33 protein-coding genes and 4 pseudogenes (1 of these 37 running past the window's edge) are annotated in these 57,671 nt (G+C 40.2%); 9 read left to right on the top strand and 28 right to left on the bottom strand.

All coding sequences use genetic code 11. The features are described 5' to 3' along the window. The 3 genes in view from tssJ to AB4185_RS20830 are tightly spaced (at most 9 nt apart) and all read right to left on the bottom strand, a layout consistent with a single transcriptional unit that may run on beyond the window. A protein-coding gene (tssJ, locus tag AB4185_RS20840; RefSeq protein WP_029222546.1) for a type VI secretion system lipoprotein TssJ crosses the window boundary here: on the bottom strand, positions 1-156 show its start. It extends 345 nt beyond the left edge of the window; only the first 156 of its 501 coding nucleotides appear in the window; its start codon is at positions 154-156; the stop codon falls past the left edge of the window. Beyond that, positions 149-1,645 carry a type VI secretion system-associated FHA domain protein TagH gene (gene tagH / locus AB4185_RS20835; protein WP_372135879.1) on the bottom strand — a complete coding sequence of 499 codons (1,497 nt, stop codon included), beginning with the start codon at positions 1,643-1,645 and terminating at the stop codon, positions 149-151. Before tagH ends, tssJ begins: the two co-directional genes overlap by 8 nt. A gap of 9 nt (positions 1,646-1,654) precedes the next feature. Beyond that, positions 1,655-2,260, bottom strand: a complete 606-nt coding sequence (locus AB4185_RS20830; protein ID WP_102333587.1) for a hypothetical protein — start codon at positions 2,258-2,260, stop codon at positions 1,655-1,657. A gap of 658 nt (positions 2,261-2,918) precedes the next feature. On the opposite strand from AB4185_RS20830, the gene AB4185_RS20825 reads away from it, so the two are divergent. The 3 genes from AB4185_RS20825 (at position 2,919) to AB4185_RS20815 (ending at position 8,217) form a co-directional block, all read left to right on the top strand. Next, a complete protein-coding gene (locus AB4185_RS20825; RefSeq protein ID WP_102333586.1) occupies positions 2,919-4,232 on the top strand; it encodes a type VI secretion system ImpA family N-terminal domain-containing protein in 1,314 nt (437 codons plus the stop codon). 61 nt (positions 4,233-4,293) lie between these two features. Then, positions 4,294-7,686 carry a type VI secretion system membrane subunit TssM gene (tssM, locus tag AB4185_RS20820; RefSeq protein ID WP_372102467.1) on the top strand — a complete coding sequence of 1,131 codons (3,393 nt, stop codon included), beginning with the start codon at positions 4,294-4,296 and terminating at the stop codon, positions 7,684-7,686. Positions 7,687-7,764: 78 nt separating this feature from the next. Next, complete coding sequence (locus AB4185_RS20815; RefSeq protein ID WP_017062578.1) at positions 7,765-8,217, top strand: Lrp/AsnC family transcriptional regulator; 453 nt, start codon at positions 7,765-7,767, stop codon at positions 8,215-8,217. Positions 8,218-8,246: 29 nt separating this feature from the next. Here the strand turns inward: AB4185_RS20815 and tssG are convergent, their stop codons facing one another. The 13 genes from tssG to AB4185_RS20750 form a co-directional block, all read right to left on the bottom strand. Further along, positions 8,247-9,245: a type VI secretion system baseplate subunit TssG gene (tssG, locus tag AB4185_RS20810; RefSeq protein WP_372135878.1), complete on the bottom strand. Its 999-nt coding sequence runs from the start codon at positions 9,243-9,245 to the stop codon at positions 8,247-8,249. Then, positions 9,242-10,990: a type VI secretion system baseplate subunit TssF gene (tssF, locus tag AB4185_RS20805; protein WP_017064523.1), complete on the bottom strand. Its 1,749-nt coding sequence runs from the start codon at positions 10,988-10,990 to the stop codon at positions 9,242-9,244. The genes tssG and tssF overlap by 4 nt, the downstream gene beginning before the upstream one ends. A 10-nt stretch (positions 10,991-11,000) precedes the next feature. Beyond that, positions 11,001-11,411 carry a type VI secretion system baseplate subunit TssE gene (gene tssE, locus AB4185_RS20800; RefSeq protein WP_017062581.1) on the bottom strand — a complete coding sequence of 137 codons (411 nt, stop codon included), beginning with the start codon at positions 11,409-11,411 and terminating at the stop codon, positions 11,001-11,003. A gap of 59 nt (positions 11,412-11,470) precedes the next feature. Further along, positions 11,471-12,946 (bottom strand): type VI secretion system contractile sheath large subunit, encoded by a 1,476-nt coding sequence (gene tssC / locus AB4185_RS20795; RefSeq protein WP_372135877.1) that lies wholly within the window; start codon positions 12,944-12,946, stop codon positions 11,471-11,473. An 8-nt stretch (positions 12,947-12,954) separates the two neighbouring features. Then, the gene (gene tssB, locus AB4185_RS20790; RefSeq protein WP_017064520.1) at positions 12,955-13,461 is read right to left on the bottom strand and encodes a type VI secretion system contractile sheath small subunit; all 507 of its coding nucleotides are present in this window, start codon (positions 13,459-13,461) and stop codon (positions 12,955-12,957) included. 17 nt (positions 13,462-13,478) lie between these two features. After that, positions 13,479-15,053 (bottom strand): type VI secretion system protein TssA, encoded by a 1,575-nt coding sequence (gene tssA, locus AB4185_RS20785; RefSeq protein ID WP_102504242.1) that lies wholly within the window; start codon positions 15,051-15,053, stop codon positions 13,479-13,481. Position 15,054: 1 nt separating this feature from the next. Continuing rightward, a complete protein-coding gene (locus AB4185_RS20780) occupies positions 15,055-17,046 on the bottom strand; it encodes a protein kinase domain-containing protein (protein WP_102504241.1) in 1,992 nt (663 codons plus the stop codon). 500 nt (positions 17,047-17,546) lie between these two features. Further along, complete coding sequence (locus AB4185_RS20775) at positions 17,547-18,500, bottom strand: hypothetical protein (RefSeq protein ID WP_102504240.1); 954 nt, start codon at positions 18,498-18,500, stop codon at positions 17,547-17,549. Further along, positions 18,493-19,485, bottom strand: coding sequence for a DUF2169 domain-containing protein (locus AB4185_RS20770; RefSeq protein ID WP_017078353.1), 993 nt, complete (start codon positions 19,483-19,485; stop codon positions 18,493-18,495). Before AB4185_RS20770 ends, AB4185_RS20775 begins: the two co-directional genes overlap by 8 nt. Beyond that, positions 19,466-20,785 carry a hypothetical protein gene (locus tag AB4185_RS20765; protein ID WP_215919159.1) on the bottom strand — a complete coding sequence of 440 codons (1,320 nt, stop codon included), beginning with the start codon at positions 20,783-20,785 and terminating at the stop codon, positions 19,466-19,468. The genes AB4185_RS20770 and AB4185_RS20765 overlap by 20 nt, the downstream gene beginning before the upstream one ends. Positions 20,786-20,810: 25 nt before the next feature. Next, complete coding sequence (locus AB4185_RS20760) at positions 20,811-21,296, bottom strand: hypothetical protein (RefSeq protein WP_054543282.1); 486 nt, start codon at positions 21,294-21,296, stop codon at positions 20,811-20,813. Beyond that, positions 21,296-23,374, bottom strand: a complete 2,079-nt coding sequence (gene tssI, locus AB4185_RS20755; RefSeq protein WP_215919161.1) for a type VI secretion system tip protein VgrG — start codon at positions 23,372-23,374, stop codon at positions 21,296-21,298. The genes AB4185_RS20760 and tssI overlap by 1 nt, the downstream gene beginning before the upstream one ends. A 74-nt stretch (positions 23,375-23,448) precedes the next feature. Continuing rightward, positions 23,449-23,967 carry an Hcp family type VI secretion system effector gene (locus AB4185_RS20750; RefSeq protein WP_012600867.1) on the bottom strand — a complete coding sequence of 173 codons (519 nt, stop codon included), beginning with the start codon at positions 23,965-23,967 and terminating at the stop codon, positions 23,449-23,451. 454 nt (positions 23,968-24,421) lie between these two features. Here AB4185_RS20750 and tssH point away from each other — a divergent pair, with 454 nt between their 5' ends. The 3 genes and pseudogenes from tssH to AB4185_RS20735 all read left to right on the top strand — a co-directional run. Continuing rightward, the gene (tssH, locus tag AB4185_RS20745) at positions 24,422-27,115 is read left to right on the top strand and encodes a type VI secretion system ATPase TssH (protein ID WP_215919163.1); all 2,694 of its coding nucleotides are present in this window, start codon (positions 24,422-24,424) and stop codon (positions 27,113-27,115) included. Further along, positions 27,102-28,482: pseudogene (locus AB4185_RS20740) on the top strand (sigma 54-interacting transcriptional regulator); the annotation flags it as partial. The gene tssH and the pseudogene AB4185_RS20740, both read left to right, overlap by 14 nt. Positions 28,483-28,565: 83 nt before the next feature. Beyond that, positions 28,566-28,730 (top strand): annotated as a pseudogene (locus AB4185_RS20735) (helix-turn-helix domain-containing protein); the annotation flags it as partial. 73 nt (positions 28,731-28,803) lie between these two features. Here the strand turns inward: AB4185_RS20735 and AB4185_RS20730 are convergent. The 5 genes from AB4185_RS20730 to AB4185_RS20710 form a co-directional block, all read right to left on the bottom strand. Then, on the bottom strand, positions 28,804-33,567 hold the full coding sequence (locus AB4185_RS20730; RefSeq protein ID WP_372135876.1) for an OmpA family protein: 4,764 nt from the start codon (positions 33,565-33,567) through the stop codon (positions 28,804-28,806). Beyond that, the gene (locus AB4185_RS20725) at positions 33,560-34,801 is read right to left on the bottom strand and encodes a hypothetical protein (RefSeq protein WP_372135875.1); all 1,242 of its coding nucleotides are present in this window, start codon (positions 34,799-34,801) and stop codon (positions 33,560-33,562) included. The genes AB4185_RS20730 and AB4185_RS20725 overlap by 8 nt, the downstream gene beginning before the upstream one ends. Positions 34,802-34,824: 23 nt before the next feature. Then, complete coding sequence (locus tag AB4185_RS20720) at positions 34,825-36,480, bottom strand: hypothetical protein (protein WP_372135874.1); 1,656 nt, start codon at positions 36,478-36,480, stop codon at positions 34,825-34,827. An 853-nt stretch (positions 36,481-37,333) separates the two neighbouring features. Then, entirely contained in the window at positions 37,334-38,575 is a 1,242-nt protein-coding gene (locus tag AB4185_RS20715) for a tandem large repeat (protein ID WP_372135873.1), read from the bottom strand. A gap of 195 nt (positions 38,576-38,770) precedes the next feature. Further along, the gene (locus tag AB4185_RS20710) at positions 38,771-46,132 is read right to left on the bottom strand and encodes a hypothetical protein (protein WP_372135872.1); all 7,362 of its coding nucleotides are present in this window, start codon (positions 46,130-46,132) and stop codon (positions 38,771-38,773) included. 258 nt (positions 46,133-46,390) lie between these two features. On the opposite strand from AB4185_RS20710, the gene AB4185_RS20705 reads away from it, so the two are divergent. Together AB4185_RS20705 and AB4185_RS20700 are read left to right on the top strand one after the other, a co-directional pair. After that, positions 46,391-47,350: a peptidoglycan DD-metalloendopeptidase family protein gene (locus AB4185_RS20705; RefSeq protein WP_229647822.1), complete on the top strand. Its 960-nt coding sequence runs from the start codon at positions 46,391-46,393 to the stop codon at positions 47,348-47,350. Between the two features lie 530 nt (positions 47,351-47,880). Then, entirely contained in the window at positions 47,881-49,107 is a 1,227-nt protein-coding gene (locus AB4185_RS20700) for a tyrosine-type recombinase/integrase (protein WP_086714117.1), read from the top strand. Positions 49,108-49,877: 770 nt separating this feature from the next. On the opposite strand, the gene AB4185_RS20695 is transcribed toward AB4185_RS20700, so the two are convergent. Together AB4185_RS20695 and AB4185_RS20690 are read right to left on the bottom strand one after the other, a co-directional pair. Continuing rightward, positions 49,878-50,648 (bottom strand): TerC family protein, encoded by a 771-nt coding sequence (locus AB4185_RS20695; RefSeq protein ID WP_086714118.1) that lies wholly within the window; start codon positions 50,646-50,648, stop codon positions 49,878-49,880. 280 nt (positions 50,649-50,928) lie between these two features. Next, positions 50,929-51,437, bottom strand: a pseudogene (locus AB4185_RS20690) (transposase); the annotation flags it as partial. Positions 51,438-51,589: 152 nt separating this feature from the next. Between AB4185_RS20690 and AB4185_RS20685 the strand changes: the two are divergent. Next, entirely contained in the window at positions 51,590-52,516 is a 927-nt protein-coding gene (locus AB4185_RS20685) for a LysR family transcriptional regulator (RefSeq protein WP_228761174.1), read from the top strand. A gap of 694 nt (positions 52,517-53,210) precedes the next feature. On the opposite strand, the gene AB4185_RS20680 is transcribed toward AB4185_RS20685, so the two are convergent. From AB4185_RS20680 to AB4185_RS20660, 5 genes and pseudogenes are all read right to left on the bottom strand, one after another. Further along, entirely contained in the window at positions 53,211-53,537 is a 327-nt protein-coding gene (locus AB4185_RS20680) for a hypothetical protein (RefSeq protein WP_229647823.1), read from the bottom strand. A gap of 28 nt (positions 53,538-53,565) precedes the next feature. After that, positions 53,566-54,123, bottom strand: a complete 558-nt coding sequence (locus tag AB4185_RS20675; protein ID WP_086714128.1) for an AbiV family abortive infection protein — start codon at positions 54,121-54,123, stop codon at positions 53,566-53,568. Between the two features lie 73 nt (positions 54,124-54,196). After that, the gene (locus AB4185_RS20670; protein ID WP_086714120.1) at positions 54,197-54,922 is read right to left on the bottom strand and encodes an EAL domain-containing protein; all 726 of its coding nucleotides are present in this window, start codon (positions 54,920-54,922) and stop codon (positions 54,197-54,199) included. A 704-nt stretch (positions 54,923-55,626) separates the two neighbouring features. Continuing rightward, on the bottom strand, positions 55,627-56,418 hold the full coding sequence (gene trpC, locus AB4185_RS20665) for an indole-3-glycerol phosphate synthase TrpC (protein ID WP_086714121.1): 792 nt from the start codon (positions 56,416-56,418) through the stop codon (positions 55,627-55,629). 206 nt (positions 56,419-56,624) lie between these two features. Further along, positions 56,625-57,550, bottom strand: a pseudogene (locus tag AB4185_RS20660) (alkene reductase). Positions 57,551-57,671 lie beyond the last annotated feature (121 nt).

Genomic DNA, 57,671 nt, shown 5'->3' with positions numbered 1-57,671 from the left:
TTGTCCCTGCTCTCGTACATTGAGAAGTTCTGACGCTTCTATCACGAGTTCAATTGAAGATGTTTCTGGTGTAATTCCAGATGATTCTTTAAATTGCTCCCACATAGAGCAACCTGATAATAGAAACAAGGTAATGGGGATTATAAGTTTACGCATGATCAGCTTTTGCAACCTTACTGTATCTGTCTTTCATCAACGCTTTAAATGTCGACTCATTGAATTGTCGAGTATTCTGCTCATAATGTTCGCTGTACTTTTGCCATAGCTTTGACTTACTAAGGAAGCGCGTTTCCTGGCTTAAAGTGTTTGCAAACTGCTGAGGATCATTCGCTTTTAGTTGCTCCAATACCAAATCGTTAATTGCCTTGGCATATAAGGTATCGTGCTCGCTAAGTTCATCCAGTATCTGTTCAATTAGCTCATTTGGAGCCAATAGATTTTGACTATTTAGCGTTAACATCAATGTAGTTAGGCTAAGATCATTGTGAGCAAAGGAGCTTTCGTCAGTAAGCTCTTCAACACTCTGTAAATCTTTGTACAAATTATCGATACACAATCGCAAACAAGCGCCCATTTGTTTAAAAAATAAAGCGTCATGTTTCGTGTCAGACTCTAAATCAACACCCAGTCCTTCAAAGAATGCATGTGTTACATTTTCATGTTCGTAAGAAGTTTCACTCAATGCGGTATTACTCTGAGTTCTACTCTCACTTTCAACAGGCTGCTCTTGTGGTTCGGTATGAGGGACAAACTCTTGTGTCACCTCTTCCCACTTGTGGCTTTGTATATTTGCGGAATTAGGGATAATAGTAACAGGCGGTACTTTTGTCGGTTTACGCTTGGGAACATCTGAACTGCCGGTAAGCGTATCTGACTTAAAATCGGTACCTTCAATGTTTGTTGGTTTTAAACGGTTCGGTATCTTAGTTTGATCATCAGCGATGTCTTGAGCATTCAGGTTCGCCTGCTGTTCTTCTTCCATCCCCATCCAATCTTCAGGAATCAGACTAGGGAGGTCGAACTCAGAATGGATGCTTAAACTGTCATCAACAACTTGCCTTTGTGGTTCTATCGATGACTTCATAAGATTTTTTTCGTTACTTTCGTCTCGGACCAAATAATCATCATCTCTCTGCATTGAGAATTTTAAGTGCTCGACGGGATCATGAGTATCTACTCCATCAGGTTTCGTTTCCATGAAGAGATCTTCAAGCGCGCCTGTCTCTGCTTCTTCCTCAACAACGGATTCTTCCAAGTTCATTAAAGGGTCTGTTGAATCTCTTTCTGGCGCTATTTCAGAAGCTATGTCGTATGAAGTCGTTACCAACTCAAGAGAAATACTCACTTCATATTGTCCGAGAGAAACTCTGTCACCATCGCACAACGAAACTGGTTGATTCTTTAGGATCTTATTACCATTAACCAATGTGCCATTTGTACTCACATCACTAATGTAATAAGTGTCTCCATATATACTCAATAGACAGTGCGTACCAGATATGAATCGGTTGTGATCCGTTAAAGTCACTGTACAACCTGCTTCTCGCCCTAGAGATCCACCTTCTTCAGGCATCTCGATACTTTTAGCTCCAACATATTCTTCAGGGCACTTCGAGATCACCAAAACCAATTGATTTATACGCATGAATAGCCTTTAAAACAGAAGAGAAACACTAAACTCGACACCACCTAGACCTTCGTTATAAAAAGGTAAGATGTATGAAGCTTGCGGGATTATTTGTAAATGAGCGTCTGGGTTACTTCCTAACTTGATCACACTACCAAAAGTCACAACAGCGCCAGCTTCAAATTGATCGATATCTTCAAGTTGTTCGCCGTAACGAAAGCCTTGGTCGTCAACTTTCCAACGGTTTGAGTATTGCGAGTAACCTAAAGACAAGCCTGCACCTATATAAGGTGTGAACACCGACCAGCTACCTAAAGCATACTGAGGCACAATACGAAATTCGTAATTGGTTACCTCGTTATAAACGCCATTCTTTGGAGCTTCGATATCATCTTCTGCTAAATAATTGAACCCTAACCACCAACGCCATCGGTTGTTACTTTCATCAATTGGACGTGTATGGACGAACCCGTAACGTAGAGCATCTACTTGTCCACTCGGCCCTTCATCATATTCTATAGTGTCTATGCTCAGCATATTTACTGAACCACCATATCTTTCACCCTTCGCGATTGCGATGGACGAAAAAAGACACATTGTGGATATTAGACCGATTTGACTTAGGTTTCGCATGCTTCCCTCTGAGTTCATCCATATATTAACTAGATGCGCAAGATAGCAAGTATTATGTCTTTTACAATAAGGAGACGGTCACACCCGCCATTTACGACATTATAACTAGCAAAAAAAACGATATATCTACAAGAAAATGCATTACGAATAATTACAAATAAAATTCATTTATAAAATCAAAACTATCAATAATTGAAAAATCAAACGACCAACAACCATCCAAAGAAAGAAGGTTGTTCAATACAAGAAAATTAGCATTTACAAAATTCAAAAAACCTAAAATGCCACTTTTTTATCTTTAACCTATGGCATAATCATTTAAAGCATTTTTCTAATTTAGTGTTAGTTAATATTTATGCAATCATTGACAAGAGTAATTATTAATCAATAAAGCACCACACGTAGGAATAGTTAGATTCATATTATTTCTCCCCAAAAAGACCATAAATGTGACCTTCATCACTGAAATTTTATAAAGCCTAGTCGTAAATTGTTACATTTTTTGATCTTTTTGTGAATAACGTCACATAGTGCTAAAATTAAGAATGTCGCAGTTCGGAGTTGAATTCGGGAATATAAATAAAAAACAAGCGAGGCTAAATTTATTAGTTATCGCTAAATTTCGATTTCGTTATATATACAGTTGGATATCAAGATTATGTTCTCCTCAGATTTCACAAGACGGCCTATTGACGAAGAAAAGCCTAGCGGAACTAACCCAAACGCATTAGATGATTTTACAGAGATAAAACGTCAAATTAATAACCTTAATAAGGTGACAGGGAGAGTCTCTTGGAAAAAGGTTCAGTCTCTTTCAAAAACGATACTTTCGAAAAACAGCAAAGATTTCCGTTGTAGTTGCTACTTTACTGTCGCAGCAACACATAATGATGGCTTAAAAGGTTTAGCTGAAGGACTCAGTTCTATTCTGGACTTATGCGTCGTTTATTGGTTTACCGCATATCCAGAAGTTACAAAATCAAACGCAAGGATTGGGGCGATAGACTGGATGGTTGAACACACAGAAAAACGAATAAAGTCGATTAAAACAAACCCCGACGACGTACTGCTGATCGAAACTTGCCATCGCTTATGTATGAGAATTGAAGAAGAACTAAGACTACATTACGGTATAAAAGCACCTTCATTGGGTGGGGTACGTCGAATCTTAAAGCAATGGGTTGATGAACATAAAGAGACCGAAGCAAACCTGCGCGAAGCAGAGAATCAACGAAAGTACCGAGCTCCAGAAGAAAATAAACAACCAACACCAGTGGCTCAACCATCAACCATTAAAATTGATGTGTCAAATAAGCAATCTGCAACAACATCGAAAGTCGACGATAAAACACCCTCTAAGTATTTAGTCGTCTACCTGTTAGCCGGATTTCTTGCTTTAGCATTGTCCTCTCACTTCTTTTATAAGCAATACCAACTAAAAGATCTGACTAAACAAATCATCACATCTGATATCTCACAACTTAATGAAATAGCACATTCATTAAGATATGAATATGCTCCTATTTCTCAAGATGTTAGACCTAATGTCGTAAACCAATTAGACACACTAATGAAAGGTTGGGTTGCCGATCCAATCAAAGTGTATCAGATCGATATTTTAGACCGATTGACGCTTGATTTGACCAAGCTGTATCCGGACTCGTCTTCTATTCTACGATTACGCCAAGAGTTCACCAATGAACAAGAAAAGTTAAACACAGATTACGCCCAACTTCACCGACGCTTTTCTAACGCCAGGACTGTATTTGCGAATGTAATTAGAGGAAGTGAAAGTAAAAAGACAGCACGAGCTTATGAGTACAGTAACTCTCTTTTTCCATTGATTGGCCGCATTGAATATGCAGAAAAAGAACAACAACAAAAAGAACTACAGAAATCTCTTCGGATACTGAACGTCTATTTACACAAAATAAAAACCTTAGAATCAGATCTGTCAGCAAATAAACCGTAAAACTCATAAAACCGTCTTAAGACTCGGTATTACAACAAACTCAAAACAACGAAATAGGCTTATGTTAAAACACAAACTAATGAGGAACCCTGTTGTTATATCAACGGCCATTTTCCTCTTTCTTGCTGCTACGATCGCTGCAATCTATATCCTTTGGCTAGATATAACAGACAAGTTTTACCTATGGATTGCTTTAGGTGCTATAACAATTTTCTATTCGTTGTTTCAGGTAACGTTGTGGCTAAAAAAGAAAAACAACACTAAAGCCCTAAAGCTGGAAACAGAAGAAGAAGCATTAGCCATGGTCATCCGTCCGCTTCTTTCTGGTTCCAATAAAAAGCCAATCTATTTAATGATTGGCAATAAATACGCGGGTCGAACTCAGTTTCTACTTAACTCCAGTGCAATCAAGCCAATGGATCAGACTCGTACTGCAAAGAATGATTTTTTCGAATGGTATGAGTCAGACTCCGCCGTGTATATCAAACCGGATCAACGCCTATTGTTTCAAGAAGTATCAAGTAACGATAGCGCTCTGTGGAACACATTTGTAGATGAGGTCATTAAACACAAGCCTAGAAAGCCATTTTCTGGTTGCTTGTTTTTTATCGATTTTGAATTTCTAATTGTCTCTGAAACCGAACAAATCGATTACACGTTAACCGCGCTTAACCATCGATTAGAATCAGTAAGTGAAAAAACAGCTTCAGCGATCCCTTTATATTTAATGATGTCTAAGCTCGACAAGCTAGAAGGATTTAAGGAATACATACACTTTAGTTCTTTAAAGACCTCGGTTGAATTTCTATCAATTCCATTAAAGGAAGCTAAAGGTGTATTTGTTGAGTACTACCATGATAGCTTCCGTAATTTAGTAAAAGTAATGGAGAGCAATGCGTTAGATTCGTCGTCTCACTCTAATGAAGTTAACGAGAAGCAAGCCATATTAGCATTCCCTAAACAATTCGAATTGTGTCAGTCTGAAATTGCTTCTGTGATAGAACGACTTTCAGAACTCAATACTGGGTCTTACTCTCTTGATATCCGTGAAGTGTTTTTTATATCGAATATCCAAGGTGGTAGAAAATACAACCTATTAGCTAAGAGTTGCAGCAACTACTTTAACTTGCCTATCATTGCGTCGGAACATACTCAGTTAACAGAAACGCCCTATTTTACGCGTTTCTTAATGGACTCTCAGATCCTGCCTGAATCTGATTTCGCAGGTGAAAACAAGACTTACCTTAGGATGATCCAGAGGCAGAGCCGTCTAGCCGTTGCAGCTTCCATTATTTTACTAGGTAGTGGTGCTTACCTGTTTTCAACGACTTTAGATGACAACCTGAGAGTGATTAGTCAGCTTATTGGTATAGATGATTCACAATCGTCTTACCCAAAAGGCAATTCTTTTGAAAGTTCTCTTTCAAGTGCGATCCAAACTGTACAACCATCTTATCAAGCATGGCTTAGTGGCTCACAAGCGCTAGATAATGAACTTGTGAATATGAATGTAAGTCGTCTCGATGAAAGTACGAAAATCGCTTATAACGCCCTCATAATGCAAATTAGAAACCACTTAATGCCAGTAATTGAGCAAGGTTATCGTTTGCAACTAACACAAAATCAAGACAACGTTAATAATGCACTGCCTTTACTAAAAGGTTACTTAATGTTGAATGATCCTACAAAACGCGAGATAAAATTTCTACGTCAGCAAACGATGTCAACGCTCCAAAAACTCAGTGATCAACCAGACACGATCACGACAGTGATGAAATATTTGGACGCATATTTCCGCACTGATTTTGAACCTGTATCGATCAACATGAATATGGTGCGTGCGACAAGACGTTCTCTACTCTCTAGTTCAAATGTAGATCTTGTGTACGCCAGCTTGTTACAACAAGCAGGTGACATTGATTTAGGCACTTTGAATTTACAGCGAGCAGTCGGTTTCGACTTTAATAATGTCTTCAACGACAACTTGGATCCTCAACGATTAGAAATCGATAAAGTTTACACATCTACAGGCTTCAGTACGTTTTACCGCCCTCGCGTCGATTTAATGTCGCAACAAGTCATCACCGACAACTGGGTATTGGGTTTGTCAAACCACGTAATCCCAACAGACAAAGAACAAGAGACATTCAAGAAGCAAGTAAGAAAAAAATATACGGATGACTACATCAGTTATTGGCGAAATGCTTTAAGCGAACTAAAAGTAAAGCGTTATAACAATATAGGGGAGATTACTAACGCCATTGATCTGATCTCTGGTCCCTCTTCTCCTATGACAACCGTTCTAAAACAAGTTTATACAAACACTCAGTTTTCCCCGGTTGGACAACAGAATGCATTAATGGCCCAGGTTAACCCTAAACTTGCTGGTGCCGTAAATGCAGCACCAGAACTCGTTGAAGAACTTGTTCAACCTGACTACTTGTTGATGAAAAGAGTTGAACAAGCTTTCCACATCTTGAATCAATTACAAATTAACGAAACCCCTAACTCCCCTACACCATGGGATGAAACGATAACTGCACTGAGCAGAGTTCGTACGTATATGAAAGATATAGCAGACGCACCGGCCCCTCAAATGGCAGCGTTGTCTGCAGCACAACACCGGATGAGTAGTACGGATGCCGATCCTCTGATTCGTTTAAAACAAATTGCACAAAAATCTCCTGAGCCAGTAAGAAGTTGGCTTTTAGACGTAGTTAACCAGAGCTGGTCCGTGATGATTTCTGAATCATCAAAAGGAATACAGACTCTTTGGTATAGTGAAATCTATTCTAAGTTCAAAGAGTTAGGTTTAGGAAGGTACCCTTTTGATCTAAGTGCAACAGAAGAAATTTCGATCGAAGACTTTGAGCTGCTTTTCGCATCGGGAGGCTTGCTTGATGCATTTATCGATAGAAATTTCGCTCCTTTTTATGACACAAACCTATGGACGCCAAAACAAGTAGAAGGTGAAATTATGCCTCTCTCACCAGAACTGCTTGTTCAGTTACGAAATTACAATGTCATCAGAGATACACTAATCAACAAGAGTACAAACCGTTTGTACCTTCCATTTAGTGCGAAGGTACTTGATCTTGATTCTAGTGCGATCAGAGCAAGCTTAAAAATAGCGGACTCAAATATCAACTATTACCATGGTCCCAGCAGAATTCGCGAACTTGAGTGGCCTCCTCAAAATGGAGATTTCAATATCAGTATAACAATTCAAGATGTAACAGACGAAGGTAAACAACATGTACTGAGCAAGAATGGTCAATGGGCTATCTATCGGTTATTTGGTGACTCAACGTTAACAAATACCCATAACGGTAGCTTCGTGAGTGATATAAAAGTATCAGGCAGAGATCTGAGCTTGCGAATCACTCCTTTGACTCAGAAAAACCCGTTTACGTTAGCGGAGCTGTATAACTTCACTCTACCCGAAGCCATATAGTAAAAATACAAATACAAATACAAATACAAATACAAATACAAATACAAATACAATAATAATTCAGAAAAGGCAGAACACATGATGTCCAACATTAGTTTACAAGGCTTAGACAAACTAGATCGTAAAATTCTTTCGAATCTACTCTCCAATGGGCGAGAATCGATTGCTAATCTTTCTCGCAACATCGGCTTGTCGCGAACAGCAGTCGCTGAACGCATCAACAGACTTGAAAAAACCGGTATTATCAAAGGGTATACGGCACAAATAAGAGTAGAAAATGACGGGAGAAAAGCGGCCAGTTATTTGCTAATTTCTTGTGAAAAAGGTAAGAAAAATGATGTAAGTAATGCATTAAAAGAACTACCTGAAGTCAGACTTACAAGCATTGTTGGGGGGACCTACGACATTATTTCTTTGATTGAAGCTCCTGATCTGCAATCAATACACCATTTATGTAATGAGATAGAGTCTTTCAATGGCATTCGCTCTCTCAATACAACAGTAGTGCTACACCAGCCAATCAGTCGTTAAAAATAAAGCCGCTCTTATGAGCGGCTTTTTTAAATGCCTCCAATTACTCTAATCTTCGCATCTTTCGTACCTGCTTGACCCAACCAAAAAGTTTGCCCCAAACTCGTCCCATCACCTTGACCGAGTTGGTTCTTTGGAACTGAGTCTAAATCAACGGTTAGCTTTAAATCCCAAGACATGGGGTCACGAAGAATAAAACGCATCAACCCCACTAAAGTTTTATGGAAATCTCCTCCATAGGAGAACTTTCGGAACGTCTCGAAATCAATGTTATCAATACAAAGATTAAACTTACCGTTTAGATCTGGGATGCTCTTACCTAAATGTAAATTTGAACCCAAAATACAATTCGTTCTATTTAATTGATTCCTTTGGCATTCGGCAATTTTTACTCTTCGAAAGACCCACTCTTCGATTCGAACACTTGGTAATGAAAAATAGTGCGCAACAATGCCAGAAATAAGTTTCGGAGAACGTGTCCTGGTAGATAGCTGATTGACGTAAGACAAAATCTTTGCACGATCAAGCCCGATCGTATCGGACTCTTGAATAACATTAGACAACCCTGCTAGGTGCAGCATACGCCCAGAAAAGTCATCTTTTGCATCGCTTTGATACTGAACATGATAACGGTACTTTTTCCAAACACGATAGATTAAACTGGTATATCTATTATGAAAGAAATCAAAGAAGTCTCTAACTGGATTATCATCATCATCTCTACCTACTAATTTTTCTGTATAGTTCGCGGGCAAAGGTGAACTTGAACCGTGTAATCCTAAAAAGTTAGTTTCAATTCTCGAATAGTGCTCACCAGACCTTTCCATATGACTGATGAATTCCATATCACTTTTGGGGAAACAGAGGTTTGGTGAGACACTAAACGCAATTCTCTCTTGATAAAAATATTTGTTTTCACCAACCGCTACAAAATCACTGCCCGGTAATAGTTGGTAGTGCTTCTCTAACAACAAAACTGCTTGAAAAAAGCTAAATTCGTTTATTTTTTCTGATAATTCATCAATCATAAGATTGTTTGCTGTCCAGTTAAACTTGCCCATTGGTAGCTTTCGCCACTGCGTTCATCGTAGACTTCTAACTCTGTAAATGAGTTAACACTTGAATATAAGCGTATGAACTCATTCAATACATTTGCCATCAAAAACATGTCCCCTTCATTGACAAAAAAACTAGAGTTCATCTTAAGCTTAAATTGATTACCACGAACGGATACCCCTCTAAACACTCTATCGATAGGTTTCATTTCTGATGAGATAATGCCGTCAAGCCTGTGCAACGAAGCCCTATGAGCCTGCCTATCCACTCTAGAATGGAAGTCATATGTAGACAGTAAAACCTTGAGTACATCAATATTAGAGAGCGATAGATAATTCAATGACATATTAGCAATCAGTTGCCATTGGAGTTCGCCATTCACTTGCGGGCTAACAGATTGCGTAGGTTTAGTAATATTACTAAACGTGGCGTAAGTTGGAGATTTATGTGTGGTATATATGATGTCTCCTACAGACAATCTTTCAGACAAATCTGCATTACTGCACAATAACTTCATCAAAACCGTTTCGGTTCCTAGGTCTGCAATATCCCCATTGTGGGTATGAAAAGATATATAACGCTCAAGCCCTCTTCCACTCACTCGCTCTGAAACTTTTGACTTGTAGAAATCACGTTTATCTCTTTGATTTATTTGGTGTTCAAAGGACTCAAATTCAATAAGAGATTTTCGTCGCCTTTCATTTTTGCTCCAACTTTCTACTTGGTTTATTGAATAAACTTCGTAGTGATCCTGGTTGTCACTCTGTGGCCGAACTTTATACTCATTTCGGCGATGTTCAAGCCGAATTGGATCACCATCTTTTTCGAATAGGTTCACAGCTGGCGTGCAATGTAACCTTAAGTGCTTATCTTTCAGGACAACTTCGGCAGGTAATGCTCTCTTAAAATGGAATTTAAGGTTCACGGTACTTCTTTGTGGTATCCCTTTTAGCCAATCGAGACCGGTAATATCAAAAAACATAAATTTGTCTGGTAAAGAAAAATATTCTTGCAACAAACGATAACCTGCAAATGAATTGTCGCTATATGGCAGTATCGCTTCGTCGTCTTGGTACCCAACCGGTTTAACAAATTCAGGTCCAAGTTTACGTTTATACCCACCGCCCACGTCTAACTCGACGTAGTCTAAGTATCTAAATATCCATAAGAAAAGAATTCTAGTTATATGGATCTCACCATGTAAATGAAACCTTAATTTATCTAACCCGATACGAGATAACTCTAGCCCATGTTCAGTCGCAAGTGTCACATCAACAGATGAGCTTGTTCGACTGTTGCTTTGGTCAATGCTTGTGATTTTTAAGGGGAAAAGCTCTACGTCATAGCAGGTTCTGAATAAACATTGCGTACCTTCCACTTGTTCACTAGCCATCTCAGCCCCGCGCTTTACCACTGTTTTTTCAGTGACACTTCCGGAGTGTGGCGTTAGTTCGCTAATGCATAACGAAGGAATCGAGCGCATGTAATGTGGCCACAACAGCGTCATTAACGACTGAGTGAGCTCTGGGAGTTCATCATCAATCTTTTCTCTAATACGGCCAGTAAGAAACGCAAAACCTTCAAGAAGACGTTCTACATCAGGATCGAATGTTCCTTCAGACAAAAAGTTGGTCAGTTTTGGATTGTACTTGGCAAATTCGCTGCCGGATTCTCGTAGATATGTGAGTTCATCTTGAAAGTATTTACTGTTACTCAAGGGGCACCTACTAAACGTTAAATTGGCCGTCAGTTCCCATATAGACATCAATAGACATCGGAACTTTTCCACCGTTATGTAAGACTTCTCCGCAAATGCCAAAGCCTAATTGAAGAGGGTTGTTGTGATTTTCTCGGTAATGCACTTCAACGCTTCGTAGCCGAGGTTCGAAGCTTTCTATAGTGGAAGTGATGTTCTTTTGGATGTGACGAACTAAGTTGGTGTTGTTCGATAGAACATCATTGAAATCAGGTAAGCCATATTCCCCATCGATCATTGCATTACCCGCATGAGTATTAAGCAAATCAGCAAGGTGCAGATGAATGGATTCAATTAAATGCTTATGTGAAACCACTTTTTCATAGCAGTTTTTCGGCTCACCTAGTTCAATTCGTTCTAATAATCGGTAACCTTTTTCCATATAACACTCTAAGAAAAAAGCAGCCAGTGAACCCGGCCGCTTATTTATTTCCAAACTTATTATTGGTCTAGCTTACCAACCAAAGATAAGTCAAAGCTCGCACCCATGTACTTAAAGTGGGGACGAACAGACATTGATACTTTATACCAACCTGGGTCACCCTCAACGTCAGACACTTCGACTTTAGCCGCTCGTAACGGTCGACGACCACGAACTTCTGCTGGCGGGTTCTCTTGGTCAGATACGTATTGACGGATCCATTTATTAAGCTCAACTTCTAAATCGGTACGCTCTTTCCAAGAACCAATTTGCTCACGTTGAAGTACTTTAATGTAATGAGCTAAGCGGTTAATAATGAACATGTAAGGTAGCTGAGTACCCAACTTGTAGTTCATCTCAGCTTGCTTGCCTTCAGGTGTATTCGCAAACACTTTTGGTTTTTGAACTGAGTTTGCCGAGAAGAACGCTGCGTTATCAGAACCTTTACGCATTGTTAAAGCCATAAAGCCTTCTTCTGCAAGTTCGTACTCACGGCGGTCAGAAACCAGAATTTCGGTAGGGATCTTAGTTTCGATCTGCCCCATCGCTTCAAAGTTATAAACCGGTAAATCGGTTACCGCACCACCACTTTGCGGGCCAATAATGTTTGGACACCAGCGATATTTTGCAAACGACTCACTGATCTTTGAAGCCATAGCATAAGCTGAGTTACCCCAAAGGTAATTGTCATGGCTGTCCGTAACCATTTCATCGTAGTCAAACGCCTTAATCGGGTTGTCTTCAACTGAGTATGGCGTACGTAGCATAAAGCGTGATGTACAAAGCCCCACATAACGTGCGTCTTCGTGCTCACGGAATCCGCGCCACTTAGTATACTGAGGACCTTCAAATACCGACTTTAAGTCTTTTAAGTTTGGTAATTCTTCATAAGAATCTAAACCAAAGAATTCAGAAGATGCAGAAGTAATAAATGGTGCATGAGACATAGCACCTACATTACCCATATATTCCATTAATTTAATATCAGGCGAAGACGCAGACAGTTGGTAATCACAAATAACGGCACCTACAGGCTTACCACCAAATTGACCGTATTCACGAGTATAAATCTGCTTATACAAACCTGATTTCACTACTTCAGGAGCATCTTCAAAATCATCTAGAACTTCGTCTTTCTTAGCCGAAATAAGTTCGATTTGAATGTTTTCACGGAAGTCCGTGTGATCAACAAGATATTTAAGACCACGCCATGTTGATTCAATCGCTTGAACTTCTTCGTTGTGAAGAATTGCATCAACCTGTTTAGACAACTTTTGATCAATCTCAGAGATCATCAAATCAACTAAAGACTGGTCTACTTTTTCTACTGTTGAGCTGCTTAATAACTCACCAATGAATGCTTCAACACCACGCTTTGCAATGTCAAAACCTTCATCACTAGGCTTAAGGCGAGTCTCATTTAGAATGCTATCCAGAAGAGAGCCTGACTCAACTAGAGCTGCTTCTTGTTCTGGTGCTTGTGCTTCTGCCGACATGATCTTCCTTACTCTGCTTTTTCGCCTTGGTCTGCACCAATGCTTAGTTCATCCAAAAGTTTCTTTCTTGCTTCTTCATCTTGAAGAACTGCTGCAATCTTCTTACGGAAAGCAGGTACATTCCCTAGAGGGCCTTTCAATGCAACCAAGGCTTCACGAAGTTCTAGTAAACCATTCAGTTCAGGAACGCTCTTCGCAATCGACTCTGGAGTAAAGTCCTTCATATTTTTGAATGTAATATCAACGCCAATTTGCGCACCTTCTTCATCAGAAAGACGGTTTTCAACATTTGCTTTGATATTCGGAGCGTAACCTTCTAATACTTCGTTAAAGTTATCTTTATCGATATTAATCGGATTACGCTCTTCGATCGGAGTTTCATCTGCACGAGCAGTGAAGTCACCGACAACCATCATACTTAGGGGCAGTTCAACATCATCAGACGCATCGCCTGTTGCTGGAACATAACGTATATTAATTCGCTCTTTCGGAGCCACCGAGCCATCACGTGACATAATTAGTCCTTTCTAGTTTATTGCTGGTCATAAATTGTTTCCCATTCGCTATATCTCACAGGTAAAAAATCCTTAGTTCGATATAGTTCCTTTAGAGTTTTTTGAATTAGATTTTCTAAAGAAAAGAACAAATGGGGTTCCCAAATTGATAGATTTAGTTCCTTAGCCACCGCCCAACTTTGTTCCAAGTAAGGCAAGCACAAAGGGTATAAACCAACACTTTGGTAGGCTTTCACTAACTTTAAGTGCAACATGAATTGTCCACGACCGGAGTTATCCAACTCGAGTTTATTTGACAGTTCAGCCACATATTTACCCAAGTCACCTAGGGTAATATCCTCCATCTCAGATAGATCATCTTCAGCTACAACAATAGTTTGAATTATTGATGATTTACCCGAAGGACAAGTATTACCTGTAGACAACCAAGTAATTGTTGCTTCATCCGCAAATGGAATAGAATTTTTGAAAGAGAGGTTCTCAATTCCCTCAAAAGAATCGACAAATCTCTTTGTTTCTTGCTTTACAGCCAACGCAGCTTCGTCATACCCAAGATTGTCTAACATTGCATAAACGAAATAATGCCCAGTCAGCCAAAATGGCGCATCAGTAAGTGTTCGCTCTAGACGCTTGATCGTATCGATATCACTTTCTTGATTTGCTTTATCTCTATATTCCGCCTGCTGGTCTGATGACACAGCAAGGCTAAGAGGCGTTACATTGTCTTGGTGGTCTGGTAGACCATCAACATCGGCCCATGTCAGGTGACGGTAAATCCGATATCCCAAAGGTTCAGTCGGATTTGAATGCACCATTATTTCAGACACTTTTTTTAACGTACGCTTTGATGCAGTCGGAGATGAAAAGTCTGTATCTACGTCTACAGTGCTGTGCTCTCGAGGTTTACTTCGTTTCTGATTAGATGTGGCTTGCGTCGTAGGACTGTCAATTTCGTGGCTTTCTGGAACGATAGTTTTCTCGGACAGTGCAACAACATCAATGAGCGGATCTGAATCAGCCACACTGCCTTCAACCAAGGTTTCTTCATTTAAAGATGCGTTCAGCCTTAGTTGATTCAAATGACTTTTTAATTCGAAAAAGTCCACATCAGAGTCTTGAAATATCTCGTCAAACTGACGCTGAATACCTTCAGTTAATGTGATACATCGAGATAGAACTTCCCAATCAAGAGATTCTGTAGACAATTTAGTCGCGACGAGTTTGAATTGATGATTCAGCCACTCAACAGCCCCATCTCTACCTCTTTTACGTTTCGGGTATAGATCATGACCAAAACGACTGATTGAGTCATTGAGCAAAGATAATCCTTCCTCAAGCCCTATCACGCCTTTATCCTCCACCAAAGAGCGAATCAGATAACAAAGCGCTTTAAGATCCTTACTATGTTGACTTAACACCTCTATTGAATGGACTTTTACAATATGCCAGTCGACAGTCTCGCCAAATAATGAACCAAATTTTTTCACTTCGGCTTCCATCATTTCATAGCAAAACTCGTACCTAGCATCCTCACCAGTTGGTGAGTGTTCAGATATTGGTGCTAATAGCGTTTCAGTATCGATCAGACTCAAGTTAACCTCTGCTTTCAGAATTGTAATTTCTAATTGCTCGCTCGATAGCTATAGCACCTCGCGCTGGTTTAGATAGTTGATGACTTTTGTCTATAGAATCACTTGCCATACTATTAAGAATTTCCGTTATTTCGCTGAATTTCTTAGGGGCATTAGTCTCTAGATCAGCTAACGAGTCGTGCAGTTTCTGTCGACCAAATACTGATTGTTCAGTTACAGTACTGAACAAAATAAATTCGCTTCTTGCTACTTTTAGGGCTCTTACTTTAGCTTTCAATTTTGGCGTGTTACCAAAAAATGATTGCGCAGCTTCTGCCTCAAGAATTGCTTTGGTGTAGTAATGCTGTTTTGCATTTTTCTCTATCGAGGAATCTATACCGCTGAGTACTTTTCGCGGTAATACATGACTATAAAAATAGGCTCTTGACTGGTTTACTTTCCAAGCAGTTTCAATATCACTGTCTGCAACATCTGATTTTCCATCTAAGATGAGTTCGACTAAACGCTGTTCTTGATCCCCACCAAAGGTGGCAATATTTTGCGAATTGATGGTCGCCTTATTCAGACTTGCCATCGTGTCCGTCAGCGCTTTATCTGCATAAGGAAATAGAGAGCCGTCACTGTTCAGTTTTTCTCGCAAAACAACGAGATCATGCCGGATAGACATCAGAGTTTTAGGAAGTTGATCGACCGACCCTTCATATTCATTCAAGTCCGATTCATAGTTTTTATACAACTTAGCTAATTTGCTCTGTTGGACTTCATAAGCTTCTCGGTAAGGAGCTGTCGAGACGACATCCTTTTCCATATCTTGCAACGCGAATTCAATATCCCATGGAGACTGTGCTAAAAAAGACGCGGTTTGTGCAGGTTTAATCGTGCTCACAAGGCTACTTGAACTGTTGGTAGATTTAACAATCGATTTCCATTCAGGCTGACCTTGGTTGTATAAATATGTGCTAGTGATAATCACGACACACAGAACCAAACTCGCTTCTAAGTATCGAAGTCGACCACTTTGAATTCTGTCAATAGTTCGATGTTTGGTCAGAACAAGATCAGCATTCCGTAAACTACTAAATAAGGGAGCACTAACATCAGCACCAAATTTTTGGGTATCGATCTTGGCTAATTGCTGAGCAAACGAAGTCGCTGTATACCTGTGCTGTCGAGGGTTGTTGACAACCTCTCTAATTAACTTCCATACATGGTTAGGGATTAAACCTGGTCGTTTTTTTGCTTGTAATTGAGTTGTCCAAGCATCGCCAAATGCAGCTCCAAGAAATAGATGCCCAGTTAATAACGCCAATGAATAGACGTCATCTTGAGGTTGAGCCACGCCAGACTTTATAAACGCAGGAGACGCATAGCTCATGCTTGCTTCTGCATAAGTATTAGATTCACCAACATAACGAGCAGCACCAAAATCGATTAACTTTACATAATCAGACTCTGTAACAAGAATGTTTGAAGGTTTAATATCTAAATGGCAGACACCTCTCGTGTGCATAAACTCAAGCGCACCAGACAATTGATATATCAGCCACGCAATATGATCATGCCTAAAACCTTTAGGAGTATGACGAGCCATTTTTTCGGCCAAAGATTCGCCCTGAATCCACTGATACATAAAGTATGGTCTATCGAACTCTTTGCCTATTTTAATGAAATCTGCAACGCTCGGATGTTGAGACATCTCAAGGCGACTGGCTTCATTAATGATTAATTCATTCGCAAGTTCAGATGACCCTTCATTTAAAACTTTGCAGCAAACCTGTTTTTCAGGGTTTCCTTTCTTAGCCAAGTGATAAATAGTCGTTTTGCCATTTTTTGAAGGTAATGTATCTAACACGTCAAATTGGGAAAAAATCACATACTCTAATTTGGGCTTATTTCTATTAGCCATATTCTGAGCTTGCTGGTTTTTCTTTTCGATCGCTTTCACAACCAACTTATCTAGATAACCTTTGGCTGTCCCTTGCTTGTCTGGCACGCTAAACTCTTTATCAAACGAAATAAATTAATGTTGGATAATAATTACTGTCTAATACCCTTTTCAATAGCAGTATTTAAAACCATCGGTAAGACTATTAATTCAGTTATTATTACTAAACAAAGGAACACTACAACAAACGCTTTGACTAACAAATTTCTGCTATTTTAGGCTCCAGAATTTAATATTTACCTAACAAAATAACGGACTAAACATACACTGTTAACTGAGTCACATTTTGAGTTGACTTTAAGTAAAAATGAGTTATTCACTTATAGGGAGAAATAATTGAAATACTTTTCAAAAGGTAGTTCTAATTTTCTATCGAATTCAACTGGAGTATTGGAAATTTTGGAGTTAGAGCTTTGCAGCGGTTTAAGCATCCCAGTGAATAAATAAGATCTAGATACATACCAAGACTAAATCACATTCCAGCTAATACTCTCGCGATACTGATTACGACATAAATAATATTAGCGTTTTGTATGCCGGCCATGTGATCAGTTCTGTTTCATGCAGGTGAGTTGGAGCAATGCCCTTTCTCCTTGAACATCAAACATTAACAAAGTTACAGGCCTATTATGAGCCACCTCTTGAATAGTGCAGGCCATTAATGCCAATGCAGAACAGCCGCCCAATGAGCCCCATAAATCATTAATTAAAGTTGGCTGTTGAGGGTTATCAAAATATTCGGCGCGAGCACCTAGCGCAAAACCATAATCTTCAGTATGGGATCTCAGATTAGTCATATCAGAAAATACAGACCCAAAACTCTTAATATTGCGACTCGCATTCCTGACTAGCTTCATTACTGACCTTCGCGTTGTATTTGTTGGCTCTACTTCAAAATAGCCTAACTTTGCTTTTGGTTTGAGCTTCAACGTTTGCACCAAATTATTCCGACACAACAGTAAGCCCGCCCCGCCTTCACTAGGTATTATCCCCCATGGGTTATAAGAGCTCATTACTTGCCCGGCATCGATTAAGTTATTAAGGTCATCGAAAAGAGAGTCGACTGAAATACTCATGATTGCGTCAAATTGGTTTAACTTAGCTAATGATGTGCTTAAGTGTGACGGCCCACTTTGTTGAACAACTTCATAATGTGAGATTGAATCACGGTGCTTGCAATCACTTAACCACTCGCTCATCGCAACAACAGACAGAGTACCGGGTATATTGACTAGCAACGGAATAGGCTTTAATGCCTTAGGTAACTGCTTCAAAAGAGACCCGATCAAGCTCTCAATAAGCTCTGAACACTTGCCAAACAATGATGTGTTTGAAGTGTATTCAATGTTTGCGTAGGTGAATCTTTCGATACCATCATCGGCTACTTTCTGATCGAATCTTCCTAAATCCGCTTTGGCAACTGTTGTGGCAATATCAAGGTTCATGCCCGCTGGTGTCATGGCTTCCATACCAATAACGAAACGTGCCGAATTGTTATTCATTATCGGACAACTCCTGTTTTTGACGGATCTTCGTTGACACTAATAGATGCTCCTCGCCTTGACATGGAAATGCAGCGCTGTAGCTGATTGAAAGTATACGAGCCTCAGTATCAATGAAAACGGTAGAAATAGGCATATCAACTTGATATTTGGCATTTTTAAACTGAGCTTCTGCTACATACATCTCTTGAGGGAAACGGAAAGAGAGAGCGTCATTATGACAAAAGCCACTGATCATCAATCGTTCTCCGCCAGATATGAACCCTTTACATTGTTGGTCTTGTGGTGCGCTCTGATAAAAACGTTGGTCAAAGTCTAGAGGATAAAGAGGTTTCCTATTCTCTAACCAATCATCATCAAAAGTACCAGCGTAACGCTGCCGTGCCCCAAAAAATGGTGCTAGCGGGCCAAAGCCTGCAACCCGGACATTCTTGGGCGTTGCACTCCAGTCTTCCGTTGGATAAAAAACAGAAGGTACTTTTTGTTTCAATAGCTCCGCTTTGCTATCAGCGATCCCTCCACCGAGTCGATTTCTTAAATCACCTCCGATAGCACAGGAGAAATCGATTTCCTTTTCGACAAATGGAAGTGGTTTACTTAAGGTTACGCTGCCACCGTGTTCGATCCATTGCCTATCACCAAGTACCGATATAGTTTTATCAATATGACCGTCAATCAAAAGCCGACACTCGTGGTACGTAACTGCTTTTTTCGCGTAGCTCCGAGCCTTACCGAAAATCAGCACATCAGTGTTGGCTTTGACAACAGAGAACTCATGGTCAGCTTTCATCGCAGAAAGCCCGGCTTCCCCCAGATAGACAGGATCATCATAGATCTCTGACTGTTGCTGCTCCTTCCAAGCAGAACCGACGAGTTGCCATGAGCGTTTTCCAACGACAATCCAAACCTCATTGCCATTCTGATCTCGTTGAAAACGGCCTTTAATTGAAAGCCCTGGATAATTCTCAATATCCCACAACTGCATGATTGCTCCTTAGGCCAAACCTTTCTGAAGCTGTTGAATTCTGAGTTAGTCGCGTGATATTCCACTTTTGTTGATGAGCTGGCATAGTCATATCCCAAGGGATGTATGAGCGAGTGTGGAGACAAACCTGACGCCAAATCCAAACCCTAAAGGCAGCACTAACTTGAGTATCGAACATGGCTTGTATGCTGGTTTCTAGCGTCAAAGGTTGTCCCATTCTACCTGGTGAGACTTGTCTGTAGGCGTCACTCTCTGCCCATTGTTTTAATTTTTCGAGCATTTCATGCCATTCAAAATCGATACCTAAATTTTTCGGTGTCACTGGTAAACGTTTACCATAGACAATGTAAAGCGCTTGGATCCAATCCTCACCTTCGAACTCGTCAAGGCTAAATAGTAAATCCACAATTTGAGGAACATGTTCATTCAGACCATGTAATACAAAATCAAATGGAGCCATTACACTACTTAGATCAAAGTTACCAAATTCTTTGAGCTCTAAAAGCTTGGCAAAAGTGACGACTTCTGAGTCAAACACACTATCGATTGAGGTACCGAACTCCTTTCGAAACCAAGTACCTCTGTCCTCTTTCGAAAGCAAACGTTCAAACAGGTTCTGACTGCCCTTTGAGTTTTCAGCTAACCAGACAACACTTTCTACGTCGTTTTGTAATGATAAAAATAAATGTGTTTTATGCTTAGAAAACCGCTTATCTTTAAGCCAGCGTTTTAGCAGACCAACTGTGACAGTTTGGCGTAACTGTAAGCACTCCAAGTAAAGTAGGGGCAGTTTACAGCCACCTTCAACCATTTCGATTATCACGAGGTCGATGTCTCGCAATGATGACTGAACCACCAACAACTTAGCGGCTTGATAATCTAATTCATCAAGCATAGACAAGCCACAAAGTAGGTTTTCGTGTTCTTGTCCAAGCTCAGAGCTCAACATGAGCCAAGCATAAATGGTTGGTTCACTCTGCTTCAATTGATGTATTAATCCCGGAGCCAATCGATAGAAAGACAAATAAACATTTGTTAGGTCTTTAATCTGACGCTCAGCCAGTGCTAAATATTCCAGTTTAACGCTTGGGTATCCCCTTTTATGTATTTGTAAGCGTTGCTTTAACAAGAAGTCGAGTGTCTCCGAAGCCAGTGACAGCTTTTCATTACACATATCCAGCCACTTGACGGGAAGCTCGTCCAATAAAGTGAGCGTACTTCCCGCATTAGCGATGGCCAGTTCCACATCTTCATTAGTAATCGGCTGATTTAGTTGATCTATACCTATTTTTTGACGCATCCGTGAATCCAATCTAGTAACACGATCAATTGATCGCGATGGTGCCGCCTTGAATTTTTTGTGCCTTCTCAGCTTGAGAAGTCACATATTTGGCTTTGGTGGTAATTCGACCATCACGGCCGCTGTAACGAGTTTCTGTTTCTCCACTTCTTACAATTAACTCTTGTTCCGTTTCAATAACCATTTTATTTGCTCTCAGTACAAACTCATCTGAGTCATCAACAATGGAGAAAAAGATATCTGTAACTAGCGGAAGGTTAAAGTCGTTATTTATAAACTCGATACGACATGAAAGGTTGTTATCAATAGCAAGTTGCAACTCGGCTAATTTAAACCCTCGCCCCAACCTCGCATTAATTGGCTGCAGCAACGGATTTCCTTCGAAATCGACGCGAACACCACTCTTAGTTTCGTTAATCGATACAATTGTTCCAAAACGCGAAAAGCAAGCCGTCGATTCGGCTTGCTGTTCGGTGATGGTTTGTATAATTGGGGTTTGTTTTTCCATCATTAATTGATCGCCACGTTTCCACCTTTGATTACAACTTTATCGCTTCCTTCGATGGTTATTGAGGAACCTGATAACTTGATAGAACCGTCACTATTCATCACTAATGAAGACCCACCCGTCTTGAGTACTATCTTGTCGCCGCTTATGATCTGGGTCGCACCATCGGCTTTGTATGAAGTGTTTCCTTTAACAGAGACTGTTAAGTTTCCACCAACCGTCTGATTGTCATCGGCTCCTATATCACAACTTTTTGATGCACCAACCGTTAAATTGCTGTTTTCACCCACATCCAAGTCATCATTCTTACCAATCTTGGTAATTTGATTATCTCCAATTTCTAAATCAGAGTTGTTCTTAACATATTGAGTTTCATTAGCGTTGTAAGTAACAGATACATCTTGTTCGACAGTTTCAGTAAACGTGCTGTTAACTTGGGTAGTCTTGTGTCCGTCAATGGTCTCTTTGTGATCACCGTGAACATCATTCGTCTGATGGCGCGCAACCTTTAAAAACTCATCTTGGCCTATGTCGCGATAGCGGTTATTTAAAACCTTGGTCGACATGTCCTTTTGCGCATGAATGTAGACTTCTTCTTGGTTAGCTTCATCTTCAAAGCTCAACTCGTTATAGCCAGTCCCTTTATGCGTTTGAGTTCTGAAAGTTGTACGCGTTTTGTTCTCTGGTAACGAATAAGGAGGATAATGAAGCCCGTTATAAACTGCGCCAGTAACTAAAGGCCTATCAGGGTCTCCCTCTAGGAAAGTAACAACCACCTCATGACCGATACGAGGTAGGTATACCGCCCCCCACGTTGGTGCTGCCATTGATTGGCTAACTCTAATCCAACAACTCGAATGCTCATCGCTCTCGCCATAACGGTCCCAGTGGAACTGAACTTTGATTCGCCCAAGCTTATCGGTATAGATTTCTTCGCCTGCAGGCCCCACAACGACCGCTGTTTGTGTACCTTCAACCAAAGGAGCTTCAAGTTTTGGAGCCCTAAACTCAACATGTCTAGGAATACACGCAAACTGATTGTGATAGGTCGTTGGCAGGCCATTAGTCTCGTCCTCATGAACCTGAGGGTCATGGCCACTATGCATTACCGATAACATAAGGTAATCGCGGTTGATTGCTGAACGTGGATGTTCACTGATATTAAAACTGTATCCAGACGCCAGTCTCATGACATTACTGGTGGCCTCTACTTGCTGATTATCAACAACATGTTCAGACATCCATTCATTTGATCTTACTTGACCCATCATTGGATCAACGTAACGTCCTGGGAAATCGAATAATTTCAAGTCTACATCGAGTTCACCGGAGCTGCTCATTTCTTGAGGGATCTTCGGAGATTCGTAGTTATAATCGGTGTAAGTAACGTGGCCAGTTTTCACTCGATTAACGAGTTCTAGGTCAGAAATATGCTCGCGGTCTGCAACACCACCACCATCAGCATGGTAAACAATTGGCCCCAAATAAGACCCGTTCAGTGGTGAGCTCAATAACTCAGCTATTGCGTCATTACTGTCGACAATAACCATCGTGTGGTTGGCTTCCGTATGCTCGAAGTAGTACCACATTCCGTGTTCTGCGAGAATTCGTTGAACAAACTCAAGGTCTGTCTCTCGATATTGGAGCACGTATTCTTTTGAAGGATATACACCTGACAGCTCTAATCGATAATCAGTAACTGACGCATCATCTAAAACTTCAGAGATGATCGCCGACGCTGATTTTTGTTGAAAAATACGGCAGTCTTGTCTTTGGCTCAAAAACCAAGCTTGTGGAACAAGAGTCAGTTGGTAACGGGAGAATCTCCTACCCGATCCAAGGTAACGAACTTCATTAACCACGCCATGAAAGCATCTCGCTGAACTGACACCTTGACCATATAGAGTCAAGCTACCTGGTTTACGGATGAGTGCATCAAATGAGATATCAGGATCAAGTGAAAGTAATGATAGGCTGATTTGAAAAGGCTTTGAAAGCTCTTCGATTACCTGAAAGCTCTCCACACGAAAATCATGCTCAGAGCCTTGCAGTTCAAACTTAAATTCTACGTCATTCACCATATCTTTTACCTGATACTAATAATAGAAATAGGGCCAACAGCAGTTGTTGACCCTTTGTTTTTCACGAAAAGCGATTAAGCTTCGCGTGGAGCACGCCAGTCATCGTTACCAGCAGTACCACAGTTTTCGTGAGTTACTTCGATTGCACGGTAAGTCAGCTTAAGTACTTCTTCAGTTACACGATCTGAAGTTGCAGCGTCTTGACAGTGATTCATACGAGTTTGAATATCTACAAGTAGTGCATCAATTAACTTGATTGAGTAATAGTGCTCTTGCTTACCTTGTACTGAAGTACGGTAAAAACGGATTACACACTCAGGAAGCTTTTCGCCAGACACTAATGCGTTGAATAACAGAGGTGAACAACGGTCTTGTACTTTAGTTACTACTACAGGGCGGTGAACACGTTGACCTGTTGGTTGGCCACTTTGTGGGTCACGTGGAACTGTTAGTACGTGATCAAGTTCTTGAACTAGGAACTCATCAACGTGAGCTTCTTGCCAAGTGTTACCTACAGAATCTGCAGAGTAAGTATCTTTAGTAATGTGACCTTGAGTTTCACCATTGATAGACATATATGCTGGAGTTGGCATCGATATTTCCTTTTTAAAATTTATAATTCATTAATTCACCAAATCGCTTATCACCGCGACTGATTAAGCTAATACAAACATCATGCCAACTTTATAAAACCAACGAATACAGTCAGTTACAAAAAATGACCCGTTATAAATATTATATTTAACAACAATTTGTTGTTTAGAAAAACGATTTATTGAACGTGGGTACTAATAAATTGAATTTAAAACACAAAGGCAAAATAACTATCTCGAAGATTAGAAATAAAGTCAAAAAAACTAGTAATTAAATCATAACACCTAGACTATTTATTATTTTGAACGGGATTTTAAATATTAGTCAGATAAAAAGCCAAAACAAACAATAAAAGTAACCAATAAACAATAGTAAATTCATCACCGAATAAAAAACCAGTTATCAATTTTAGTATAATTGCTGCATCCCATATACATAACTAATAGAACTAAAATGATAAATATAAACCTTTCCTCTTTAATACAACGTCTTCACCCTATTGTAAAAGTCGCTTTAGAGGATGCCGCTGCATTAGCCGTATCGGAAAAAGCCAATGAAGTGCAAATTGAACACTATCTATTAAGCTTATTAGAAAGGCCAAATAGTGATTTTGATATCTTATTAAGTCATTTCGATTGCTCAGAGACCATTTTAAGACAATCCATTCGTTCGACTTTAGATACCAACACAACAGGCAACGGCAGCAAGCCCGTTTTTTCTTCGCTTTTAATCGAATGGCTTCAAGAAAGTTGGTTGGTCTCATCTTTAGATCTATCCGAGACTCAGATTCGCTCTGGTGCCCTACTTCTTACACTCGTGAGTAACCCACTACGCTATGGTCAGCACGGCTACGCTTCAATCTTAGACGGTGTAAACCCAGATACCTTAAAGCGTAATTTTTCTGAACTCACAACAAACTCTCTAGAATCTTTAGCAACGACATCAGAAAAAACCGACGCACGTGAAGATGGTTCGGCATTAAGTAAATTCACCACCGACTTTACCGGCAAAGCAAGAAAGGGCGAGATCGACCCAGTATTCTGCCGTGATCAAGAAATCAGACAAATAATCGACATATTGGCGCGACGCAGAAAAAATAACCCAATCGCCGTAGGTGAGCCGGGAGTTGGTAAAACAGCGGTGGTAGAGGGTCTTGCATTAAAAATTACCGAAGGAGATGTGCCAGACTGCCTCAAAGGTGTTGAACTATACGGCCTAGACATGGGCTTACTTCAAGCGGGGGCAAGTGTTAAGGGAGAGTTTGAAAAACGCCTTAACGCAGTACTAGACGAAGTGAAGAATTCACCGACTCCAATCATTTTATTTATAGATGAAGCTCACACGCTAGTTGGGGGAGGCAATCAAGCTGGAGGCAGCGATGCTGCCAACCTACTTAAACCCGCTCTAGCACGTGGTGAAGTAAAAACAATTGCCGCCACCACATGGTCTGAATACAAGAAATATTTCGAAAAAGATCCAGCTCTGGCGCGCCGCTTCCAACTAGTAAAACTCGATGAGCCATCGGCTACTCAAGCCGCATTGATCATCCGAGGCTTAAGGCCAGCCTATGAAAAATCACATAACGTATACGTGCGTGACGACGCAATTACTGCCGCAGCAAACTTAGCTGATCGTTACATCACTGGACGTCAACTGCCAGATAAAGCAATCGACGTGTTAGATACAGCTTGTGCTCGCGTCAATATTAGCCTTAACGCAACACCGGCACCTGTTGAAACATTGCATCAAGAAATTGCGGCTGCGAACCGCGAGCTCGAAGCTCTGGAGCGTGATCAACAGCAGCAAACTGGTGACAAACACAGTGCCGCTTTAATTCCTGAGCTAAAAGAGAAGATAGAAAAGGCCACCGAAGAACAAGCTACCCTTCAGGTTCAATGGAAAAAAGAACAATCTCTTATTCAAGAAATCATTGAACTGCGTAGCCATCTTTATAGCCTTACTACTCCTTCAACTGAAGAAGACAGTGCTCCTAAAGCTGACAATACGGTTCAAGACGATGACGCACTAACAAGTGACAAACCAAATTGTCATGAATATTCTGAAGAGCAGACTCGTGAAGCTATTCAGTCTTGTAACGAACGTTTAGATAACGTGCGCGGTACCAATCCGCTCGTTCACTATGAAGTGGGTCCCGACGAAATTAGTCATGTGATATCTGATTGGACAGGCATTCCTATGGGAAAAATGCTTCAAGATGAGTCGCAAGCGACCTTAAACTTGAAGCAAAACCTAATTCAAAACATTAAAGGCCAAGAATTTGCCATTGATGCGCTTGCTGAAGGAATTCAAACCGCAAAAGCGGGATTAGGTAACCCAGATGCACCAACAGGCGTTTTCTTATTGGTTGGCCCAAGTGGTGTAGGTAAAACAGAAACCGCTCGTGCTATCGCCGACCAAATGTTTGGTGGTGAGCGCTTCATGACCACCATCAACATGTCTGAGTTCCAAGAGAAACACACTGTGTCTCGCCTTATTGGTTCTCCTCCTGGCTATGTTGGTTTTGGCGAAGGCGGTATGCTAACCGAAGCAGTACGTCAGCGCCCTTACTCTGTTGTTCTTTTAGATGAAGTTGAAAAAGCAGACCCAGAAGTACTCAACCTGTTCTACCAAGTGTTCGACAAAGGCACACTAAATGATGGCGAAGGTCGTACCATCGACTTCAAAAATACGCTCATCATCATGACGAGTAACCTTGCGACTCATGAGATTGAGTCTTTGGTTCACCAAGCGAAAGACATTGATGCCAATATCGTCGCTGAAGCCATTCGCCCAACGTTGAATCAACACTTCAAGCCAGCCTTGTTGGCTCGTATGTCCGTGTTGCCATTCCTTCCTCTTTCAGACGCAGCAATGACTGATATCATCCATCATAAACTGATGAAAGTGTCTGAGCGCCTGCAAAGCCACCACAAACTGGCACTTTGCTATGGTGATAACTTAGTGGAATTCGTATTAGGCAACTGCCGCCTTGCGGAGACGGGAGCTCGAAATATTGATGCCGTTATTAACCGTCAACTATTGCCGCAGCTTTCGACTCAACTACTGGTGAATGACAAGGATGATTCACATACTCAAATTGACGTTTCTGTGGACGAGCAAGGAACTCTAACCTATGCGTTCAGCTAACCATAGTGAGCTTAGTAACGCCCTACTTGCGATCAGCCAATCTCTGGCTGATCGCAGCCAGTTAGCTCAAACTTTGGATGCCGTTCTCACAGCAGCAAGGCAAATGACTTTCGCGAAACATGGCATCATTTACGTGCTTGACCAAACCGGTCAAGCCTTGATTCCAAGTACCGCGCATCACCATGAAAAAGTCATCGCCTCACATCCTTGGGAGCCACTGCAGTTAGACACAGTAAGTGAAGCTGACCCATTCAACTTCGCCGTACGTAACGGCGAAGTTGTCTTGATCAATGAGCTATACACTTACAATGGTTATGACTGCGAAGGTATCTATCAAACCGAGCAAACGTTAGGTCTAAAAAGCAATAACTTACTTGCTTGGCCATTGATTGATGATGAGGGCAAAACCATTGGATTGTTGGTTTTGCTTGATTTAAGCGTTATCGATAACGAAACCGCACTTACCGAGTTTTGCCGAATGGCGGCAAGTAATATTCGCCATGCCATTTGGTTAGAGCAATATGGACAAGTGATTAAGAGTTTAAGCGCCGACAACCAAGCTTTGGTTCGTGAAAATACTCAGCTAAAAAAGCGGACAAAGAAAACCTATCAAGGCCCGATCGCTGAAAGTGAAGAGATGGTCAATGTATTGAGCCGACTTGATAAGGTGCTCTCTCTGCCTGTCGACGTCTTACTAAGAGGCGAGACAGGTGCGGGTAAAGAAGTCATTGCAAAATACATTCACGAAAACTCGAATCGTTCTGAGCAAGCATTAATCGTTCAGAACTGTGCCGCAATTCCTGAACAACTTCTAGAATCCGAACTTTTCGGGCACAGAAAGGGCTCATTTACCGGTGCAGACAAGGACAAAGTTGGCTTATTTGAAGCAGCAAACGGTGGAACCCTGTTCCTAGATGAGATTGGCGATATGCCAATGCTACTTCAAGCTAAACTTCTACGTGTGCTACAAGAACGTAAAGTTCGCCCTGTAGGCGCCAGCAGAGAGATTGAAGTGGATGTTAGAGTCATTGCCGCGACGCACTGTAACTTAATGCAGCAGATTAAAGACGGAGGCTTTAGGGCCGATTTATTCTACCGCTTGAACGTATTTCCCATCACCTTACCACCTCTGAGATCCAGACAAGCGGACATTATCCCACTCGCCGAGCACTTTGTGCAGCAAACCACGACGATGTTAGGGTTGCCTCAATCACCAGGATTGAGTGCTAATGTGAGAAACCAACTACTTACTTACACCTACCCCGGTAACGTGCGCGAGCTTAAGAACATCATCGAGCGCTCGGTTCTGCTTTCCGATTTCGAAACCATTACTCAGATTGAGTTTGGTGAACAGATCCCTGAAGAGATAGAACACCATCAAGTTATTACTCCAGTTACATCGGCAGTTCAGTCCACGTTTGAACCTGAACCTCTAGGAGATGACGATGTCGCAGTTGGCCTAAAAGAGGTCGTCAGCCAATACGAACGTACCGTAATTATTGACTGCTTAAACTCTTGTAATTGGCACACGAAACGAGCGGCTGAACAACTGTCACTGCCGTTAAGTACACTCAATCACAAGATGAAGAAATACGATATTTCTGCGGCGGGTTGATGGGGAAACGGGAAAATTCTAACTTCTGTTTTAATTGATAAGAAAAGAAAAACCGCCCGAAGGCGGTTTTTTCTTATTTTCCATCAAGCAACCACTTTTTAAGTATTTGCTCTCGTTGTTTCGATAGAGGCATTTCCTTAGCTGAAGAGTAATCTTTCATCAGAGGTTCCGCATTCATCCAAACACTCAAAGGGGTAGCTTTATGCGATATCTTGCTACGAGTTGAATTTGCCACATTGGAATCAGCATCATTAGTCGTTCCCGCAGTATATTCAGAAATGGCGTTAAACTCCTTTTCATTCATTTCATACCATTTTGCGTTGTAGTGGATCTCCCTTGAATTGAACAAAGTTGGCGCTGTTGTACCAACAACTCTTACAGGAAGCTTCTGTGATGAGGCATTTAAAGCTAGTCCAGCTTTTCCATCTATGTCGACGCTAATAAACGGCTTTTCGTTTGTGCGCGCAATAAACGGTCGTAAGCCAACCATCTCTTTTCCTGCTGCATTGGTGTACTTCAACGAAATTTCGACTGCATATAAATCAGTATCTACAAAGTCAGGCGTAAAATCGAATAAATTACCATCCTTAACCACGAGATCACTTACAAGCTTACTCATATTGATAGAAAGATGATCCGATACGTTATTCAGGCTTTGCGGTATTGATTTAGGTTTGAATGACACCTCTTTCTTCTCAAGGTTCACTTCGACCTTTCCTAATGGATACAAGTCGATGTCTTGATGTTCAAAATTGTAGAAGCCTTCTGCGTCGTTTGATTTCAGACGAATGTCCACGGGTAAACGGTGAGGATCAAATCCTCCTCGTTCAAGTGTTTGTTCAACATTTTCAACAGATTTTGTACTGACGATGAGCAACAGTTTGGTTGCTTTTTCAGAGGTATCATAAGATGGCTGCTTCTTCGTCCAACCAATCGCTTCCATTTTATCATCGTGCTCACTACCAGGGATCAGACTCTTAACGCTAGCGTCATAAATATATAAGTTTGCTTTGACGTCTGAAAATAGCTCTGGATACTCGACGACCTTTTTTTCCGTTCTGGCTAAAAAAGTCTTCTCATACAAGAACTCATGCTCTTTAGACATAGTTAAATTAAAGATGGATGCATTATTCGTGCTAGAAGTAATCACCTTATCGTCTTGAGTTTTAAATACGAGCTCTCTTTTGTATGTTAACTTTGATTCCGTTTTACTGACATTTGGTACACCAACCTCTAACAAGTAACGCATTACGTAAGCCGCTGATTGCTGCTCATCCACCTGACCAAACACGGACTTCCATTCTTTACTACCGTAGTCATCAGCAATAGGCTTGATGCCACTCATGATGTTGCATCCAAAGTAATAAGTAGGACTTACAACAACACCGTATAGTGTCGTATCCGTCTCCAACATTTGTTTTTCTGTTAAATACGCCCTCTCAGTTTCAACTAATGATTCCAGTGCAATTTCACGAACATATTCAGTAGTGTAAGATCCAAAATCGTCAAAAAACCTATTTTGTCTCACTGGTCTAACACCGACAGGCACAAGAGTAAGCAAACCTTCTTCTTTGAACTTGGTCAGCGTTTCGTCTTTCATATCTAGAATAACAAGTACTCTAATTGGCATAGTCGGTGAAATTGTCTTACCTTCATTGACTAGTTTTTCAAGCGGATGCCAATTGTCGCCGACCTTAACTGAAATTATATGTTCTGAAAACATCGACTTATCGAACTTAGATAAATCCGGGGCTTTTAATAGAGACTTTAGCTTAGTTAAGCTAGAGTCAGCTATGGTATGTATTGGACAGAATTTCTGATAAACCTGCGATTGTTCAAGCGCTTCCTCCCCCGTCTCAGACTGCTTTGCTCGATAGGTAACATAGCTCGTCATAGCAGAAAAGCTCAACACACTTTCTGAAGCACTGCGATAAATGTTCTTTGTCTCCAGCCAAGCTTCATCAAGATGGAATGAAGGAAGCCAAGTGCCTCCCAGATCCCAATCATCACTTAGAAGATAGGTCTTTATGTAACCTTCAATATCAAGTTCTCTTTGCCCTGATGTTAAGTTACTAACCGCGTGATACTGCGACACATAATTGGGCGCGGCCGTTTCTTTATTCATTTGAGCTTCAAGGAGTAGCAACCGTAACAGCCCATTGAGTGCGATAGCACGTTTGATATATGCCTTGCCAAGTACACTTAACTCATTGAACGCGGGCAAATCACGATAAAGTAGCGCTTGTCCAACAACATCAAATTCAGAGAAACGTTTCTGTTTTTCTTTATATTCTTCTAGCTCTTTATTGAGGATTTTTGCTGCGCCATTTAAAGTAGAAACTAAGGTTTCACCTGACCAATACAACCCATATGCCAAAGCCGCTCCCGGACCCAGCATTGGCGCGGCAAAACCTAGTGCAATGTCAAATGCTTGACCAGAAAACTTCCAAATCTCCTCATGGACTTTCATTTCCGCTAAAACCGCTTTTTGGCGGTTTTTCTCAAGTGCTAACAGCCAACTTCTACAAGCTGGGTATTCAAAAGCGGAGTTAAGATAAAACTTCATTTCCGCTCGACGGCTTAAATGCCTATTACGCGTATCAATATCAACAAAAACGCCTTTCCCGAGCGCAGAAATGCGATGCTCCCACTTAATAGCATCTGCACCAAGCTCTTCTAAAATAGAAGATTTGAGCGCTGCAGCACGTTTTTCTGACAGTTTAGTGTTGTATTCCACCAAGCCGATATCACACGTATAACCTTCAACGTTCAACAACATTTCCGATTCTGTGGCACTCAGATACTTTGCCACTTTTTTTACTAGGTCCTTATCAGAATCGGCAAGTTTATCATTCGCACTATCAAATTCGAAAAACAGCGTGAGATAGCTTGCCTCGCCTTCTTTAGCCTGTTTTTTTTGTGACAACGGTTGACCATTTAGTAATACTCTGTGGCGTACACTTTCATCAGAGAATGCTTCAAGGAGCGCTTTTTTATGTTCCGCTTCAGACTCAAGAAAAACCTGACGATCTTTTTCATCACTCAGTGAAAGCGTAGAGATAACCGATTGTGTTTTCTGTCCATATTCTTTTGACTTATCGATATAGGTATTAAACGCCGTCTCAGAACTCTCAACACCTTTTGGGATTTCAAGACCGCTAGAAACAAGCTGCGCAAAACCAAAAGGCTTATCAAGCACATATTCAATAGCACGAACGGCCGGCTTTAAAGGGGTTAAGATCTTATCGTCAACCTTATGCCAAAAATGCTGTAACGCTGGTGGAATCGTATAAACGCTCGGTAAGGTATTCCCAAGGTGATTTGACCAGTTGAGGGCACTCGCTAAATCAGTAATCGGTGCAAGTGTACCTTGCGCTGGTGGCTTGAGCGTTTGCGCAAAATCTAAGAACCCCTTAGCTTTAGCATCAATACCGACCGCGAGTTTTAACGCATTTAAAAGTTCATCTCCAGCTTGCTCCTTATTCAAACCCGCGCTGAACGCTTTATGGACCGTCGTCATACTGAATGGGTCCATTACGCCTGACGCTGAAGCTTCGATAACCCCTTTATAGTTCCCAATGGAGTTAAGAATATTAATCGATGGTTGAACACCGTTCGCGGCTTTGTTTTCGCTGGTATAGGGGAGGTTTTTACTCCAATCTAGCCAACCTTTAAACGTGTCTGGTGCATGTTGAAACAGTGATTCTTCAACCGATATAGGATCACCGGACACAATGATGCTGCGCCCTGCTATTGAATAAATCGGTAGGTGTAAGACTTGTTCAGACAAAGAGTAGCAATTGTTTGGGAGGCTTAACTCATCAACTTGGGCTAAACTCTCTTCCAATTGGCGTTTTTGATTTTCATCTTCGAGATCTAGGGTGTCTTCCAAGTAAGCATTAATCGTACTCAAATCTATATCAAAGCGGACTAATTGCTTAATTTGTTCATCATCATCTAGGTGACCGCCCGTGATCCAAAATGTGGCTACATATTGGGTTACTTTATCTGCATCCTTGGCGTCACTGGCTTGGTTGGCAATATCAAAGTATTCTACCTTCCTCACTCGGCTGGTGATTTTATTGCCAATGTCCTTAGCATCCCCTTTGATGATTAAGTTTTCCGGCTGTCCAGACAAAGTAACTTCCGCACCCTCAAAATAGTCGGCTGAGAAGAATAAATTGATGGTCCAAACTTGAGGAATGCGCAGATAATGAAAATTATGTTTATAGTTGCCGTTATAAATTTGTTCATACAGGCGTTTATACGCCCCTTTTTTCTGCCCAAACTGCGCTTCTGCCGCTTCAGCTTTATGGATAAAAAACTCGGCTAATTCGGGCGCTAAAAATCGCCTCTCGGCTGCATCCTTACTCAAATCATCTTTGATTTGCCAGTCTTCTACGGAGGACAAGCGGATCTCTTTTCCTTGCGAGGTGACTACTTCTTTAGCTAATTTAGCTAATCTTTCCGGCCAAGTTGTATTTTCAGACATTACCGCAGCGGGAATTAAGTAAGGTGGAATATAGATGGGTTTTAACTTATCTGTCGTGCTAGAAATCAAAAGTGGCGTAGAAGCAAGCTTGTTCCCAACAAGCTCATTAACGGATTGAACCTTGGAATTCCAACCTTGTAGCCGACCTGATGAATCACTGAAGTATAATGGTGACTCATTCTTACTGCTGCTACCGTCCGCAGCTTGAACAACTGCTAGCTCTGGTAGGGCTAGCGCAAAGCCAGGTAATGGATAAAGCCCATTACCGTCAATTGCATCTCCAGTTGGTCCGACTAATTGCCCCATTAAATAGAGAGAGTGCTGTTCAATCTTAGCCCTAGCCATGATTACGCTCCTTTAGTACCGCTTTAGCTTTTTCTAGGTCAGCGTAGGTTGGCAATGGGTAGAGTGACTCACTCCAATTATCCGTCTCTTTATGTTCAATCACATAACGGCTAAAGCCAAAACCAAACGCAGATTTTTTTACACCTTTAGCGCCGTAAAGGTATAACATTTCTGTCGTAGGGCTATTCTCATTTGGCTGGTGTAACACGCGTCTTATATTTCGACCATTAACAGGTACGAACCACATATCACTATCGTTAAAAGCCAACAGATCGACCGTAGCAGGGAAGTTGCCTATTTTTTCAGATGGTCTTCCTGAACGGTATGCCGCACCTCCGAGGCAATAGAAGCCATCTCCATACGTACCGCCCCAAACATTACAATCGTAGCTATCCGGAGTAAAATCACCGCGATCTACCAGTTTTAAGGTTTGGGCATCAAACACAAATGTATTACCGCATTTGGGTACATCGCTCTCACCAAAAGTTTCGAGGTACTCTTCTTTCCTGCCTTTACAGCCAAACCCAGCCAGTCCCGGTTCGTAACTAAAATAGATAGCTTGCTCTGACTGGCTCATATAAGGCTTGGCAAAAGAAGTCAAGTACTCTGCCCATGAACCATTCACATCGGTAAATTTAACTACCTCTTTTGTGTCTAGCTTAACCAGCAGAAGTTCATCTCGTTTTTTTACGACGACTTGCGTGCTGTCTGTATCCCACATAATATCGTGACGAGTTGAGCCATATACCTCACTAATTTCAGTTATTTCACCACTACTTACATCATACAACACAGTACTATTTTTCTGAGGGATAACAAGGTAGCGGCCGTTTGGCGATCGTGACATATATTTAGCATAATCAATCCCAGTATTGGGCGCAGGCGGCAATACCCCCTCAGGGATCAACAATTGAGGGTTAGTACCATCAATGTTTAATGCCCAGTAACTGACCTTGGATTTGTCTTTTCGGTTTTCGATAGAAAACAACACTTGAGGGAGCTTAACATTCTCAGTATTCCAATCCCCAACCTTCGGGTTCTTAGGTATTTCAAAAGAATAGCGGTATCTCCACTTACTTCCATCATTAAATCGCGTATTAATCCGTGACTCTAATTGGTCCGCCAATAATTCTATTCGAGCTTTTTCGTCAAAATAGGGTTTAGTTGCTATGTAACCAACGCCTGCGACAACAACAGTCGTCAAACCCAAGCCGAGTAATATTTTATTTTTCATTCTTAATCCATTTTCTAGTGAGGTTACAACGACCAATCCAGCACTAATGACTCAAAGCGTTGTTTTTCTTCTGTTGTCATACCTTTAGGCTTGTCGTTTGGCAGAGCTTTTGGCGGAGTTTCAGTAGCGCTCTCAGGCTCAACAAATAAATCGTTATAAGCGACCTGATCAAAAAGTACGTGACGGCTATCAGGATCTTGATCATGTACAAGAGACATAGTAAAGATTCCGTCCGATGGTAGCCCGTTTAGTAACGCTTGTTGCCAATCGTGGTCTTCCCCTTCATAAAACTCTAAATCAAAGACATCTTTATAATCGCTATTGTGATCGATCACATAGAGTGAATTCAAAGCGGTAATGCCGGAGGTGCCAACATCCACTCGGAATAATAGACCACTGTTTTTACCATCCACATAAGCGATCACGGTATTGCTCTGGTCATAGCTGCGTACTATGGCTTGCCGGCCGCTCAGCCATGGCATGTCGTCTTCGGTAACTTTGTGGATGGCGGCACTGTCTACATCAGAGGTGAATTCTTGTGCACCGAATGACTGTCCATCACTGTAACTACTTAATTCATCTAATGGTGTGCTAGATTTCTCTAGTAAAGCAGCATCCGATTCTAAAGCTTCAATTTGGGCAAAGCGCTTTTGTTTTGGTGAGAAAATGATCTTGAGTCCATTTTCCCCCTGTTGGGCTTCACCGGATATTTTGTAAGGTGCCCAGAAATGCGCCATGGCAAAACCGCTTGCGCTTCTTTGTATTACCTGATGTGTGTCTTTTTTCTTTTTTTCTTGCTCTAAGGTACGGTAATACTCGACGTCGACATCTTGGTAGTAACCATTCTCGGTTATGGCCATCTCTCGCCAAAGCTTCCCTTTCCAAAAGACATAAAGGAAGCCACCACGCAGATCAGAAGCTTTTGCTTTGTCGTTGCTTCCATCTAAGTAAGCCAATGATCTCACAGGCACCAACACGTTATCCCACTCATCCATCTGAGCTTCTTTATCAACGGGTTGTAGGTCTTCGGCGAGTTTAAGCAAGATCGGCTGAGGCTGGTCAGAACAAGGGATTTTGATATAAAGCGTTTTACCCTCAGTTTCGAGATCTTTAAATGTCGCTAGGCTTCGGTGTTTATTCTCTCGATCTGGCTTACCTACGGTGACTTTTTCTTTTTGAGCCTCAGTTTTACCCAACATCAAACATGCCGCATTGCTAGACCACTGGCCAGCAAACTCAACGACGATTTTATGCTCTGGGGAAGGTTCAACCGGCGAGAAGCTGTAGTGACGTGCCAAAGGTACATCATCGACAACTTGCTGGTAGTTAGCTTTGTGAACGCGCTCTGCAGTACTATTACTCACCCGATCGACATATAACTTCAGTCGGGGGAAGTTTGCTAGCTGCTTACTCGTTAATGGACTGCGTCTCACATTGGATGAAAGACAAACCCAGTTCGCTTTTACAAGTTCTACTCGAATAGCATTAAGCAGGCTGTGGACATTTTTTTTAGCCGACGCAGTAATCTGCTGAACCAGAGTGCTTGGTAACTGAGCCAAGATGTCTTTAGGGGTACGCACACGCGAAAATAGCCCAATACACTCATCCGGAGTTAGGACATATTGAAGATCGTTCGTACTGAGAGACGAACTAGATATAAATTTGCAAACTAAGTGCATTTGGATTCTCCACAACCTACAGGTATATATAGTTGCGGTGATAACTAAGCTGATAAGGCTTAAAAAACGATTTGGTTAAATAAATTCTACGCGTAATGGTTATAAATTTCAATAGATTAGAAGGAGTATCGTCAAAAACCATAACACTAGCAATAAAGCTAATTAAACAGGATAAATAGTCATTTCGTCTGACCAACTAAAAAGGCAAATCAATTTGAACGGATGTCACATAATAGTCATTTAATTGCGTACTTAAGTAAATACTAACTAGACCAAACACACATATCTGGTGGAAGCATTTCATCGATTTAGAAGGTTATATTGAGCATTTTCTCATCTGTAAAAGAGAAAAAAAGTGGGAATAAATTCCCACATAAACTTAGCCAATATAAATAGGATTTATTTTGGAACACTAAATTGGCTTAAAAGGGTGGTACTAAAGTACCAAAATGCAGAACACCACATCAAATAACGATGTGATATAAACACTATATATATTATGCAGTTAATATCAAGATGGCACTTTTCTAGAGATAACACCAAAAACTACTATGCAAAATATCTATGCAATTGCCATTCTGATTGCATCACCAGTTATATTAGTTATCTGACTGAAAATATGCCTAAATAATGAAACAGAAAAAACAAAATAATTTTCATTTCAATGACTCAGCATCACTAAATTAATCAATATTGGGCACTGGTGTGCAATAATTTTCTTAATAAAATTGAGGGTAATAAAAATGATTAAGCCCTGGATACATACTCAAATTCCAACAACCTGAAATACATTTGCAAAAAAGGTCTGCCGAATAGGCAGACCTTTGTCTAATCTTCCATATAACAATTAGTGTTATGCTGCTAGTTTTGTGCCATTGTCGTAAATAAGCAATTGTCGTAATAAGCTTGGCACTACGACCACTGCAGCGCTCACATCCTTACTTAAGGTAAATGTAGATTCAACCAAAGTAGCATCGGCTCCAAGTCCATTAGCACCACGTAGTGACACCATCACAGTTCCACCTTCGATTGGATCAAGAGTCATTTCATATTGCCAAACTCCGTTTTCACCGACCAGCACCTCAGCATCTGAAACTTTAACTCCCCCACTGTCTGTGACACTTAGGCTCAACTTATCACCTTCAGAAAAACGAACCGTAGTACCATCGAGAATCAACGTTGGTGACTCTGATTCGTTAACATCATTACCGCTGTTGATCGCAGAGATGCTAATAGTTGGCGTAATAGGCAGCGAATGTGTGCTATCCGCACCCACATTACCCGATAAATCTTGGTAATCTTTCACCACCAGATCCACCGTCAAATCAGACGACGCAGGAACCAATACATCCCCTGTCCACACACTGGCATCCACACTCTTCGTCAGCGAGATGACCGTACCACCTAACTCAGCACTGGCCGCTTGCAGCGCTTTATCGAACTTAAGGCTGACCGATACGCTTTGACCTATCGCTTGGTGTGTTGGGTTAAACGTCACGCTCGTTAACGTCGGCACCGCTTGCGCGAGCGTAAAGCTTGCGCTTTCGGTGACTTGCACGCCTGAAGCATTGGTGCCCGTCACAATAACGGTGTAGCTGCCGTTCGGTTGATCGCTGATGTCCACCGTACTGCTCCAAGCCCCACCGCTTGCTACGGTCGTAACGCCATTTTTCAATACCGTCTCATTGTCTTGCGCTTTCACTGCCAGGCGAAGCTCTTGACCATCAAAACGGGTCGAGGTGCCTGAGAAGGCCAAGTTCGCGGCATTGCTGCCGTCCACACTGCCCACCGGTGTGATGTCCAACGTTGGCGTGATAGGCAGCGAGTGTGTGCTGTCTTGCGTGCCCACATTACCCACTAGGTCTTTGTATTGCTCTGTAATCAAAGCCACTGTTAATTCATTAGTATCAGGCACTCGAACGTTACCCTTCCAAACTTTCTTATCAGCCGTAGCAGTTAGTGAGTTGATTTGATTACCACCAAGCATGGCCGTTACTTCTTGTAATTCCTTATCAAATTCAAGGGCTACTTGTACATCTTTGCCTACTTGCTGATGCATTGGATCAAATGTCACGCTAGACAGGGTTGGTAACACACCCTCAATCCCCAAAACCAAACTATCCCCTGTACCGGGGATAGTATTTACGCTTTCGTAACTATTATCACCGACTCGTATGGTTATGTTTTTGTTCTGTTTTTCAGGCGTTATGTAATTGACCGACCAAGTTATATTGTCTGTTGTACTCCATGATGCTTGCTTCAACTCGCCTGTATCATTGCCATCACTTGCTTAAATCTCTACATCTGAAAATTCAAATTGATTAACCTCTTCAGTGAAGGTAAACAAAAGTGGAATTTCAACGCCACCAGCCAAAGGCATTGATGCTGCCGTTGATATTGTTAGCTCTGGAATACTTGCTGCTTCAACTTTTGTATTTAGTGACTTCTCGGTCTGGTGTTCAACTAAATCGTCTGCCGTTACATTTATTAGATAATCGCCAGGAGATAAAAGATAACGTATCAAGTAAGGGTCACCGTCTTTGGTCGGTTCTTCAATTGATTGTGGGTTTACCGGGGCATCGGTACCGTTTTCCGCAGTAGAACCAACACTGCTTAGATTTTTATCGAAGACGTATGCTCTTACATCCAAATAATATAGCCCTTCCTCTGGAATCATCGAATCCTGAGTACTGGTGATACTTGAAATGACCGGTGCTTGGTAATCAACAATGGATGCGATGCCTTCAGCATCGTAAGTCTTGTTGAGCACATTAAAGTCAATAATAACTCGCCCGATAGAATCGGTTACGGTTACTTTTTGCATATACTCAGCTTGAGCATCGATATCAAAAGTCATCGTATCTGAAGCTGTTGAAGAGGCTATTTCCCCAGAAAACTTAATCGTGTTACCTGAAACTGGAACCAAATCTATAGCATAGGAAGCAGCCTTTACATCCTCTCCCTCTTCAGAGGTAATGGTGAACGCTTGGCTATCATTAGTAAAAGCAAGCTTACCCCCTTGTAAACTCGTTATTCCATCAAAAGCCAAATCAATAGTTGGTATCCTAATGTCAATATCAGTCGTCTTATTTTGAGTCCAACCTACATTGTCAGTTGCTTCGACATTGACTCGTATCGAATTCAACTCTTCTAACTCAGTTTTTGGAAGATCAAAATAAAGGTGTGAATTGTCGCCAATGTCATCTTTATCAAATACATATTTAGGATTAACTATTGTGTACTTAACCTTTGCTATACCGCTACCTTCATCCCACACAGAAAACTGAAATCTAACTAAGCTAGAATCATCCGGAGATTCATTGAGGGATACAGTGTCGTCAACATTTGGTAGGCTATTATCGACCATTACGCTGACTTCATCGCTTATAGACTCTCCCCATACATCAATAATTTGAATTTTAGGCTTGATAAATTGACCATCTAGTTTGTCATCTAATGGCGCGGTAAACGTCGAGCAAGAATAGTCATCCTCACACTTAGTGAAAGGGCCAAAGTTCTCTGGGTTATCATTCAAATTATATGACGCACCATCTAGAGTTGCGACGACATTTTCAAGATCAGAATTTTGTCCAACCTTCACCTTGAATTTCATTTCAAGGGTCTCACCTCGAATAATAGTATCTTCAGCAGGGCTGGTAATAGCGATTTCTAAATCGCCTTGGGCTGGAAGCAATAATTCTAACGCATGATCCGAACCTAAGTTTCCGGCGACATCAGACAAGTTCTTAATCGTGTATAAGTGCTGTAACGCCCCCGGAGAGAGGATATCGGCATACAACTCTCTATACGTACATGTCGTTATACCCAATTTAGAGCTACAACTATTTGGTTCAAAAGACACATTTAATCGATTTCTTACCAATAACGGTTCGTTACCATCACTAATATCCACACCAGAAAGATTGTCTTTGAAGCTCAATGTTAAGCTCAGAACTTTCTTACCTTCGGCGTTCAAACCAACGTCATTGCCAGTAAATTGATATGTGTCTTGTTCAACCGTAGGGGCATCGATATCCATCATATTAAAGCTGAATTTATTGACTGTTTCAGTATCATTCGTTCCTACTGTTTTCGTTATCAAAACCACAGGTGAAACAGACATATTCACATCAGTTGTAATGCTACACTTATAATTTTCTTGAGGATTAGTTATAACACCTGAATAAGCATTGTTCGAACCATCTTCCGGCACACCGTCTGAGGTGTAATTCTCTCTAACCCAACATTCTAATGTTTTTGCTTTTACCTCACCCGCAGGGCCAAATTCAACATTAAGGGTACTTCCCGATATATGACTTTGGAAGTCAGTCGGTTTTACGATTGACAGAGCAACACCTTGACGTTGCACATTGATACTTTCTGACCGTTCGGAAACAGGCCTTTCTTGTTCAGAGCTATAGCGAACGTTATTATATACTTTGAATTCCAACTGATAGGCACCATCTTCCGTTAGATCTGCCTCTGTCAACCTAGCTTCCCAAAGGCCACCTTTCTGAGAAAATGAGATATTGTTGGTTTGTTCCCCATATTTATAAGTACCTTCAACTAGCGGGATCCCGCTCTCATCTTCAGCATCAATACTTATAATTACAGGTTCAACACGAGTAATTTGTATCTGGCCACCAGAAGAAACTGGCGTGCCATCTTCATATGTGAAAGTAACCGAGTTAATAGTGGGCTTTGAGTTTTGAACTTTAACCACATAATCTATGCTTGTCGTATTCCCTCTAATGTCGGAACCACCTAATCTGATAGTGCGAATCGCACTATCACCATCGTTTTCACCTCTTAAAGGAATCTTCATATCTTCACCAACTAAGGTGCTTGCATCAGAGGGGTTTTCTTTGAAAGTCCAATACTCTAATGTTTCATTGTTAACACCGTCTGATGATGGTGTTCCCCTATCATTTAAATCTTGGGCTGAAAGATTGAATACATAATCACCAAGATAGAAACTTTCCGGATCAAACGCATTTAACTTTAGTAATGGGCCTTCACGATCTAGCAGAACAGTTCTAATTTCTGTTTCAGATTCAAACCCATATTCGTCTAGGGCTTTGAGGTACAGGTTAGCCTTTCTGTCTTCGCCAATCACTATAGTGTCACTTTGCGTTTCTGTAATTTCGATATCAAAGGGCTGCGTTGGATCTTTGGGGTCAATTGAACGTATTGCAGCGTTTTGACCTTGTTGCCAAAGTTCAACCTTAGATACATCAGAGTCGTCAGATACTGATGTAAGCTTTACAGTAAATGCGGTACCAAGAACATAGCTTTCACCTGAATTAGTGTCTAAAACCCAAGGGTCAGCTAATTCAATTACTGGTCCCTTGTTGTCGACCAAGAATTCAAATTCACCACTGTGTGTTCCCGATGGAAAAGAACTGTCTGTTGCTGTTACGTAGAAGAAGTTTTTCTCATTATATTTAAATGCCTCCGCAACTAGTCTCACCTCTACGTTAGGCTGCATGCCTAATAGATACGGCTCAGTACTCTCTTCAGGTTCTGTTTCGTAATGTTGCAAAGTGAAACGCCTGCCAGACTCTGACTTCATATCGACTTCAACCAAACTCCCTGGACTCAAGCTCCAAGTAATATCAGGTACCCAGCTAGTATTACCACCTAAGTGGTTAATAATTTTAGATCCGTTTACTACCGGACCTTTTGAATCAAGTAATACACTAAATTGAGGGGCATTGGTCGTCTGGCGGTTAACTATATTAGACAGATTGTCTTCAGCATTAACATACACCACCCAATTACCATCTTCTGGACTAATAATATTACCTTGACTGCTACATTTGTCTCCAGAGCATAGTTTTACCTTAAAATGATCCTCTGTATTACTTGAAAAATGTGAGTTAGCGTCATAATCATTAGTAACACCGGTTGCCGAGTTGTAGAAAGTGAGCCCTCGCTCGTCCAATTTGTCTCCTACAATATCGTCAATGTTGAAAGTGAGTTCTTGAACATAATTGGTGTTCAAATAGACATTTTCGTCAATCGGATCACCATTACCATCGCTCGGGGGAATATAAGTCGCTAAAGGATAATCATTATCCACATACAAAGTTTCCGTATGTGGTTCCTCTCCATTGTAACCATAGCTATTTCCATGCTCATCCATTGCACTGGTCACAAGTGCAAACTCGACAATCCCTTTGAGATTTGAAGACTCGGTATTAAGGGTAAATAAATACTCTTTTTTATAATTATCACCACCTGACTCTCGAATATTCAGATCAATTGGGATTTCCGTATTCGGTTCAGTTTTCTTATACCACACTGTAACAAATAATGGCTGACTGCCTTCTTCCACGACAATGCCTGACGGATCTTCCAAAATAATCCGTGAATCTAAAACACCAGCAACGTACCGTTTATTTCCAACCCATGTTTCTCGGCCATTTTCGATACTTAGCGAAGGTTGAGGCGGTGATTTATCAATACTTTCGCCATCACCGTCTATAATCTGTTCGCCATCGAGGCTTGGGTTCGCCATTGATATCTGATCGGCGTATCGCTGAGCTAGGTTAGCTGCTACACCATACTTTTCAGTCATAATGTTATAGTATGATTGCGCTAAGTCATTACGGTAAGACTTTGAGCTAAATTCATATGAATCTAGAACTATTTTTTCACCCCCACTACCAATACCGTTAGCTTGGCCATCGTACTGCAAGTCATCATAGATAGCGGAAGCAAAATCAACAGAGTTACTTAGTAGCATATTGTTTATTTGGGTAATGTCATAAATCGCTTCTACTAAAAACCGATGAATATAATTATTAGGCAGTTTTTCCGGAATAGCACCTTTCAATATTTCATTCGTTGCATACGAAACGATCGTTGGGTCGAAACCAAAGAATGAATCGCTTCCACCAGCGAGAGCATATTGTACGTCGTCTAAAATTCGTGCGGCATTCTCTGGAGTCTTGTTTCCAGCTTCAACTTGATTCCATTGAGAGTCAAACAGTCCGGTTTGGTATGTTGCTAGCTCGGTAATATAAAAAGTCTTAGAACCATTAAGTTTAAAGTAGGCACCTATATTCGCGCTATTTAGGTTCACTTGTTCTGATTGTGTACCTGGATCACTCTCCCACTTGTGGTAATACGGTTGCGTATTACCATCAATACCGATTAACCGCACTCGCATAAAGTCGTAGTTAACTACATCAGTTGTTGTTTCACATCCAGCAACATCGAGTGCTTTATTTGTTCCATCACTTTCTAAGTGCTGAATCGTGGTACATCTTCCTAGCGAGGTAAACTCTCCCTTCGAGTTTAATCCCTCCAATTGCACACTAGCCCCGATAAATGGAGTAACGATCGTCATTGTCGGCAAGTCGAAGCTACTACGAAAATAAACTTCTTGCTCAGCACTTTCATTTTCAGACTCGTCAATAGTTTGAATCACTAGTTTTTGACTGCTGTTCTCGGACGTCGAATCGAAGTTGTCACCAAGTATTTCTTTTACAAAAGGAACATAATAGATAACCTCATTTACGTGTCCTTCAGTATCAGAGATAGTTTCGTGGGGTATGTTAGCGGCAGAGGCTACGGTATCGGTTACCTTCTGAAGCACGTAGTTATTATCATTGTTTGCGCTTACTAAATACTTAACAACTAGCTTAAGTTTGTCGGCACTAGATCCTAACCCCATATCCCCGTTGCCATCTGAGACTCTGACACGAACATATGGAATTTTGTTATCTTTGAGGTCGTTGACATTAAAGTCACTAAAATCGACATCGGGAATTGAGTTTAAAATCCCCTTGCTCGCGTAAATGTAATCAATCTTCAAATAATCACGAGTGGATTGAACCGTTTCTGATGTGTAGGTGTCTTGCGTATAAACATCTTCTTTAGTTACGCGTTCCCCATCAACACTAACGTTGACATAATTCATTGGAGCATTCTCTGGGTAGCTAATCACTTGCGCCGGCGCTTGATCATCACGAACGACTTCGTGAACTTCCTTACCAATATTCCCGTTGCTATCGGTGGCTTTAATTTCAAATGTTGTTATCGATACGAATTCATCGGTTGAATATCCCTTACTGAATTCACAGGCACTGCCTGACTCTAAAGTTATATGACCACAAGAAACGCTATCATCTAAACCGCCTTTAAATGAAACCGTTACCGAATCAATCTCTTGCGAGTCTTCTTTTACAGTGCCTTTAAGCACATACTCTTTTGCACTGTTGTTTATAGAACTAGCCGAGGTTACTTCAATTACCGGCGCATTGTTGTCCCATTCAAAGTTTACATAATGGCCAACATCTCGCCCTTGAACTAATTCGTTACCTAAGACGTCAGTCGTATAAAAAACCAAACGTGCCGCAGTTACATTTGAGAGTCCCGTATCCGAATCAACTTCTACCGCGTCAATGGCTTTTGTGTCTACACTTACTTTAATACTTGTTTCTCTAAGACCAGATTCAAAGCCGTCGAATTCCAAGAAACAAAACTCACTACCCGCAGTTTGTTCATCGTCACACTGACTCTCGAGAGACCAGACACCGTCCAGTTGGTATTCAAGGTACGCTGAGACACCTTGAACACCAATTTCATCATTGAGCTTAATATCCACTTTATCGAGGCTTACCAATACATCACTGTCTGTTCTAGACACTGTAGGCGCTTCGGTATCAATTTCGGTTTCGTCGCGAGGTGGGATCACACCGCCAGTACCGCTATTGGTGCCTTGGTCATTAATCTTACGGCTAAACTCAACATAGTCGTCTGCGTCTGTTCCTGAAATATTTAAGTTAGGATCATTGACGACAATTAGAACATGCTGTGCCAAATCGTGAGTGTAAATATCACTAGAGACTTTTTGTTGACCGAAGGTTAAAGGGGTTACCCCTCCCGACACAGTACTTATTTCCAGCCCATCAAGAAGACCATCGGCAATGACATCTCGATATTGGATATCAGCCAAATGCATCGATGTGTAAATATTACTCTGAGTATCACCGTATTTTTGAATTAGGTCGTACGAATAAGAAGAATAAGCGGTTAACAAAGCACCATATTGGTGACCGGATGTAGCAAAACTACTTTGACCACCTTTGGTTATGTCTATCGGTGTAGTTTCATTGACATCGAAACCATACATATCGTTAATGCTATTTAATGCTTCTGAGATAGCAGTAGAGCCTGACACTCCCTTGCCTACTTTGTATTGAGTTAAACCTGAAACGATGTTCGTCAAAGGGGTCAGCATTAAGTTTTGATCACGCCCTTCTTTGTAATTGAGCATGGCTTCTAAACGCAGTGTTTTGCCGTTACTGACAGACACTGTATTTTTCGTTAAGGGATCGGTATAACTGCCTTCTTTAGCTACGATGAAAAGTGGCATCGATGAAGATTCAAATTCAACCTTGTAGTCACCAAAAGCATCGGAAGTCGTACTTGCTAACTTCCTACCTAGGTTTCCATCCTTGTATTCAAACACCTCAATTTTCGCACCGCTCACAGGAGCGTCAAAAACGTTACCTGAGATGCTTCCGGTATTCCTTGCTGGCGGGGTGTTATCACCTCCGCCTTCCCCACCGCCACATGCGCTTAAGATAAGCGACGTAACAATAAGACCTAATGTTGATTTCAACGTATTTTTAGTGAACATAGTTTTCTGGCAGAGTATATTTTTCCGCGATTATATTATCGTCTAAGATTTTCTCAACATGACATAATAACTACTTATAAAGTACAGTTTAGCTAAATCAAAAGGTGAAATGTTTGTTTTTTATCTCTCTAAAAACACACCCTATACCTTTAGCTAGTCATTACGAAGGAATGAACTAAAATAACATGCAAAAAAAACAAATAAATATTATGATCTAATTCTTATTTTTATCCATTAACCGAATTTTATTGATAATTTATGTATTTGAAAATAAATAGCCATTTAAGTCGCCGTACCCTTTCCTTTGGCCTTTTGATGGTTTTTTTGATCGTTTCAACAGCCATATCGCTAAGCTACAATCATTCAAATACTGATAAAAAACAGGCACCTAAAATAGCCAAGCCCAAAAGCATTCATATTCCAACCCCAGCTCCGACATCTGAAATGGTTTCAGGGGTTGTGAAATACTCTTTTGTCAGTTCTATACTATCCTCTGGTTTGACGAACAATGAATTAAAATCACTATTGAGTCTATTAGGTGATAATTTTGACATTATTAAATCAGTTAACAACGGTGATAAGTTTTCAATAAAAACCCAACATGATGGTACAAAAACAGAATATGTCAGTGCTTTTTACTATTTAGGTAGTGATATAGAATTTTTTGCTATGAGAGGGGCGGATGATAATATCTATAACGAAAATGGATATAAAATAAACAATGACTATGTATTCCCTCTTGCTAAGCATTATCGAGTGAGTTCATCATTCGATTTAAACAGGAAACACCCTATAACGAATCGAATTGCACCTCATTTTGGAACGGATTACGCGACACCTATTGGCACAGAGATTCATTCGTTGTCCAACGGTGTCGTTTTGAAGTCTCGATATAACCGTTTCGCAGGTAACTACTTAACCATAAAACACACTGATGGAAACTATGCGCGCTACCTTCATCTTTCAGAAAGACATGTCTTAGCTGGGGAATACATCACTAAAGGTCAGATAATCGGTCTTACTGGGAATTCAGGCCGAACAACTGGACCTCACTTGCATTTAGAGCTTTCGGTTGCTGGAGTACCAGTTAACTTCGAACAATATATCAACGCAGACAAAAGCTACAACGACCAATTTATATACATTGCTCAAGCTGAACGTAAGCAGCTAATAAAAAGCCTAGCTCAATCTGTACAATCAAACCAACCTCCAACATAGAGTTCCCCTAGTAATATTCGATTTGCCTTTGAGGCAAACCAAGCAAATACTCGCATTATTTATCTCTGAATAGGAGACTCAGATAACGCGTTGTCTCACTAACTCATTTCAAGTTGTTAGCAGTTGAATCAAAGACTTAGCCGCATAAGTACTGCGTTCTAAATTGTAACTTAATAGTCAATTTCAATTGAACTCCCAAGAATCTTTGCGCAAATGTCTTTTTCTGTAGTTCTTCTAGGCGATATAGCGCTTTACACGCCCTATCGAACCCTTACAATGTGCAGCAAATATATTTATCAAGGTTTATCTCTATGTCTATTCAATGGTTTCCGGGTCAACTGAATTAAAATTCCAAGAACAACCAATAAATACCAAAATCAACACAAAATCAATCATTTAAATAGAGAAACCATCCCAGGACATTCCAGTAAATCCCACTCCAATTCAACATTTTGGTACCCCACCCGGTACCCCACCAGACTAGTTTGCTATACAATGGTCTCTATTTTCTCATCTATGTGATTATGATTATGGCTAAACGGATTACAGATACATCAATAAAAGCGCTCGTTATCAAAGACAAGGAATATACCTACACTGTTGAAGAGGGCTTACAGCTCCGTATTCGACCTAAACGCTCTAGTGCAGGAACTGGAACGAAAGCCTGGCAGTTTAAATATCGTCACCCTGTAACGCGAAAAGTAACCAAAATTTCGATGGGAACCTATCCTTCTTTACGACTGGCAGCCGCCAAATTAGAAGCAGCAGAGTATCGGAAACAAATTGCGGAAGGTTTAGACCCTAAGCGCCTTAAAGAAGATAAGAGAATTGAAGAGCTGCGTAAGCACAACGATAACTTTCTTGCTGTTGCAACGATGTGGTTTGAAAGAAAACGTAAATCTGTTAGCCCCTTTCATGCAGAACGAACCTGGAGAACATTGGAGAAATACGTATTCGACCATTTAGGCGCACTTCCCATAAGTGAGATCAGTCGACGTTATGCTATTGAAACACTGAGACCATTGGAAACCGACGGTAAACTATCAACTATTAAAAGAATTTGCCAAAGTCTAAATCAAATAATGGAATACGCTGTCGCAAGCGACGTCATAGCAGCTAATCCCCTAACAAAAATGATCCATTCGTTTGAGAAACACCAAGTTGAAAACATGCCCACTATACGCCCAGAGCTTTTAGGCGAATTTCTGTCTCGCTTGTCACAGAACGAAAACATCCAAGATAAAACCAAACTACTTCTACTGTGGCAGTTACATACCATCGCTCGCCCAAAAGAGGCGGCCAGAGCGCGCTGGAAGGATATTGATCTTAAAAATAATTGCTGGACTATACCTGCTGAAGAAATGAAGCGTAGGCGTGAACACAAAGTACCTCTAACCGAACAAGCAATAGATATTCTTAAATACATTAGAATTCAAAGTGAAAATAAGGAGTTCATCTTCCCGGGAGAACGAGACCCAAACAGTCATATAAGTATCTATACGGCCAATGCAGCTTTGAAGCGTAGTTTAGGGTTCAAAGATGAACTTGTAGCACATGGATTGAGGTCCATAGCTTCTACCGCGTTACATGAACAAGGGTACGATACGCTTCATATTGAGGCTTGCCTATCACACATGGACAAAAATACGACAAGAGCAAGTTATAACAGATCTGACTTTTTCGAAAAAAGGAAAGTGCTCATGCGCTGGTGGAGTGAGTATATAACGCAAGCGCATAGCAGCGATAGAATAACGTAAATGAGGTGGTTGAAATTTAATAACTCTAGTTAACTTTCGGGAGCACTCTCTATTTTAAAGAGGCCAAAACATAGAGAATAGCTGGAGTGACCCAACAACGTCTGCAGGTAAATTAAGCAACTATATAAGCGAGCTTAGGATGGTTCTGCCATATGGCAACTACTAATCTATGCCCGCAAACACATTTAATGTACGTAAAGAAAATGGGAAACAACTTCCTCTGAAAAACCAAAACTGTTTGAACGCTAGTCCAAAGGACAATAACTTAAGCAAACGAAACTAACGTGGGAAAATAATTCCGCACACCATTTTATTATGCCTTAAGGCTTGAGCGCAATGTTCAATATGCGTCCACACGTCAAATAGCATAGCATTAACAGGACAGAAACTCATGGTAGTACTTCTTGTTTCTTTGGCGAGAAGAGCATACCATTTTCAGCAGTTGGCTGCCTCTTCTACACCTTTTCATGAATGTCGCACTTATTATCTAAATCGGGTATAGAAGCTAGAAGACCAAGTGGATACCAAGAACACCGAACACAAATTATGGTAAAAAGAGACTTTGATTACTACCTATAAGTTACTGCACCGACAACTGCCATATTAAATAAATAATGGGTTGTCTCCAGTAAACAAAGAAAAACCGGCCTAAATTAGAACCTAAGTCTATTGAACACCCCACCAAAAATAAGTTCAATCAGTTAAGTGGAATGAGTCGTAGTCAATTCCACTTCTACTTGATAACCTCGTCAATGCAGAAAATTATATTATTATAACGTCATCTGATTCGCTTTAGACTTAAGTACTTTAATGCGATGGATAATTAACGTTCTCTTTTGTTTGTTTTTTATTTGTATATGACATAATTCAAGCGCAAGACCAAACACCATAGCAAAGTATACATAACCTTTATTAATATGAATTGCTAACCCTTCGGCCATCAACAATCCGCCTAAGAGAACCAAAAACAATAAAGCCAGTGTCTTAAACCCGGGATAACGCACAACCAAATTGTTTATTTTTTCCGCGGTCAAAATCATAAAAACAGCGGAAGTCAAAATAGCAGCTACCATAACAGGTATTTCAGACGTTAAACCAACAGCGGTTATAACTGAATCCATTGAAAAAACGGCATCTACCGCTACGATCTGAAGGAGTACTACAGCCAGTCCAGCCTTGGCACGAGTTGAGTAAGACGATGGTGTATGCTTCAACCATGACCAAAGTTCTTTACCACTTTTAACCAACAAGAATCCACCGCCCATAATCATAATTATATCTCGTCCGGTGAACGTTAAATCGGCTAAACTCAACAAAGGGTGAGTAAGAGACATCACCCAAGAAATAGAAAAGACCAAACCTATTCTGGTTAAAACGGCTAAACCGATCCCCAAATTACGTGCGGTTTTACGCTGCTCTACGGGAAGTCGCTCACACAGAACAGAAATGAAGACAACATTATCGACACCCAAAACGATTTCAAGAATCAGTAAGGTTGTAAATACTACCCAGATTTCGGGTTGTAGAAAGAGTTCTAACATTGTCTTGCCCTCTCAATAAAAGAAGACGATTGAATACAACGGCACCTAAAGGAGTCGTCCATAGAAATAAATTACCTCTTTGTTAACGGTTAAAAATTAATTTCTAATATCTTTTCGTTACGAATAATAGAAACAACCAGTAATAACTCAGCTAAATAATAGCTTATTCACGCACCTCGATTAAGACAATAAAAATCACAACACTTAGTCCAATGAAGACCCAATAGATCGACCTAATGATTTAAATCAACAACTTTGCCACAGAGCTACATAGGGGTCATAGAACCAATACGGCTCTCTTAATCTTAATCGCAGCGTGACAAGCTGTCGTGTAGTAAGTGCCATCACCAGACACCTCAAGGATGCTTCGGTGTGTTTGTTTAAGTAAGTTCGGGAGTGCTTCTCCATCTGTAACCGTCGATAAACTTAGCTTAGCTGCAATAATTTCATGAGTGTTTGTCTAGACTACAATATGAAGCTTTCGCTAAACTCTACGCTTGCCATCCATCCCGTGTTTTTGACTTTCCATTCGTCTTCGCCATAAACCTTAAGGCCAGTTGCATCAATGGTTAGGTGTTGGTATCGCTCCTCTCGTTTTAGTCTTAAATGAGACCTCAACTTGCTTTGTTCGATAAATCCTTGCAGAGATCTCAGTGGCATAGAAAACACTCGTTTCACTAAAAGCGTTGTCGTGATGGCCAAATCACTGTACCGACGTGATCTCCAGCGCTTATTCGGTTTACTTCGCGCCCACCTGATTATCACCTCTTCATCACTCCAAAAAGTCAGAATCGAATGAAGCTATTTATATTGTTGTTATTTGTGTAAGAAAGATAACTGATTTTCATCCTAAACCGACATGAGTAAATTAAATAATTCACAGACACCAATTAAGTCCGTATAATTATAAATACAAAGTCAACATGGGAATTAATGGTATAATGAAAAGCCATATTATTGAAATTCGCCACTTTATTACAGTAGCTCAACTAGGTAGTTTTACGCTTGCGGCCCAAGCTCTCGGTATGACAGGCTCAGCCTTAAGTAAAAGCGTTCTTCGACTAGAGAAGCAACTGGGTACAAAACTACTGCATAGAACGACTCGACGCATCGCATTAACCAATGATGGAGATTCTTATTTTGCAGATTGCCTTAAGGCAATGACGATTTTAGAGGAAGCTGAAAAGCGATTAAACAACCAACAATTACTGCCTTCTGGACGTGTTCGTCTCGACTTACCAGCTGTTCTCGGTAGAAGAGCAATTTTGCCCAAGTTGCTAGAATTAACGTCCAAGTTCGAGCAATTAGATTTATCAATCACCTTTAATGACCGTCCTACTGATTTAGTCAGCGACGGGATTGATCTTGCGATTCGAGTTGGCCACTTAGAAAACTCAGGCGATATTGTTGCGCGTAAAATTGGGGAGCAAAAAAGGGTGATATGCGCTTCACCCTCTTATTTAGCTACTCGAGAGCGTATTACCAAAAAAGAGGATCTCGCCCAACACGATTGCATCGTCGGTTGGCCTATAGGACAAAGGCATAGTTGGTTATTAAAGAATAAAAAAGGTATGAATGAATCGTTTCATATTGATGCCCGCCATGAAATAGCCGATTGCGAAGGTATCTTACAGTCAGCTTTATCTGGCACGGGTTTAGCGCAATTACCTGTCTGGCTAGTTCAAGAGCATATTGAGAAAGGACATTTATCCCCGGTATTGGAAAATATCTCAGGTGAAAGTTCACCAATAAGTGTAATTTGGCTTAAGACACCTTATATTTTACCAAAAATTAGAGTCATCATAGATGAACTCGTGGCTTTAGCGAGCTCTCACCCAAATATTTTCAATGCTTCATTAGACGAATAAACCACTCATTTTTAGTAAGAATAGTTGTACAACGTTATATATTTCTCTATCAAGCCCACTTACTGGTAACCCAAATAAAGTGGGCTCCCAATAGTATCCATAACTATTATCTCTTAAAATCTTATTAGCTGTCGTTTGATAGAGAAGCTGCGATCATTTTTTAATATTAAACAGGATTTTTCAATACAGTAATTTAGAGCCCCACATTCAGGCCTCAATTTTTACGTGTGACAATTTAATAAATGGTTTTCTGTGCTGATAAGAGCTTGGTGGTATAGTCATGCTCTTGATAAATAAAGTTCACTTCATTCGAGCATTGCTATTTATTAATATAACGATAGCTATACTTTTATGCCTCCCTCTATCTTGACATAGAAGTCTGAACTCGCGCCCAATCTATTTTCTCTTCTCCAATTGGAACTGGGAAAGATCAAAGCCGTCAATTAAGCTTAAGAAGTAACAGTATTAAATGGTATTTCCTTTATTCTTGAACATCAATCACCGACATTATGGCAGGAGCCTTATTAATATCAACACTTGGACCTGCATTGGCAGTTACAATCATAGTCTCGCCTAAATATTATTTAGCTAAAGAGATTAGTGGAATGAGTAATAATAATCCCATATACTTGAGTAAGTAAGGCTTTAGCTTTATTTTCATATTTTTATCGTGATTAATTTATATTTTCAATCATTAATTATTCAGATTTTCGTGTAGTTCTCTAATCTCAGAAAACAAAGAGACTGTAGTTTCCATACTATCTTGGTTAGTCACTACTGATATTATATCGTTACAAAAATTGTATTTTGACATGATCACGCCGCCCCGATGTGTCGAAAGGTCGTTTTCGATCTTACTATTTGTATCAATTAGCCCCCAATCAGCATTTCGATGACGTTGAAAAATTACCCACAAGTTTGCCCCTATATTTCTATCTAACAAACCATTTATACCATTTGATATAATAACAGTCCCTAAATCAAAATTGGTGGCATTACAAAAATATTGTCCACTTCCCAAAATTAACCCCATAAAATAAAATGTCAAATTATCCGTTATCTCTAGCGCTTTTTAACCATAATTCAACCTCTTTATACAAACTATCAATTGAGTCACAAATAACTGATGACTCGGATGTAACCCCCCAAAACTCGTTACTAAACACACTAATTACTGTAATAAAATACTCAGCAGTAAATATAATATCAAATTTATCCAAAGGTGAATTTAACCCATCCTTATCTCTATTAAGAGTTAATATTTCCTTATCAAAATTTACCCCTAATGCGTATCTATGAAAAATGTCTTTCACACGATCATCACTAATAATTAATGCTAATCTTTTAGCCACACTAGAGTTAAGACCGAGCAAAGTATCATGTTTTTTGGTGCTCTTAACTAAGTTTATACGTTGCTCTTCTACACTTGAACCTCCGTATATTTCAATTTGCCATTTTTTAATCTTCGATATCTCGTCAAATACTGAACTTAGAATAATAGAACTAGATACATACTTCTTCGAAAGAAAAAGTACGTAAGCTGACTCTATCAGTTCACCAACGTAAAAGATTGCCAAATTATACTCTTTACGACTTAAATGCTTCATAACACTAGCCATTATTTCCTAATAATAAACGTTCCAAAAAGATCCCACTAATTAAAAATTTCATATAAAAAAGTCAAACATTTCTTAATGAAAGATTAAAATTATTTATTTCATTAATAGGCATTGGCTTCCCAAAGACAAAACCTTGGAAATTAACCACACCCAAATCTAATAAAAATTTTAGGACTTTTTCATCTTCGATCCCTTCAGCAACTGTTTCAATATTTAACTCTTTATGCGTAAACTCGACAAGCCACTTTAAAACTTTTCTTTTTTTTTCACATTTTAAAATATCATTGGTTAAAAATCTATCCAACTTAATTACATTAATATTCTCAATATTAATTATTCTTTCTAAGGATGTATAATCTCTTCCAAAATCATCAAGAGCTAACCTTATAAAGGGAAATTCTGAGGTCAGGAAATTCATAACTTTATTTACTTTAGAAAAATCGTTTACTCTTGAGCTCTCTAATAATTCAAGATCCAAACTAGCACAATTAAAACCATCAAAAATTTTGTTTTCTGAAATTTTAAAAAATTCAAAAAAGGAAGGGTGTACATTTACACTGATGTTTTTATTTGAGAAACAACTCTCTTTTTTTAGGCTATCTCTTAACAACCTAATAATGAATATATCAAACTCATAGTTATCTTTACACTTTTCAAGTATATCAAGGGGAACATTATAAACCCCATTTTTTTTACAGCGTAACAAAGCCTCATAGCCGTATATGGAGAAAGTACCGTCCTTCTTAGCAGCTACCTTAGGTTGATAAAAAAAGACCAAGTCATTCATTATGATGAATGCACCTCTAAAAAAATTATCATAGTTGTACTTACAATAACCTATTAACTTCTTTGATAGAACTTAAAGAAATACAATTCTCTTAGTCCTAACAAGACCTAATTAGAGTTCAAAACTTGATACATAAAAAATGAACGTTTGAAATATTAACTTGCAAAGCCATAAACAACCATTTTGACAACATCGAAAACACTCCACCAAGTAATAAGGTTCCTATTCTAACCAGAGAAGTGGCACAAAGCGTTAACAGCAAGGCTGGTTTATAGATAACGGTAAGTCGCTGATCTAGTCAAGCTGAAGAGAAATAGCAGCTACATTATCAAAGTTTTTCGGTGGCTTGCTGAACAAGATTATCGTCCATTGTGAGCCTAGCAATCGAGACTGCACTAAAAGCAATCCAAACATGATAACCAACGATAGTGAGATAAATTATGAATCGTAAAGTAATTAATTAGGTAAGCTTAGAAAATAAAGTTTCGATCAAAAGAATGCCACTCTCCTTTGATCGGGCCATGCCTCCCACATCTGCACTTATGGTGGTTATTTCCTCTAAAAGTAAGAACCACCGGCATAGACGGTGGTTTTAAAAGCCAACAAAAAACTGATGCTATCGTTATACGTTTGTTTAAAATAATCTTTAGAAATCATACTTTGTACAAATAATAATCGACTTCTCATAGAGCAACAATAATTCTTTAGATACCTTCAATTAACTCTTTAACTGCATGTGCTACGTCATCTTTCCGCATTAAGCTCTCCCCCACTAGAAAACTATTAAAACCTGATTTTCTTAGTCTCAGGCAATCGTCATTAGTAAAAATACCACTTTCACTAACTAACAATTTATTTTTGGGCGTCATTTTTGACAAATGCTCACTAACGTTGAGGTTCACCTCAAAAGTTCTGAGGTTACGGTTGTTTATCCCTAACAGAGGAGACTCTAACAATAATGCTCGCTCCATTTCTTCTTGATTGTGAACTTCAATTAGTACGTCCATCCCAAGTTCAATAGCCAAACCTTCGAAATCTTTAACTTGCGAGTCACTCAAAACGGACATTATTAACAATATACAATCGCTTCCCCAAGCTCTAGATTCATATATCTGATAATAATCAAATATAAAATCTTTTCGCAACACAGGTAACTTGCAGGCTTGGCGCGCATGAGCCAAATAATCTAAAGAGCCTTGAAAACTTGGCGTGTCCGTCAGAACTGATAAGCAAGCAGCACCACCTACTTCGTAACCATCTGCTAATGTTGCCGGATTAAAATCTGACCGAATCAACCCTTTAGACGGACTGGCTTTTTTTATTTCTGCAATTAGACCAAACTTTCCTTGTTGTTCTTTGTTCATTAATGCTTTGACGAACCCACGCGTTGGTGGCTGGTCAAGAGCTATTTCCCTAACCTCTTTTTCTGGACGCGTTAATTTCGCGACCTTAATTTCTTCAAGCTTATAATTTTCTATCTTTTTAAGTATATCCATAATAACGTTTCCTTAATATAATCCATAGTAGTTTCCATATAAAAACCATTTTAACATAAAATCAAATCATCATTAGTTGTCATATGTACCGTAAGATGCTAATAAATATCAATTTAATAAAATAAAAAATAATCAACCAATCCTATTCTACCAATTGTGAATAAAGTTTAGAGTTATATTTACAAAATTTCTAATTATTCTTAATTCTATTCAGTAAGTTGGAGGGGGGGCATAAACAGTGGACCGAACCCTACCATATCAGTTAAATCAGACTCTATTGCTATTCTGGCCTGTTCGGAATGATATCGACCAGTAGAAATTATTATTCCTTTATATAAATCTCGAATAGCTATTTTAAACTCTATAGGGATTGCTGGGTCATCACCCGAATCAAATTCATCTATATGAATATAGACAACTCGCGATTTATTGAGAGATTTAACTGCTGATATATAAGTTTTTGCTGTATTTTTATCGACAGCTCCGTTTAGAGGTGCAAATGGAGCCAAGCGACCCCCTACACGGTCTTTTCCTATAGCACTAATAAGAGTATCAACAACCACATTCAAAAAAGCAGGCGATTCTCTGTAAAACCTTCATACTCATAAACGAAGGTATTGCCCTCTGATTCTATGAATTGATGAGCGAAATAGCCATTTTCTACATGTAGTTCGACACCATCAAAGCCAGACGTCATAGCAGTCAAAGCAACTTGTCGATACTTTTCAGCGATGTCGAAAATACTGTTTGTAGTTTCTTTTGGTATTGCTGCCCCGACAAACTCCTGATTACGATTTTTAGTATCAACAAAAACCTTAACACTATCTTTTTTGACTACGGAAGAAGTAATAGATTGTCCACCATCGATATTTTCGGGGTGACCACCGTACCATAATTGAGCGAAAATCACGCCACCACTTTTGTGAACTGAATCAGTGATTTTTTTCCATTCCATAATCTGTTCTTGAGTATCGAGAGCAGAAGGCAACGAATACTCTTGTTCTTTCGGATAAAACAGATTTCCCACAGCGATTCTCAATCCCGCAGATGAACGTCGAGAATAATATGTTGCCATCATATCGTTAACGAAGTTTCCGGATTTAGTGGCTTCAGAAAATGCTACAGGTGGCATAACGATACGATTTTTTAAAACAATTGAACCTAAATTAATAGGATGCAATAACACATCAACCATATCAATCCTTTCTTTTAATATCAAAAATTTAAATGCCTATTATTAAATTGACATAAAA

The organism is Vibrio sp. 10N.286.48.F5, from assembly GCF_041469785.1.
GTDB classification, from domain to species: domain Bacteria; phylum Pseudomonadota; class Gammaproteobacteria; order Enterobacterales; family Vibrionaceae; genus Vibrio; species Vibrio crassostreae_C.
The sequence above is the reverse complement of the archived record's forward strand: the minus strand, read 5'-3'. Positions and strand labels throughout refer to the sequence as shown.

Bases quoted from the DNA above. Each gene is read 5' to 3' on its own strand.
- tagH (WP_372135879.1), bottom strand. From the start codon at position 1,645: ATGCGTATAAATCAATTGGTTTTGGTGATCTCGAAGTGCCCTGAAGAA.
- AB4185_RS20830 (WP_102333587.1), bottom strand. From the start codon at position 2,260: ATGCGAAACCTAAGTCAAATCGGTCTAATATCCACAATGTGTCTTTTT.
- AB4185_RS20825 (WP_102333586.1), top strand. From the start codon at position 2,919: ATGTTCTCCTCAGATTTCACAAGACGGCCTATTGACGAAGAAAAGCCT.
- tssM (WP_372102467.1), top strand. From the start codon at position 4,294: ATGTTAAAACACAAACTAATGAGGAACCCTGTTGTTATATCAACGGCC.
- AB4185_RS20815 (WP_017062578.1), top strand. From the start codon at position 7,765: ATGATGTCCAACATTAGTTTACAAGGCTTAGACAAACTAGATCGTAAA.
- tssG (WP_372135878.1), bottom strand. From the start codon at position 9,245: ATGATTGATGAATTATCAGAAAAAATAAACGAATTTAGCTTTTTTCAA.
- tssE (WP_017062581.1), bottom strand. From the start codon at position 11,411: ATGGAAAAAGGTTACCGATTATTAGAACGAATTGAACTAGGTGAGCCG.
- tssC (WP_372135877.1), bottom strand. From the start codon at position 12,946: ATGTCGGCAGAAGCACAAGCACCAGAACAAGAAGCAGCTCTAGTTGAG.
- tssB (WP_017064520.1), bottom strand. From the start codon at position 13,461: ATGTCACGTGATGGCTCGGTGGCTCCGAAAGAGCGAATTAATATACGT.
- AB4185_RS20775 (WP_102504240.1), bottom strand. From the start codon at position 18,500: ATGAATAACAATTCGGCACGTTTCGTTATTGGTATGGAAGCCATGACA.
- AB4185_RS20770 (WP_017078353.1), bottom strand. From the start codon at position 19,485: ATGCAGTTGTGGGATATTGAGAATTATCCAGGGCTTTCAATTAAAGGC.
- AB4185_RS20765 (WP_215919159.1), bottom strand. From the start codon at position 20,785: ATGCGTCAAAAAATAGGTATAGATCAACTAAATCAGCCGATTACTAAT.
- AB4185_RS20760 (WP_054543282.1), bottom strand. From the start codon at position 21,296: ATGATGGAAAAACAAACCCCAATTATACAAACCATCACCGAACAGCAA.
- tssI (WP_215919161.1), bottom strand. From the start codon at position 23,374: ATGGTGAATGACGTAGAATTTAAGTTTGAACTGCAAGGCTCTGAGCAT.
- AB4185_RS20750 (WP_012600867.1), bottom strand. From the start codon at position 23,967: ATGCCAACTCCAGCATATATGTCTATCAATGGTGAAACTCAAGGTCAC.
- tssH (WP_215919163.1), top strand. From the start codon at position 24,422: ATGATAAATATAAACCTTTCCTCTTTAATACAACGTCTTCACCCTATT.
- AB4185_RS20730 (WP_372135876.1), bottom strand. From the start codon at position 33,567: ATGGCTAGGGCTAAGATTGAACAGCACTCTCTCTATTTAATGGGGCAA.
- AB4185_RS20725 (WP_372135875.1), bottom strand. From the start codon at position 34,801: ATGAAAAATAAAATATTACTCGGCTTGGGTTTGACGACTGTTGTTGTC.
- AB4185_RS20720 (WP_372135874.1), bottom strand. From the start codon at position 36,480: ATGCACTTAGTTTGCAAATTTATATCTAGTTCGTCTCTCAGTACGAAC.
- AB4185_RS20710 (WP_372135872.1), bottom strand. From the start codon at position 46,132: ATGTTCACTAAAAATACGTTGAAATCAACATTAGGTCTTATTGTTACG.
- AB4185_RS20705 (WP_229647822.1), top strand. From the start codon at position 46,391: ATGTATTTGAAAATAAATAGCCATTTAAGTCGCCGTACCCTTTCCTTT.
- AB4185_RS20700 (WP_086714117.1), top strand. From the start codon at position 47,881: ATGGCTAAACGGATTACAGATACATCAATAAAAGCGCTCGTTATCAAA.
- AB4185_RS20695 (WP_086714118.1), bottom strand. From the start codon at position 50,648: ATGTTAGAACTCTTTCTACAACCCGAAATCTGGGTAGTATTTACAACC.
- AB4185_RS20685 (WP_228761174.1), top strand. From the start codon at position 51,590: ATGAAAAGCCATATTATTGAAATTCGCCACTTTATTACAGTAGCTCAA.
- AB4185_RS20675 (WP_086714128.1), bottom strand. From the start codon at position 54,123: ATGAAGCATTTAAGTCGTAAAGAGTATAATTTGGCAATCTTTTACGTT.
- AB4185_RS20670 (WP_086714120.1), bottom strand. From the start codon at position 54,922: ATGAATGACTTGGTCTTTTTTTATCAACCTAAGGTAGCTGCTAAGAAG.
- trpC (WP_086714121.1), bottom strand. From the start codon at position 56,418: ATGGATATACTTAAAAAGATAGAAAATTATAAGCTTGAAGAAATTAAG.